Genomic DNA, 57671 nt, shown 5'->3' with positions numbered 1-57671 from the left:
TAACATCGCAAGCGTTTTATTCTCGCGCTGAAAAACTGCCTAAAGGGCTTGAGCTGATCCGAGCTGATATGGATTTATATCAGAGGTTTGATATAGACAATCCAATGCGCTTGACGGTGTTGGTACTCAATGTTGTCGCATTTTTTATATTACTTCTTGCTGCAATTAATATAGGGAATTTACTGTTTGCAAGGGCGATTCAGCGCAGTAAAGAATCAGCTATTCGCACAGCTATCGGAGCCCCTCACTGGCGCCTAGTAGCGCAACTTATGTGGGAAGGTGTATTGATCACGTTAGCAGGTACTACCTTAGCGGTTGTGTTAGTGGCTTGGTTATTAAACTTTATCGATAGTTATTTCCATACACTTATGGGGAACGAATTACCATTTTGGTATCGTTGGGAGTTAGATACCACCGTGTTTATAGCCGCAGTAGTGTTTGCTCTGTTTACCATTTTTGTGGCGAGCTTTTTACCGGCTTATAAAGCTGCAAGGCAAGATTTTAATATGGTGCTCAGGGATGGTACGCGCGGTGCACAGAGTATCAGTATCGGTCGCTTATCTCGCTTTTTGTTGGTTACGCAAATAGCAACCATTACGTTGATCATGGTGCTGGGTACAGTCATTTCCTTCAAAGTGAACAAAGCTACCGATCTAGAGCTCGGTTATGATTACGATAAGTTATATTTCGCAATCGCCGAGTTGCCTTTACACAATTACCCAACTGATGAACAGCGTGCATTGTTTTTTGAGCGTATGCAGCGTCAGCTAAGTGAAGATGCGGCTTTCTCTGATGCGGGAATTCGATTTAGCTTCAAACGTCAACCAGTTGCGCTATCTGGCATTGATTACAAAACGGACGCGGATAAACCTAAAGCCACTGTGTATACCGTGATAGGCAGCACCGAGTTTATGGGCCCTAAGTTGTTAGCAGGTCGTCGTCTTGATACTAGAGATAGAAAAGATGGTGCGAAAACTGCCATGGTCAGCCAGTCGATGGCCAATCGTTTATGGGGAAGTGACTCTCCACTTGGTAAGCAATTACAAGTGACACTTGATGATGAATTCGCCACGGTAACCGTTGTAGGGGTTGTAAGCGATATAACCAACAATCCTCTTGAAAAACCGGCTCTGTACGATGAGTTGTACTTGGCAGGTTACCAATTTCCGAAAGCGCGTGGCACGATATTCTTTAAACGCGCGGTTGATGCAGCTGCTGCAGAAGATCGATTCTTCCGGATTCTCAACAGTAATGATAGTCAGCTAAATATAGTCGCCATTGAGGACTGGGAAATGGAAACATCGGCAACAGCAAAAATGGTTGCTACATTCAGAGACACAGTGATTATGAGTGGCCTATTTGCATTGATGTTGGCAATGACAGGTATCTATGGATTAACAGCATTCTCTGTAGAAAAGCGAGCTCAGGAAGTTGGGGTCAGAAGGGCGCTGGGGGCAACAGATAAAAACATCATCATGTTGTTTGTTAAGCAAAGCAGTAAACTGTTGTTGACGGGGTTGCTCATTGGTGGAGGTCTATCTAGTTTGATGTTAGCCGCGGTATCAAGTGTGTTGGCATTAACGACCTTTGCATATGTTAGTATTTTCGTGATGGTACTACTGAGCTTAGTATTAGTAGTCTTGGTTGCTGTCATTATACCTTCCAGAAAAGCAGTCTTTATGCAGCCGGCAGAAGCACTACGCTGTGAGTAAGCGTGATGGAGGCAAGTTGTGTGATATGCACAACTTGCCTTTTTCAGCTTATAGCGACATTTATAAATGCGTCAACTCCATATTATATTAAGCAGTTTATCGCGATAATGAGCGGGTTCTGAGGGCACAACACTAAAAGTGTGTAATGGTAGGTGCTGGTACTTGAGTTTTAGCACCTTGTATACAACACTTAATCTAGGTGAAGAGGGTGTTGAAGGCAAAAGAGTGGCATTAATGAAGCTAAAAGCGAAGAGGAAACTTTGGTACTCAATCTTAGCCGGGGGGCTCATTTTGGTGGTGCTCAATGCGCTACTACTTCATTTATTACACCTAAAAATACATCAAAGAGCACAAACCGTTGTTGAACGCGTTGCGTTGTTACCAATAGAGTTACAAACGGCCGATAGTATTACTGATATAGCTCATCGTTACGGGCTTGAATATGTACCGAAAGGCAGTCAAGCCCCCCTAGGCGCTAGTGAATTTAGCGCGGGCGGGGTGTCACTCACACTGTTTCATCAACAGCCCTATCAAAAGCATGCGTATATCATTACCTTCTTTAATATTTTATTTATCGGTTTGTTAGTGTTTTTCTATCGCTGGTGGCAGGTATATCAGGTAAGGCCAAAACGCTTTTTAGCAACGAATGATAGCATGGAAATACGAGCAAATAGCGCGTTGTCCGCAGTCGACCCCAGAGTTGCAGATCAGAGTTTATTCAGTGTGTTTCTTCTGATCCGTTGGTCTATCACCCTTGATGAGACACTGGATGTTAAAAACCACTTTTCTGTTGCTATTCATAAAAGGTTACCCAGTTCTTTGAGCTGTTCGGTTAAGTATTTAAATTCGGGCGCATTGGCGGTAACGCTGGACAGAGTCGCTTGGGGGGATGTGATTGAAACAGGTAAAAAGCTACACGAAATTATGTTCCGTGTGTTACGAGCTTTGCGTTCTGATTTATCGCGCAAACAGGTAAAAGTAGGAGGATGTTTCTACCAGCGTGAAGCGGACCAAGCTGATGTTTATCAGTTGGCAAGAGCTGCCCTGGAAATTGCCAATAATAATGTTTGGCAACATGTTCATATGATGCCCTTAGAAGAGAGTCACGCATCTACGCTAGAAAGTAGCGAAGAAGACTTTATTAGCTGTATTTCCAACGGCCAGTTTGTACTTTTCTTTCAACCTCTATTTGGCTTTAAGCAGCAGGATATTATCCAAAATGAGGTGTTACTCAGAGTGCGTCACGCGCAACTTGGTTTAATTGCCGCGAAACAATTCATACCGCAGTTACATGCAAAAGAAAACTTAGAAGCATTGGATAAAGCTATTATTGAACAAACGATCACTTTACTTACTAAGGAAGCCAATAAACCGAATGTAAGTATTAATATTCATATTGCTAATTGGCTTGACGTGGAGTTTATTAATTGGTTGGTCACGAAAATGCGTCAGGCAACGAGACTTAATAAGTTACTACTTGAAATCCCTGCGGATGATTACTACAAGTACAATCAACAAATTAGTGCGCAGCAGTTATTCTTCACAGGGGTAAGTGCTGGGATCATCATCGATCATGTCACAACTCCCCTTATGGTGAATACGATCCGTGAAAATCACTTAATAGAGGCGGTAAAGCTAGGGTTTGAACTTGTTCATCAAGTACAGCAAAACCCTCAGCAGCAAAAAATAATTAAACAAATCATTTATCAAGCAAAAAGGCTAAACATTGCTGTTTATGCGGTAGGTGTAGAGACTCAAGCTGAGCTGGAGTGCTTGAAGTCACTTGGTGTGCATGGTGCACAAGGTTATTACTTTGCAGAGCTGTTACAACAGCTCGAATTAGTCAAATATTAACTGTCTGTAACGTAAACCATCAAGGCCTTGTAGCCCTCCCGTATGGATAGCTGTTACTCGACTTCCTGTAGGGAAAAAATCCTGCTCAATAAGTTGCCATAAAGCAAAAAACAGTTTTCCTGTGTAAATTGGCTCTAAGGGTAACTGATGTGTCTTTTTCATCATTTTGCAAAATTGCCACAGTTCGGGGGAGAATTTTCCGTAGCCTCCGCCGTGGTAGTCGTATAAAAGCTGCCAGTTGTTAGCTTGTTTAGCCTCAGGTACAAGCTCAATGATCTCTTGCTCAAGATACTGCGCTTGCTTTAATACGGCAACGCCTATGACCTTCGTGTATTTATCACATCCAGCTATCAATCCGGCCAAGGTACCGCCGCTACCTGTAGCACACAGTACATAATCGCTTTGCACCAGACTGTGGGCGAGTTCTTGGACGCCCTGTATGGCTGCCAAATTACTACCACCTTCTGGGATAATATGACAGTGAGGAAATTTTTGCTGTAAACCTGCCAAATAATCTGGCTGATTGCGCATTCTATACGTTGTTCTATCTACAGTATGCAGGTGTAGGCCGCACGCGCGAGCCATGCGTATTGTGGGATTGTTTTCATCTAACAGTGGCCCTCTAACTACCGCATGACCTTCAATCTTAAAAAGTTTACAGGCCATGCTAGCCGCGTAAAGGTGATTAGAAAATGGCCCCGAAAATGTTAGAAATGCAGTTTTCTTCTGTTGTTGCATGGCAATTAGGTTGTATTTTAATTTTCGCCATTTATTGCCACAAATGTGTGGATGTAATAAATCATCTCTTTTTACCTGTAATGTTATTTGCTTTTCATCAAATAGCGGGTGATTGATTACCTGTATTGGGGATTCTGGAAAATAAAATGACATACAACTCATACTAATGGATGATTTATCAAAAATATCTTACGGTAATTCTAACAGCTAAGCACGAAAATATGGCCAGATTACTGGCAAGGCTATGGTTAATAGTTGTAAACTCAGATATTAATGGCGCAAAGCTTGTGTTTTGCTTTGTAAGTACATAGCATTAAGAACTAACTATAAAAAACAACAAAGACCAAATAATTGCCGCGTTTTTGGGAATGGAATATATGCGAATAGCTTCTTTATCTTTTTTAGTCTCTGCCACGTTGATGGCTGCTAGTGTGACACACGACGCTTGGGCACAAGACACTGCAACAGTGAATGCCATTGAATCAGAACTTTCGGTGAAACAAGCTGAGTTAGATAACTACACGCAGATATTAGATAAGCACCTCAGCGAAGAAACGCGCTTACAAGCTCAACTAGATATGCTTAGAGCGCGTTCATCCGATTTAGACAAAGAAAAGAATCAAGCCTTAGACGCGATGAATGATTTATATCGCCGTTTAATTGATGACCCTGGTATTGATATTTCGGATGCGCAAACGCGTTATAAAAACTCGGTCATGGAACATAAAAAGAACAAAGACGATATTACGTTGCAGCTAGCGGCCATAGCTTCACATCGTAAAGATATCGAACAGATCCGAGTGACCAAGCACACCCTAGTTAACACGTTAGAGAATTTAAAAGATCAACTCAGCACTGCAAGGGTTGAGCGTCTGAGAAATGAATTTACCCGAGAAGGCACATTAGAAGTTGATCACACCATTAACTGTAAACGCACTGAAACGCTAGCGGCTTGTGAACAACGAGGTCAGCAGATGGCCTTGCAAAAAGCAACCAAACGTTTCGTTGACCAGTTGTTTGCTAATTTAACAGAGCATCGTCTTGTTGAGCCAAAACGTAACTTGGCCGGAGCACAGGTTCAAGTGATTAATAGTCATGTAGTCAGCAGTGCATTCAGTGGTCAGGGCAACTACAGTGTGAACCTCAGTGTAACCATGCGCGGCGATGTTAATAATAGTAGATTGTGTAGCTTGCTGAGCGTAGACAATCGCTTCTGTGCAGAATATGGAACGCCCTTAGCTGGCGCAGTCGGGAGTTATCAGGCAAACTATCCACCTGTATATACTGATAGCCAACTGAATTTTTCAGACCCACAAACTACTTCAAGTAATATTCAAGTATCTCGTTTAAGTACCCAACCGGTGATTGAGGTCACTAGCTCTTCTGATACAACGCAAGCAATACCAAAGCCCAAGAAAGAACTCATGGTTCAGTTAACATTGCGTTCTAATGTGTATGATGATGAAGTTTTTATCAATGGTGTGAGTTATGGCTCGACCAAACTCTCAGTAAAGCTTCCTGCGGGCACGTATGATATCGAGATCCGTAAACTGGGTTACAAGCCATTCAAAAAGAAAGTGACGGTTCGTAAAGCGAGAACGATTAACGCTAAATTGGTAAAAAAGCCTGAGTCGATTGCTGTACCGACACCAGAAAGCGAGCAAGTAAATAGTCAAACACCGCCAAACATGATCTCGCAAACGCCAGTTAATGAAGTTGTAATTGTACCTGCTGGGTCGTTTAAAATGGGTGATCTTGTTGGTAATGGTTTGGCAAATGAACGGCCCGTGATTGAAAAAGTACTCAGTAGTTCTTATGGTATGCAAAGCAAAGAAGTGACTATAGGTGAGTTTCGAGCCTTTGTTGAAAGTACCGGTTACCAGACCGCTGCAGAAAAAAGCCGAGGCTGTGCATACTACAAAGATGGAGAGCCTGTTTGGGAGTTAGACTACAACTGGCAAACTCCAGGCTATCAGCAAGCAGAGAACTTTCCTGTTGTGTGTGTATCGTATGATGATGCAAAAGCCTATGCTAATTGGTTATCAGGTGAGCACGGACAACAATATCGATTGCCTAATGAGGTGGAGTGGGAGTATGCCGCAAGAGCAGGCACAACTTCAGAATACCCATGGGGAAATGAAATTGGAAAAAGTCTAGCAAACTGTGGTTGGTGTGGAAGTGAATGGTCCAATAAAAGTGCCGCGCCTGTAGGTGAATTTTCGCCTAATCATTACGGTTTATATGACACTGTTGGTAACGTCTGGGAGTGGACACAAAAGCGTGCTTCACAAAGTGGTGTGACGGTACGTGGTGGAGCTTGGAATTTTGCACCAAGTCTGGCTCGTGTCTCGACCCGTCTAGAGTTAGCAACAGATTTTAGAGCAAATTACATTGGCTTTCGACTGGTTCGAGAGCGATAAAACAATATAACGATGAGTGGTGCTGAGCACCACTTGATTTAAAGTATTTCTTTAAGGTTACCCAGCCTCATGTTTAAAAAATTACGCGGATTATTTTCGAACGACCTATCGATTGATTTAGGTACAGCTAACACTCTTATTTATGTAAAAGAAGAAGGCATTGTTTTGAATGAGCCTTCGGTAGTCGCTATTAGACAAGAGCGCGCAGGTGGACCAAAAAGCGTGGCTTCTGTGGGGACTGCGGCTAAGCAAATGTTGGGTCGTACACCAGGTAACATCAAAGCAATTCGCCCAATGAAAGATGGTGTTATTGCAGACTTTTACGTTACTGAGAAAATGTTGCAACACTTCATTAAGCAAGTACATAACAACAACTTTATGCGTCCAAGTCCGCGCGTACTAATCTGTGTACCTTGTGGTGCAACACAAGTAGAAAAGCGTGCTATTCGTGAATCTGCAATGGGTGCTGGTGCTCGAGAGGTTTATTTGATTGAAGAGCCGATGGCCGCAGCTATCGGTGCAGGTTTACCTGTATCCGAAGCAACAGGTTCTATGGTGGTCGATATCGGTGGTGGTACGACAGAAGTTGCAATTATCTCCCTAAATGGTGTCGTATATTCATCATCTGTGCGCATCGGTGGCGATAAATTTGATGAAGCAATCATCAACTACGTGCGCCGCAACTTTGGTAGCTTGATAGGTGAAGCGACGGCTGAGCATATCAAACATGAAATTGGTTCTGCGTTTAAGAGTGACGAGCCGGTATCTATTGAAGTGCGTGGCCGTAATCTAGCTGAAGGTGTACCACGTTCATTTACATTGAACTCTCACGAAATCTTAGAAGCATTACAAGAGCCTCTGATGGGCATTGTGAGCGCTGTAATGGTTGCATTAGAGCAGTCTCCACCGGAACTGGCTTCAGATATTTCTGCACACGGAATGGTGTTAACGGGCGGTGGTGCATTGCTTAAAGATTTAGATAGGCTTTTGATGGAAGAAACTGGTATCCCTGTTGTTGTAGCGGATGACCCTTTAACTTGTGTAGCACGTGGCGGCGGCAAGGCATTAGAAATGATAGATATGCATGGCGGCGACGTATTTAGCTACGACTGATGAATCTGTTATTTGGCCGAACAGTATCTTTGCAACTGCGACTGACGGTCGCAGTGATGCTAAGCATTATACTCATTGTTGGTGATCGCTTTACACAAGGCGGAACACTTATTAGGACTAGCCTACATACGTTGGTTAGTCCTTTGTTGTATCTGGCAAGTATGCCCTATGAAGCTTTTAACAGTGGCGCAAAAAGCCTACAAACACGCGAACAGCTAAGTGAAGAAAACAGTGCGCTTAGGCGCAAACAATTGTTGCAAAGTGAAAAGCTTCAACAGTTCGAATTTTTACAGAAGGAAAATCAAAAGCTGCGAGCTTTACTTGGTGCCTCTGCTAGAGAGAAAAACACCCGCCTAGTTGCCCAGATCCTGTCTGTACATTCCAACCCATATAGCCATCAAGTTGTGGTCAATAGAGGTACGATTGATGGTGTTACCGAAAGTCAGCCAGTGATTGATGAAATGGGGTTGGTCGGTCAACTCACGCAAGTGGGTACAACCACATCTCGTGTACTGCTTATGACAGATATCACCCATGCTACACCGGTGCGCATTTTACGCAATGACGTTCGTACTGTGGTTGAAGGCATAGGGAAGATCAATAAACTAAAGCTATCTCATGTCCCTCATAGTTTAGATGTACGTATCGGGGATGTGCTGGTTACATCTGGATTGGGTGGGACTTTTCCCGAAGGCTATCCTGTTGCTGTCGTCACAGAGCTTAACCGTGACGAAGGTTTACCCTTTGCACAAGTATACGCAGAGCCAATCGCTCAGCTTGACCGCATACGCTTATTGTTGATTTTGGGGCGTACGTCACAAGAGAATTTAGATCATGATTAAACGCTACTATTTTCTTATCGCGTTTACCGTATTTCTTGCCTTGGTTATGGCGCTTATGCCATTGCCAATATCAGCAGAACCATTTCGTCCTGATTGGGTGTTGCTGGTGTTAATGTATTGGTCGTTAGCTGTACCCCATCGTGTCAATATTGGCTGGGCATGGGTGGCTGGGCTACTTATGGATTTGGCTATTGGCGCTCCTTTGGGTGTTAATTCGCTAACTTACTCTATATGTATTTACATAACGGTTAGCAACTTCCAGAAAATACGTAACTTTTCTATTTGGCAGCAGGCAATGTTGGTTGGCTTATTCCTAACTTTGTATCACTTACTGCTGTTTTGGTTAAACCACTTTTTACTCGACGTGTATTTCAGTCTCCACTATTTATGGCCAGCCCTAACGGGTATGTTATGTTGGCCGTGGATCTTTTTACTACTTAGAAAATACCGTCGCCAATTTAGGATACGTTAATGGCCCAAAGTTTGTACTTGGCGTCAGCCTCACCAAGACGAAAGCAATTACTCACCCAACTGGGGTATGATTTTATTCAATTTTCGGTTGATGCTGACGAAAGCCAATTAGACAATGAAGCCCCTTTGGCCCATGTGGAACGCTTGGCACGTTTGAAAGCGCAAACTGCGGTCTTAAAGGGTTACACAGACAGACCAGTGTTAGGCAGTGACACGGTTGTTGTTATTGATGATATTGCGCTAGGTAAACCCAAAAACAAGCAAGACTTTATGGCAACAATGGCTCGTTTGTCTGGTCGTACACATCAAGTTTATACGGCCATTGCTCTTGCAGATAGTACTCGTACACTCAGTAAAGTTGTGTGTACGGATGTCACTTTTAAACCGCTAGGTGAACAAGAACTTGAAGCTTACTGGAGCAGTGGTGAGCCTTTGGACAAAGCCGGGGGTTATGGCATTCAAGGGTTAGGTGGTAAATTTGTCACGCGACTGTCGGGTAGCTACTTTGCGGTCATGGGCCTACCGTTATATGAAACTGATGAATTAATTAAAGAATTTACCGAAGGCAGTTATGAGTAGTGAATTACTAATCAATGTTACACCAAGCGAAAGTCGCGTCGCGTTAATTGAAAATGGTGTGCTGCAAGAAGTGCAGGTGGAGCGGATTGGCAACTTAGGTATTGTCGGCAATATCTATCTGGGTAAAGTTAGTCGTGTATTGCCAGGGATGCAGGCTGCATTTGTTGATATTGGACTTGATAAAGCTGCATTTTTACATGCCTCGGATATTGTTAATAGCGCTTCGTTTGAAGAAGGTGTTGACGAACAACCGGTGAAAAAGGTTCAGGATATCCGTGAACTTGTTAAACAGGGTCAGTACATCATGGTTCAAGTGGTTAAAGATCCATTGGGAACCAAAGGCGCTCGCTTGACAACTGATATCACAATTCCTTCTCGATATCTGGTATTTATGCCGGATGCAACCCATGTGGGTGTGAGTCAACGCATTGAGACGGAAGAAGAGCGTACTCGTCTGAAGGAAATTGTCTCCGCCTATAATGATGAGAATGGCGGTTTTATTGTTCGTACTGCCGCAGAAGGTGCTAGTGAAGCTGAGCTAAAGCATGATGCTGAATTTCTAAAAAAGCTATGGCATAAAATTATTAGTCGTCGCAAAAAAACCAGTAAAGCATCAATATTACATGAGGATTTAACCTTAGCGTTTCGTACGCTTAGGGATTACGTTGGTGAGGACATGGAGCGCATTCGTGTGGATTCTAAACTGACGTATCAAGAGCTAAAAACCTTTACGGAAGAGTTTGTCCCGCTGCTTGGCAAGGCGCTTGAATATTACCCAGGAGAGCGTCCAATCTTCGACTTGTTTGACGTCGAGACCGAAATACAAAAGGCCTTGCACCGCAAGGTGGAGTTAAAGTCGGGTGGTTATCTCATCATAGATCAAACAGAAGCGATGACGACTGTGGATGTTAACACGGGAGCATTTGTTGGTCATCGTAACCTTGAGGAAACCATATTTAATACCAATGTAGAAGCAACCTCTGCGATTGCTAGACAGCTAAGATTACGCAATCTTGGCGGTATTATTATTATTGATTTTATTGACATGGTTTCAGATGAACACAAACGTCGCGTGCTACACTCATTAGAGACGGCATTAGCAAAAGATCGTGCTAAGGCCAACATAAATGGGTTATCAGCATTAGGCTTGGTGGAAATGACCCGTAAGCGAACCAGAGAAAGTTTGGAGCACATACTATGTGATGTATGCCCCGCTTGTTCAGGAAGAGGGTCGCTAAAGACAGTAGAAACAGTCTGTTATGAAATATTAAGAGAGATTGTACGTGTTAATCGTGCCTACGATGCTGATAAGTTTATGGTTTATGCCTCACCCGCTGTCAGTGAAGCACTAATCAACGACGAATATCATAATTTGGCTGAATTGGAACTCTTTATCGGAAAACAAGTCAGTATTCAAACAGAGAGCTTATATAGCCAAGAACAGTTTGACGTCGTAATGATGTAAGGTGACGTAACGTCTCATGCAAGTTAAAACCTTTTGTTTTTTTTGTATCCGCAAGATATGGCAGGTGTTTGCTATTACACTTGTTACGCTTGCGGTACTGGTATCGGTTGTAAAGTATAGCTTGCCCTACGCCAATGATTATCGCTCGGATATTGAAAATATAATCTATCAGCAGTTGGATGTGAACATTAGCATAGGTTCTATCAGTGCTAGTTGGGAAAGTGAAGGCCCCGCATTGGTGTTGGAAAATCTAACATTTGTTGACAATCAAAGCGCGCCTATAGCCTTATCAATCGCGAAAACCAGTTTGCAATTGAATGTACTTGAATCACTGAGAAATTTACAAGTTCGTTCAAATTATTTCGTTTTGGAAGGGTTTTCAGCTCAAGTGGATGTTGCCAAGTTGGCTGAAGTCAATGACTCTGGCAGCGCTGATTTTGAGCAACAATCACTGATCGAAAGTCTATTTTTGGGCGAGACAGGGCACTTTTCAATTCAGTCCAGTCAGCTCAACCTACGTATGAAAAGTGGCTTACAACATACACTACTGCTAAACGACTTGATTTGGCAAAATAGTCCAAACAGCCATGAAGGTGAAGGTGAAGTTGCTATTCCAGGTTTGCAACAAGGGCGCTTTGCTGCGCGTCTATCTTTAACAGGTTCAACCTTGAGGGACTTGGCAGGACAAGTGTACTTGCAGGCGCAAAATCTAGATGTAGCGGAATGGCTGACAGAGCAAATCTCAACGCAGAAAAAACACATAGCTACAGAGTTAAATGGTGAGCTTTGGCTAGGGCTTGAGCATGGTAAGGTTCAAGAGGTAACGATTAACACTTTACCAAGCCAAATGCAGTGGCAAGAAGCAGGCGAGCGGCATTCACTGGCCCTTACACGCGGACAGCTGAAACTAATGCCTCAAGCCAAACAATGGCATCTCACTAGCTCCGAGTTAGAGTTTGCTCTGGATGGTGAGCAATTTATACCAGCCAAATTGCAAGGTTTATTCAGCGATAACCAACGACGTATATGGTTTGACGACGTGAGTTTAGAGCTTGTGAAACAGTTTACACTTCTGGCGCAGGCTGATTGGGTCGATAGCGTAACTGGTTTAGATGTTCAGGGGACGCTGCAAGGGCGAATTAGCTGGGATGCAGAGCATCAATTTGATGTGTGGTTGAATGGGAGTCAGTTGAGTTGGTCCAATTACAATGGGATCCCTGGAGTTAATAACTTACGAGCGGAAATGCTGTGGAAAAATAATGCGGCAGTTATCAATTTGTTTAGTGAACAGTCACAGCTTGAAACCGCGGATATGTTTACAAAACCTCTGGCTTATGAGCAGCTTAATGGTGAATTACAGTTATATCAGTTGAACAATCAATGGCACCTTAGTAGTGACTCGCTATGGATTAATAATCAAGATATTACTTTAGCTGCTGAAATGCACTTAACATTGGGTGATGTAGCTAAATTGGATTTGTATGCGGAAATGCTGGGGGGAAATGCTCAAACAGCTGGTGACTACTTCCCGCAGACCGTCATGCAGAGGAGTCTGATTGATTATTTAAATCGTGGCATTTTAGGCGGCCAGCTCCGCACTACTCAGGTGTTGCTGTCGGGTCCATTATCTGCGTTTCCTTTTGAGGATAGGAGCGGGCAGTTTGAGGTTTTATCTCATATCACGCAGGCTGAATTTATGTTCGCACCGGACTGGCCAGCACTTAAAAATGGTGATGTTACTTTACATTTTGCCAACGAGCGGATGGATATTTTTGCCAATGCAGGGGATTTGATCAATCAGCAGTTGAGTGCGCCTGTAGTCGTGACCCTTCCCAATCTCAACCAAGCTGATAACTTATACGTAGATATCGTACACACGACGGATGCACAAACATTGTTGCCTTTCTTTGCAAAAACGCCATTAAGTGAACCTTTGGTGGATATTCTGAGCATTGTACAAGGCAAAGGTGAGATGAGTACCCAGATTAAACTTGATATTGATTTACGCTCACTGGCGGTCAGTGCAATCGGTAGTGTAGATTTAAATGGTGCTGATGTCATGCTAAAGCAACCAGGCATGCAGCTGTCTGGAGTAACGGGTATATTGCATTTTGTGGATGACAAGATTGAATTAACAAAAAGTAATGCAACCTGGTTAGATATGCCTATCTCTATCAATGTTATGGCTGATGGAGATCATAGCAACTATGCCGTTAATGTGAACGCAACTTTACTTGCGCAATCGCAGCGCCTTGTGCCCTTTACGCAAGGGCTATTAGATGGTTTTATAGAAGGTCAAAACGAATTACATACTAATGTGCAGTTAAACTTTTCAGAGCAAGGTTTTAGCTATAATGCTAAATTTAATGCCAACTTAGAGGGGGTAGAAAGTTCTTTTCCTGCACCTTATCAAAAAGACAAAGAAGAAACTTGGTTACTGCAAGGTGAGGTTCAAGGCGATGACATCTCAAACTTGATAACAGTTAATCTTGCAGATAGGTTATTTTTCAACGGTATTTTAGACAATGAATCTGCACAGTTGAGTCAAGCTCAACTTAGCGTTGGAAGAGATAATAAGGGGCTCACAGGAGAAGGCTTTCATGTTGCTATTACACAAGAGCAATTAGAGCTGGACCCATGGATTGAGTTCATTGACCGCATTATTTCATTACCACCAAAGAACCCTGACGAGCGTGGAGTGTTACCCTCTTTAGAGCAACTGACTGTGCAGTCGACATATGCACAGGTTGCCAATATTCCATTTTCTGATTTGGAAGTGCGAATGTTTCCAAGTAATGATGGTATGACGATGCGTATCAATGCTAAAGAAGCACGGATAACAGCAATGTTGCCAGAATCAGGCTCAAGCAGACCTATACGTATAGATAGCGATTACCTAAGAATTAATCTATTAGAGCAAAAAGTAGATTCTAAAGCTACAAACGAGGAACTTGATTGGCTTACCCGAGTACCTGCAATTGAGTTCAATTGTAGTGACTGCAAGTTAGAAACTTATCAATTAGATAAAGTCAGTGCTTCACTATTTGGGGATGGTAAGCAGTTGAGCGTGTCTGAAATTGTGGTGGACAAGCAAGAACATGTGTTAAGAGGCGCAGGACGTTGGATCAATGGCGTAAGTTACTTTGACGGTATTATGAATAGCAAAGATATTGGAGAGCTATTCGATGAATTTGATCTCACTTCGACTATCAAAGATTCTAGAGCGAATCTCAATTATCAGCTTAGCTGGCATGGTGCGCCATATGACTTTGATATCGACAGTCTTGCTGGTGAAATTACATGGGAGCTTGGAGAAGGGCATTTGGCAGAAGTGAGTGATCAGGGCGCACGGGTGTTTTCTTTGCTAAGTTTAGATTCACTGATAAGAAAGTTGAAACTGGACTTTAGAGATGTGTTCTCAAAAGGCTTTTTTTACAATCAAATGAAAGGCAGTGTGCAATTGGACAAAGGAATTGCGTATACCAAAGATACCAAATTAGATGGCGTGCCAGCGGATTTGAGCATACAGGGTTATGCTAACCTCAATACTCAGGAGATCAACTATGATTTGGCTGTTGCCCCTCAGGTGACATCGAGTATTCCTGTTATTGTGGCGTGGATGGTAAACCCTGTATCGGGGTTAGCTGCACTAGCGCTGGATAAAGTCATTCACTCCGCCAGAGTCATATCTGAGATTAAGTTCAAAGTAACGGGCACAATGCAAGAGCCAGTTGTCAAAGAGATTGATCGTAAAAGTAGAGAAGTCGAAATTCCTCAGGCTGCGAGAAACCAACCGCCTGTTAATGATGATAAACCTGCCACAACAGAGCAGCCCAAACCCACAGAACTTCACGATGAGAGCACAGATTTTACACCTGTGGTGGGCTAGATGTTCACGAGCTTTTGGTGAGCGCTGCGTCAACATATATTTTTGGAGTTCGTATTATGCCATTTAATGCGCGTGTTATAGCGATACAAATGTGTTCAGGCATGCAACCAGAGCATAACTTTCAACAGTTAGAACAGTGGTTAGAGCACAGTGATCTCAAAGAGCCGACCTTGGTATGTTTGCCGGAGAGTTGGTTGGCGTTTATGCAAGATGCAAAACAGTCGCTGCAGTTTGCTCAAAACTATCAGTACTGGCTGGATAAGTTAGGCGAACTATGTCGACGTTATAAAATTTGGCTCAACGCAGGAACAATTGCAGTCAAAGGGAGTGAGAAAGGTTACTTCGCGGCGAGCTTTTTACTAAATGACGATGGCGAAGTGGTTGCTCGCTACAATAAAATTCACTTATTTGATGCTGATGTCGCTGATGGTAGTGGAGGCTATCGTGAATCTCGCTTAACAATCGCAGGTACTGAGGTCGTGGTAGTTAACACCCCGTTCGGTAAGATTGGTTTGAGTGTGTGCTATGATGTACGCTTTCCAGGCCTTTACCAAGCAATGCGCAACTTAGGGGCCGAAATATTATTGGTGCCAAGTGCATTTACAACTGTGACGGGAGCTGCACACTGGTTACCTTTACTACAGGCCAGAGCAATAGAAAATCAGTGTTTTGTTATAGCCCCAGCGCAATATGGTACACATGAAAATGGCCGCAAAACATACGGACATAGCCTAATATTATCACCATGGGGTGAGGTTTTGTCAGATGCAAAGCAACAATTAGGGATGATTAGCGCAGAGCTGGACTTAACGCAGCTGCATCGGCTTCGCACAGATATGCCAGTGCAGGTTCACAACAGATTTAAGAGTGAGTTTTATGAATAGTGTCGAACAGCATTTGCTGACTGATAGTCAGTTAGATAGAGCGCAATTAGAGCAAACGTTAAGTTACATACATCAGCATAAAGTAGATTATGCGGACTTATACTTCCAATCTAGTCATCACGAAACGTGGGTGTTAGAAGATGGCTCGGTAAAAGAAGGGAGCTATAACATCGAACGCGGCGTTGGTGTTCGAGCGGTAGCGGGCGATAAGACAGGCTTCTCGTATTCAGATGCAATTAATATTGAAGCGCTTGACAAAGCAGCGATGGCGGCCCGAAGCATCGCGCAAGCAGGAGAAGAAAAAAAGATTCAAGTGTTCAGTGAGCACACTGTTCGCCAGCAGTTTGCACCAGCTCAACCCATAACGAGTATGAGTGATGCAGAAAAAATAAATTTATTGAGAGAAGTCGAAAATGCAATTCGAGAGCTAGCACCTGACGCACAACAAGTGGTTAGTTCTATTTCAGCGGTTTATGAAGAAATACTCATTGCGGCGAGTGATGGCACTTTTGCAACGGATATTCGCCCGTTAATTAGATTAAGCTGCTCTGTATTGTTAGAAAAAAATGGTCGTCGTGAGCGAGGTAGTGCAGGTGGTGGAGCCCGCTTAGACTATGGTTATTTTAAAGAACTAGTAGAAGGAAAGCCTCGTTGGTTGAGCTACGCACAGGAGGCGGTACGCCAAGCTAAAGTTAATTTAGAAGCAATTGATGCACCCGCTGGAGCTATGCCGGTTGTGTTAGGTGCAGGCTGGCCTGGAGTGTTGCTTCACGAAGCCGTTGGACATGGCTTAGAAGGTGACTTTAATCGCAAAGGTGCCTCTGCATTTAGCGGTAAAGTAGGTGAAAAGGTAGCCTCAAATTTATGTACAGTGATTGATGATGGGACTATGGCCAATCGTCGAGGCTCGCTCAATGTTGACGATGAGGGTACGCCAGCAGGCTATAATGTATTGATTGAAAATGGTATTTTGAAAGGGTATATGCAGGATAAGCTAAATGCTCGGCTTATGGGGGTCGCGCCAACAGGCAATGGCCGCCGAGAGTCATATGCACATCTGCCTATGCCACGTATGACAAATACTTACATGCTGCCAGGTGCTGATACAAAAGCAGATATTATCAGCAGTGTTAAAAAAGGTATTTATGCACCTAACTTTGGTGGTGGTCAGGTAGATATCACATCAGGAAAGTTTGTATTCTCTGCCTCTGAAGCATACTTAATTGAGGATGGAAAAATCACCCAGCCCATTAAGGGAGCCACATTGATCGGTAATGGTCCAGATGTTATGAACAAGATCTCAATGGTTGGCAATGACTTGGAATTAGATCGTGGGGTTGGTGTATGTGGAAAAGATGGTCAGAGTGTGCCTGTAGGTGTTGGTCAGCCTAGCTTGAAGATTGATGAAATCACCGTAGGTGGTACAGCTTAGAAGAAGTCCTCTGTTATTAATGTTTACTGATAACAAGCTTTGTGGGGGAAGGTAAAGATTTTACCTTGGATGTTCCTTAAGTAGCTAGAGTGAGGCGCTCTAAAGTGCACAGTAAAAACCAGTGTAATGCTGGTTTTTTAGTTCATGATATAAACTGCAAAAAACATATACACGCAAGTAAAAACAGAAAATAGTGACTCACTGAGCAAGATTACTCGCATTTTTGGGGGCGTAGATTAAAGTTAATTTTGTACTTAACCAAACTAAGAGTAACGGATATGTTTTTAACACGGTTAATCTACGCCAGCACGATTGGCGATAACTTTTCACAGCACTCAATAGAAGGTATTTTAGAAGCGGCTCGATGTAAAAATATGAAACACAACATTACAGGTGTGCTGTGCTTCAACTGTGATTATTTTCTACAATGCTTAGAAGGCCCCAGAGCTGATGTCAATGAGACATATAAACGTATTTTAAATGATGATAGGCATCATAGTGTTGTGATGTTAGATTATCGGGAAATAGACTCACGGGACTTTTCTGATTGGAGCATGGGCTATGTTCCTAGCTCAACTATTTCGGTACCAATTAACTTGAAGTTCTCAGAAGCTGCCGATTTTAACCCTTATCTTATGTCTGGCGCGAGTGCATACATGATGCTAAAAGCGCTAAAGCAGTCTGTACCGACGCTTTAGCTACTTTCGTTCGACATTGAAAAACCAGCTTGAAGCTGGTTTTTTTTGTTTAAGGCATCATTGCATCTTTTAAGTATTGAAAAAGCTCTTTATAACCTTTGGCAGGTTTTTCAGCTTGCATTTCTTTGCTTGCTTGTCTGACGAGTTGACGCATTTTTTGACGTTCTAACTCTGGATATTTATCTAATAGTTCATTGATTTTGCTATCACCTTGGCTGATCAACTCATCTCTTACCAACTCAATCTTGTTAAGCAATACGTCAGCTTGCTTATTTTTATTGAGCATTAGACCAATTGCAGCCTCGATATCTGCTACATTATCTGTCAAACGTAGGGTTTTAGTGATGTAGTTGATGTGGCGTCGATAAGCTTCGCTTTTTTGGCGGATCTTGTCAGCTACAACCATGGCTTCAATGAGATCATCACTGAGCGGGAGTTTATCTCGCTGTTTTTTAGGCATATTGGCGAGATCTTGTGCTAACTGTTGATACTGCTGTGCATCGCGTTTAAGTTCGCTTTTTGATACGTAAATGATTTCTTCTTCAGTGGTTGGTTTGTTTTGCTTCGCCATGATATTTACAGGTTTTCGGATTTGTACTAAGTATACCAATTTTGTGGCATAAATGCTTTTTCTCAATGGGGTGATAGTTTAGATGTGTGTTAGCATTAGATTATAGTGATTATTTTGAAGAGATGATGAGCATGGCACATTCTCAGCAACACCCAATCTATACGCAAATTGATGAAGTAAAACAAGCTGTGTCAGAAGCACTAAGTCACGCAAAAAAGCTTGGTGCAACAGCAGCTGAAGCTTCAATGTCCAGCACCTCCGGTTTATCTGTAAGTACTCGTATGGGCGAAGTAGAAACCATTGAGTTTAACCAAGATGGTGGCTTAGGAGTGTGTGTTTATGTGGGCAATCACAAAGGTAACGCGTCCACCGCAGATTTAAGTCCCAAGGCAATTAGAGCGGTGGTTGAAAAAGCGGTAGATATAGCCAAGTTTACATCGGATGACCCCTGTAATGGTGTTGCTGATAAAGAGTTACTCGAAATGTCACCACCGGATTTGGATCTGTTTCACCCATGGGAGGTGACACCAGAGCAAGGTGTTGAATTGTGCATCGAAGCAGAAAAAGCAGCGCTTAATGCTGATGAGCGTATCGTCAATTCAGATGGCGCAAGTTTTGCCAGTCATCAAGGGTTGCGGGTGTACGGTAACAGCCATGGCTTGTTAGCAGGTTTCCCTCGTACTCGCCATACGCTCAGTACTATGGTGATAGGTAAAGATGGTGGGCAGATGCAACGCGATTCTGCATATACAATTTCTCGTGAACGTCAGGGATTAAAATCAGCGACCGCAATCGGCTTGGAAGCGGCGCAGGCAACATTGTCTAAGTTGAATAGCCAGAAACTAAATACGATGAAAACACCTGTTATTTTTAGGGCTGACATCGCAAATAGCTTATTCGGGCATCTTGTGTCAGCAATCGGTGGTGGCGCGTTGTATCGCAAGTCTAGCTTTTTACTGGACAAATTAGGCCAGCAAATATTTAATCCTTGTGTCAATGTATTGGAGAGACCACATCTACCCAAGGGTTTAGCGTCAAGTCCTTTCGACAGTGAAGGCGTTAAAACACTGGATAGAGAAATAATTCACGGTGGTGAACTGAGAACGTATTTATTATCCAGTTATGCCGCTCGTCGACTAGGCATGACCTCAACAGGTCATGCCGGGGGCATACACAATTGGCTAGTACAACAAACACACGACGACCTAAGTGCGTTATTAAGTACCATGGGGACAGGGTTATTGGTCACAGAACTTATGGGACAAGGAGTGAGTACAGTGACAGGTGACTACTCTAGAGGTGCTTCTGGTTTCTGGGTCGAAAATGGTCAGATCCAATATCCGGTGAGCGAGATCACCATAGCGGGTAATTTGGCTGACATGTTCAAAAATATTCAGGCGATAGGTGGAGATATTGAATATCGAGGCAGTGTGCAAACTGGTTCGATTTTAATAGATTCTATGCAAGTAGCTGGAGCTTAAAGAATAAACAAGGGGCGATATAGCCCCTTTCGTGATTAAACTAAGAACCAAGTCGCTGTACCGAGGAAGGCAAAAATCCCTACAATATCAGTCACAGTAGTCAATACCACACTGCCTGCTAATGCAGGGTCTATCTTCATGCGTTTTAAAATAATGGGAATACTTGCACCGGCTATACCCGCCGCTAGCAAGTTCATAAACATAGCAAAAGCAATCACTGCACCTAGCACAAAATCCCATCGCCATAATGCGACGACCCCAGCAATCAGAATAGACCAGAGCACACCATTGAGTGCACCGATAGCAAGCTCTTTACTGAGGATAAACCGTTGGTTGGTTTGGTTTATGTGACCTAAAGCAATACCACGAATAACCAAAGTTAATGTTTGGCTACCTGCAACGCCTCCCATACTGGGAACAATCCCGTTGAGTACAGCTAAAAATGGTAGAATGTCGAGCGTACTTTCAAAGAAGCTGGCAACAAAGGCTGCTAAAAGCGCCGTGAGCAAGTTGATACCCAACCAAATTGAACGACGCTTAGAGCTTTTGAACACTGGTGCAAAGGTATCTTCCTCATCATCAAGACCAGCCATGCTCATTAAGCTGTGTTCAGCATCTTCACGAATAACATCAACAATATCGTCGATGGTGATACGACCTAACAAATGTGCATTGTCATCAACAACCGCAGCAGAAATCCAATTGTGGCGTTCAAATAGTTGCGCTACTTCTTTTTCTTCCATGGTGATGGGAATCGACTCTTTTTCTGTATCCATCAAATCACGGACTAGCTTTTCGGGCGAATTTGTCAGTAGGCTATTAAGTGATAGAGCCCCTATAAAACAGTTATCTTTATCAACCACGTAAAGATCATCGGTGCCATCTGGAAGCTCGCCTCTGAGCCTTAGGTATCTGAGTACTACATCTAGAGAGACATCTGGGCGAATGGTGACCGTGTCGGTGTTCATCAATGCACCGGCAGATCGCTCCTGATAAGATAAAGCCTGAGTCGCACGCTCTCTGTCTTGAGCATCCATCGCACCGACAACATCTTGATAGACCGTTTCAGGTAAGCTTCTAAGTACTTCACCAAGGTCATCGTCATCCATGTCTTCGGTAGCAGCGGCAATGAGCTCGGGCTCCATCTGGACAATGATACTAAGACGAACATCTTCAGAGAGTTCTTCCAGTACATCCCCCTGAATATCAGGGTCAACAAGTTGCCAAAGTTGGCGACGAACCTTGTGTGGGGAAGACTCAAGTAGTAGTGCGGTGTCACATGGTGCTGTTTCAGCCAAAATACGTCTGACTTGAACAAACTGTCCACTATTTAATGCCTGCGTTACTTGTTGCAGCTGTTGCAGTGTATAGTCTTGTTCAAGGGCTTCAGGCATAGGCTTCCTTCAAATTCTTTGGTTATTATTAACTTGAGTGCCTAAGGAGAAGCTGAAGAGCCAGCTAGGGTATGACAAGGAAAGTCAGGCACAACTCATTGCCTAAGAGTTTAACGTAAATTCTGCCTGCTTACCAAGTATCTAAGAGGATTTTATATATAAGATATATTTGCTAACTTATTCTTGTTCATGAAACTTTTGAGCGATGAGCTCACCAATTGCTTGTAGAGCTCCTTGTGCATCAGGACCATCACAAACGACCTTGACTTCTTTGCCTTGACTACTTTCTAGTAGCAGTAATGCTAATACGCTGTGACCATCGGCAGATTTATCATCCTGATATAAGGTAATTTGTGCATCGAATTTGACCGCTAATTGAGCAAGGACGGAAGCCGCTCTGGCGTGTAATCCACATTTGTTTTGAATTAAGAAAGTATCTTCACAACGCATAAAGTCAGGTATCTTGTTCTCTGTGGCGAATTTTTATGTTTGGATGTGTACGTGCAAAGCTTTCACCAATTGTTTGTGCTAAATAAACAGAGCGGTGTTGCCCGCCAGTACAGCCAATAGCAATGGTTAAATAACTACGATTATTGCGCTCAAGGTGGGGTAACCAAGTTTGCACGAAAGTTTGAATTTGCCACGTAAATTTTTGTACGATGCTGTGACTTGCCAAATAATCTTTAACGGGTTGATCTAAACCAGTCAATGGCTTTAGTTCAGGTTCCCAATGGGGATTGGGCAAAAAACGTGCGTCAAAGACAAAGTCAGCTTCTTTAGGTATACCGTGCTTAAATCCAAATGATTGAAAGGTTACGATAAGCTGTTTGTCTTTCTTACCTAAAATTCGCTCTCGGATGGTTTCTGCCAATTGGTGAACGCTCAAATCGGTGGTGTCTATCAGGACATCTGCACGGGTAGTGAGTACATCTAGTAGCTTTTTTTCAGCTTTTATTGCCAAATCTAAAGGCAGATCATGCATAGATAATGGATGCAGGCGACGAGTTTCTGAAAAACGCCTGATTAGCGTGTTGTCATCACTATCAAGGTAAAACAACATCGGGTTCGCAAAGCCTGGCAAGTACTCTAGGATATCGTTAAAGTCTTGTTGTTCTTTTGGGAGATTGCGCACATCTATACTAACGGCAATTTTATCATAATTGTCGGATACGCTGCGTACTAATGACGGCAGCAGGTTAACTGGAATGTTATCAACGCAGTAATATCCTAAGTCTTCGAGCACACGCAATGCGACTGACTTTCCAGAACCCGAGCGGCCGCTAATGATGATTAATTCCATTATGCTTCCTTTAGTAACCTACTCTGCTGAAGCAATAATGGCATAAAGTTCCTCGTCATTACCAGCATTGCGTAGTTGTTTACAGAATTCTTTATTATTTAGCTTTTCAGCAATAGCAGCTAGAGTTTTCAAATGTTGTTGATTGTCACCCTCTGGGACTATCAACGCGAGAAATATATCAACTGGGCGATTATCGATAGCATCAAAGGGAATACCTTGCTGATTTACTAGTAGCATTGCAGTGACTTCATCGATACCTTCAATGCGGCCATGCGGGATTGCTATGCCTTTACCAATGCCAGTGCTTCCGAGTTTTTCTCTGCTCATCAATGCATTTAAAATATCATGCTGACTTAGCTCAGGGAGCTGTTCATGAGCTAGTTCACTGATGTATTCGAGAACCCGTTTTTTGCTATTAAAAAGGACCGCAGCCTTGCTGCAGTCCTTATTTATAAGTGAGCTTAATTTCATGATTAGTGTCGAGTAAGCTTCTCTTTGTGTTTAATTACTTGGCGATCTAGCTTATCAATAAGCCCATCGATCGCAGCATACATATCTTGATGTTCAGTTGAAGCAAATAACTCTCCACCATTGACGTGTAAGGTGGCTTCGGCCTTTTGGACCAGCTTTTCAACATCTAAGATCACATGCACATTATTAATGTGATCAAAATGCCTTTCCAGCTTCGCAAACTTGTTGGTTACATAGTCTCTTAATGAATCTGTGATTTCTACATGACGACCAGTTAAATTTAGTTGCATAAGCATTTTCCTTCTTTGGTATTACGTCTAAATCAAGCTCTTGCGCTGATTGGACGGTGGAATGGCTAACGACTCCCGATATTTTGCTATGGTGCGTCGGGCCACCTTTATTCCTTGCTCTGCTAGGATGTCTGCTATTTTACTATCGCTTAATGGTTTGGCGGTATTTTCTGCAGCAACTAGCTTTTTGATAAGTGCTCGAATCGCTGTGGATGAACACTCTCCTCCGTTTTCTGTACTCACATGGCTTGAGAAGAAGTATTTCAACTCAAAAATGCCCCTAGGTGTATGCATATATTTTTGAGTGGTAACTCGAGAGATGGTAGATTCGTGCATTTCTACCATTTCAGCCACATCATTTAACACCATAGGTCGCATTGCTTCAGGACCATGTTCAAAGAATGCCTGTTGTTGTTGAACAATGCAATTAGTAACTTTCATTAATGTTTCATTTCTGCTTTCTAAGCTCTTAATGAACCATTTAGCTTCTTGAAGGTGGGAGCGAATAAATTGGCTATCAGTGCTTGATTTTACAGAGCGAGACATGGCTGCGTAGTGATCATTTACTCTGATTTTGGGCATACAATCTGGATTTAGTTCAACCACCCAGCGGCCTTTGATTTTTTTAACTGAAACATCAGGGATCACATATTCTGACTCTTCCCGAATAATACTCGCGGCGGGCTTTGGGTTAAGTGTGTGAATCAGAGTCATAATTTCTTTGAGCTCAGCTTCCTTGAGTTTTGTTTTTTTCATCAAGGTGCGATAATCACGGCTCGCTAGTAGGTCTATGTGCTCATTGAGGATCATTTTGGTTTCTTTGAGCCAAGGTGTGATTGCCGGATCAAATTGGTTTAGCTGAATACACAGGCACTCTTGCAAACTACGTGCGCCAATTCCCACTGGATCGAACAATTGAATACGTTTTAATACCGCCTCAACCTCATCTAATTCGATTTGTTCTTCGGTATTGCCATCATTAAGACTCTCAAGAATATCTTCGGTGCTCAGGGTTAGCGTGCCGTTATCATCAATCGCTTCAACGATAGCGACTGCGATACCATGATCAGTAGGACTAAAAGGCGTGAGTTCGAGTTGCCACATCAAGTATTCATGGAGTGTTTCAGTCGTTTCACCCTGATATACCGTTTCGTCTTCGGGCATCGGACCGCTGCTGGCTGCTGGAGCAGCACTCATGTACTCATCCCAAGTAACATCCATGGCTAGCTCTTCGCTTACGGTGTCTTTGCTTAGTGCCGCATCGGAGTCCATTTCATAGTCGCTTACGGCTTCTACTTCGTATGTGTCTTGCTCTTGGTTTGCATCGTCATGGCTATTATCTTTACCATTTTTTTCCTGGGCGTCATTATCGAGGTCAGAATCGGAATCAGACTCTTCTATTTCAAGCAGCGGATTGCTATCGAGCGCTTCTTGAATTTCTTGTTGTAGATCCAGCGTACTCAATTGCAGCAAACGAATAGCCTGCTGTAACTGTGGTGTCATGGTAAGTTGCTGCCCCATGCGCAGCTGTAACGATTGCCTCATGTACCTTTAACAATCCTTCTCATTCTCTATTTATTATTGTGACCAAGCGTATATTAACTATAGCCTGAATTGTTCACCAAGGTAGACATCTCTTACTGTTTGATCCGCTAAAACATGTTCAGGCGTACCAGATGCGATCAGTTCACCGTGTGATACTATGTAGGCTTTTTCACATACATCAAGGGTTTCTCGAACATTGTGGTCGGTGATCAGTACACCGATCCCTCTATTTTTTAAATGTTCGATTATCTTCTTTATATCTAACACTGAAATGGGATCAACACCAGCAAAAGGCTCATCTAGCAGGATAAATTTTGGATTAGCGGCTAAAGCGCGAGCAATTTCAACACGACGTCGTTCACCACCAGATAAAGCCATACCTAAACTGTCACGGATATGTTGGATATTGAACTCGTCCAATAACTCGTTTAAAACTTGTTCTCTAGCTGTTTTGTTTAATGAATTGCGCGTTTCTAGAATAGCCATCAAGTTCTGATACACTGTTAGCTTTCTGAAGATGGATGATTCTTGTGGTAAATAACCTATACCGAGGCGAGCACGGTTATGCATAGGTAACAGCGTAATATCATGGTCGTTAATACAAACCGTACCATGATCACTTGGAACAAGACCAACAATCATATAAAAGCTAGTTGTTTTACCTGCGCCATTGGGACCGAGTAAGCCCACAATGCTACCAGCTTCAACACTTAGGCTAACATTTTTGACAACTTGTCGGCCCTTGTAGCTCTTGGCCAGAGCCGTTGCGGTTAATACACTCATAATTATTTACCTTGATCTGGATTTTTTGGCTTTTTCTCAGGTACCAGAATGGTATGCACGCGTGCGCTATCTTGCTCACCTCTTTCAGCACTGATAAGCTGTTTTTCCATGTCATAGGTAATTGATTGAGCTTGGATAATTTGTCCAGATTGGTTAATGGTTGCGTTTCCTTTGATAACCAGAGTACGGTTGGCAACATCATAGCGGATCTCTTGAGCGCTGGCGGTAAGCTCGCTGCCATCGGACTGCTTTTCAGAGAAGCGGGCTGGGTTTCCTGTTGCTACAAGTAGTTGTTTATTATCACCTAATTCTTCTCGGCGATGAACCTCTAACCTATCTGCATTGATTTTTCGGTTGCCATGAATGATCTCTACATTTTGCTCAAATATACCAATATTGGTTTTTAGCATAGCTTGCTGTTTACCAGCTTTAATAGAAACCTCACTGGTCACTTTGTTTGGCTGAGCGTTAACGCTTTGGCACATTAGCAACCCAAGTATGGTTACGGTAAATAATAATTTATTGGTCATAATAAATAGTTCGAGTATGGTTTATTAATTCAATTATATCGGTGTTTAAATCGGCATAGAGACCTTTACCGGTAATTTTTAAACTAGGACCTGTGATTTCAACAGGCCTTTCCGACTGCATTAGTCGCTCATTAATTTCAACGCGTATATTGTCCGCTTTTATCAAAGTGATCATCGCACCCGTTGTGAGATTTTGAGCTTCTACATTACCTTCTAACATTAACGTATTATTTTCATACAAAGTGGCTTCTTGGGAAGAGATCAGCCAGCTCTGAGAGCCGTTATACAAATTAAACACCGGTGCGGTAAAATGGCTAAATCCAAGATCTTGATAGAGCTCCATTTTAACGGCCGTAACCGTATAAGTTCTAATTCCAGCCTCATTATATGAAGTTTGTTGTAACTCAGTTGCGATATAATCGGGTTTCGCAATAATGTCGCTCTGTGAAATTGTTTTTGGTGCTTTTTGTGTCAAATATGGATACCACAGCCAGGTCATTGCGATGACAAAAACAATAAATAAAATGACTCGACTACTACTCATTACAAGTTTCCAAAACGTGATCGTAGCGTTACACCAACACTCAAACTATAGTGCGCTTGATGAATGAATAATGAATTGCGCTCAGCTGCTCTAAGCATGTTTAAGTTCATGTTACAGCACTCCTGCTCGTAGCAAGTCTTGCGTATTGAGTGCGCCAATAGGGCGGTTACTTTCATCTATGACAACTAAGCCGTTGATTCGTTTCGTTTCCATTATGTTTAAAGCTTCTGCGGCCAACATATCTGATGTTGCTGTTGTGCAATTAACCGTCATAGCTTTGTGAATAGGTGTGTGGTGTAAATCAACTCTTTGTTCGATAATACGCCGCAGATCACCATCCGTGAATATGCCAATTAACTCATCGCGATCGTTTACAACAGTGGTCATGCCCAGTCCCTTCGCTGACATCTCAAACAGTGCGTCTTTGATAGTACTTGTATGAGAAACGATTGGCACTTGCTCATCTTTGTGCATGATTTCGTTTAATGTGAGCAGTAAACGTTTACCAAGTGAGCCACCGGGGTGTGAAAGGGCAAAATCATCCGCAGTAAACCCCTTCGCTTCGAGAAGAGCAACAGCAAGAGCATCACCCATAACGAGCGTCGCTGTGGTGCTGGCTGTTGGTGCAAGACCTAGAGGGCAAGCTTCTTGTGAAATTGCAATATTCAAGTGGACGTCAGCTAGTTTAGCCATCGATGATTGTGGGTTGCCCGTCATGGCAATTATTTTTGCGCCGATACGTTTTATCACTGGGATGATATTGAGAACTTCACTGGTTTCACCTGAGTTAGAGATCAGCAATACGACGTCTTGCTTTGTGATCATACCCAGGTCGCCATGGCTCGCTTCTCCAGGGTGAACGAAAAATGCAGGCGTACCCGTACTTGCAAACGTTGCAGCAATTTTGTTGCCAATATGCCCTGATTTCCCCATGCCAATGACAATAGTTCGTCCCTGACAATCAAAAATTGCCTGACAAGCGCGTGCAAAATGCGCGTCAATATATTGGCCTATTTCAACGATGGCTTGGCGTTCTATTTCAATAACTCGCTGAGCGGTATCAATAAACTGCTTTGATAACATGAAAGTGGATCCTACATAATGATGAAGTACATATAGCCAATAAACGCAGCGAGTAAAAGACCACCTTCAAAGCGATTAATGCGACGTGTTCCAGTAAAACTAAGACTCATAAACACCAATGCTAAAGTCGCACCAAGCATGATGTAAATATCGCGTCCAGCGATATTGATATCAATATTGGCTGGGTTAATAATGCCAGCGATAGACAGTACGGCTAATATATTGAATATATTAGAGCCAATTATGTTACCAAGTGCAAGGTCATCTTCTTGTTTTAAAACCCCAGCGACACAGGCAGCAAGCTCAGGCAAACTGGTACCTATAGCAATAATGGTTAGACCTATCAGTAGATCACTCATACCAAAATATTTTGCAATATCGACGGCAGCATCAATTAAATACGCAGAACTGACTGGTAGCAATACCATACCGATGATTAGCCAGAACACAGCTTTTCTTGTTGGAACGTTGTCGGGTACTTCATCGCAGGCTTCGTTGATCAGAGGGTCGTCGCTGTTGCCACTTTTTTTGGTGATAACGATCAAAGCCAGTAAAAATGCAATAAATCCTATTAGCAAAGCCCCCCCTTCAACAAAGCTAAAGTGATCATCGCTAACAATAAACCATGCTGCTAGTGATACTAGAACAAGTAAAGGCATCTCACGTTTTAATATGCCTGAGCTAACTGATAAAGGGCGCAGCAAAGCTGTAATACCAAGCACTAATAAAATATTCGCAATATTTGACCCCACCGCATTACCTACAGCGGTGTCTGTTTTATCTGCCAGTGCGGCTTGAGCCGCGACCATCATCTCAGGTGCCGATGAACCCATCGCTACGATGGTAAGGCCAACTATCAGTGTGGGTACACCGAAATTGCGCGCGAGCGCTGCAGCACCAAAAACGAAGCGATCTGCACTCCATACTAATGCTACAAATCCGAGAATCAGAATGACAAAAGATAAAACCATAAAAAGTGAAGCCGATTGATTAAGTTACAATGACGCAAATAGTAACAAATGCCCTCGCAAAAGTATAAGTAAAAGAGGGGATTTGATAGCCTATTTTAGGCGTATTCAGGTTCGGGTCAGACATTTTATATTACAAAAAATTACGAAAACTTTTTTCCTTCGCAGAGCAAAAAATCGTATTATGGCATCATTAGTAAAAGTAGATGTGGAGAGCGGCTTGTCGCAAGCAATTGTAGAAATCAAGGATGTGACTTTCACGCGGGGTGATAGGATCATCTATAAAAACATGAGTTTCTCCGTACCAAAAGGAAAAATAACCGCCATAATGGGTCCAAGTGGTATCGGCAAAACAACAATGTTACGCCTGATTGGTGGCCAATTGAAGCCAGAGCAAGGGGATATTTTATTCGAAGGGCGAAGCATTCCCAGTATGTCACGTAAGGCCTTATACGAAACACGAACTAAAATGAGTATGCTCTTTCAAAGTGGTGCACTTTTTACCGACATGTCCGTGTTTGATAACGTTGCCTTTCCATTGCGAGAGCATACTCAGTTGAGTGAGGACCTCATTCGTCTTGTGGTACTGATGAAGCTACAGGCGGTTGGTTTGCGTGGCGCGAAAGATTTAATGCCTTCAGAATTGTCAGGTGGTATGGCAAGGCGTGCGGCTTTGGCTCGCGCAATCGCACTGGACCCAGAACTAATCATGTATGATGAACCTTTCGCTGGACAAGACCCTATTTCAATGGGCGTGTTAGTCAAACTAATCAAATCACTCAATGAAGTATTGGGGCTTTCATCACTGATCGTAACGCATGATGTTAATGAAGTATTGAGCATTGCCGAGCATGTTGTGATTATTGCAGAGCAAGGGGTGATTGGCAGTGGAACACCTGAGCAAATGAAGGAGCACGAATCCCCATTAGTCCAGCAGTTTTTGCAAGGTCTTTCAGATGGTCCAGTACCATTCCATTATAAGGCGCAAGACTATGAAGAAGAGCTATTAGCGGGGAGTCAGCAGTGATAGATTTTTTTCAAGCGATTGGCCATAAGACTCTCAGTCGATTTGCTTCGATAGGACGAGCAACACAAATGCTGTTCGGCTCTTTAGTCAGAGTGCCAAGCTTACGTAAGGGACCCGCATTACTGGTGCGTCAACTGTATATGGTAGGACACCAGTCGCTGTTGATTATCATGGTTTCTGGTTTGTTTATTGGTATGGTTTTAGCGTTACAGGGCTACACCGTATTGGTCGACTATGGCGCAGAAGATAGTTTAGGGCCTCTAGTAGCACTGAGTTTGTTGCGCGAACTGGGCCCAGTTGTTACTGCATTGTTGTTTGCTGGACGCGCCGGTAGTGCGTTAACCGCTGAAATAGGCTTAATGAAAGCAACAGAGCAGCTTTCCAGTTTAGAAATGATGGCCATCGATCCACTGCGTCGTGTGATCTCTCCTAGATTTTGGGCTGGTTTCATTAGTATGCCTTTACTGGCGCTGATTTTTTCTGCGGTAGCCATCCTTGGCGCACATTTGGTGGGGGTTGATTGGCTGGGGGTTGATTCAGGTAGTTTTTGGTCAATCATGCAGTCTCAAGTTTCGTTCGAAAAAGATATATTAAACGGCATGATCAAAAGCTTTGTTTTTGCACTGATCGTGACATGGATAGCGCTGTATAAAGGCTACGATTGTATCCCCACATCAGAAGGGATAAGTAAGGCTACGACCGAGACTGTGGTCCATTCTTCATTGGCAGTATTAGGGTTTGACTTCTTACTGACTGCTGTGATGTTTACAGGTTAAAAGGTTTTAAAAACAAATGAATACACGGAAAATAGAAATATTAGTTGGCTTGTTTGTCGCATTGGGCGTTGCTGCATTTGCGGTATTGGCACTTAAAGTTGCGAACTCTGGCATTAGCGGCAATGGTGAAACTTATACGTTGAACGCTAAGTTTGAAAATATAGGTTCATTGAAAACCCGAGCACCGATAAAAGTTGGTGGCGTTGTGATAGGTCGCGTGGACGGGATCAGCATTCATCCTCAAGAGTTTGTTCCTGTGGTAGCAATGAGTATAGATGCGAGCTACGAGTGTCAGTTCTCAGATACATCATCAGTGTCTATTCTTACTTCTGGGATTTTAGGTGAGCAGTATCTTGGCATTTCTCCTGTTATCGCTTCAGACTCGGCAAAACAAAAGTGCTTGGGTAATGAAGTAACAGGAAGTAGTGACTCTGAACTTGAGGATCTATTTGGTGTTGAGAGTAGAGCTCTTAAAAATGGTGATTTGATCACTGATACTAAGTCTGCATTAGTATTAGAAGAGTTAATTGGGCAGTTTTTATTTAATCAAGGTAGTGAATAATGGGTGCGATGTTAAGAATCCTTCTCGTTGCTGCATTAATGATTTGCAGCAGTACGACATATGCAAATGATGCGGTGAACTTACAGGATCCGTACGAAATGGTTCAGCAAGTTGCCGATAATACATTTAAGCGCATTACGAAAGACCAAGCAATTATACTGGAAGATAAAGAGCACCTTCGCGTCATAGTCGAACAAGAGTTACTGCCGTACATCGACTATAAGTACGCCGCGTACAGAGTATTGGGTAGCTATATCCAAAAAGTGAGAAATATCGAAGACAAGCAAGAGAAAGCCCAAGCAGTTGAGCACATTAAGCAGTTTATTGAAGTCTTTAAAAACTATCTAGTGGCGACGTATGCGGGGGTATTCACACAGTATACAAATCAACAAGTTGAGTTTGGTAAAGCGAAAGAGTTTGTCGATGAACAGGTTGCGATAGTGAAGACTAAAATTGTTGAAGAAGGTAAGCCTGATATCAAAATCGACTTTAAAGTGCGAAGAAGCTCAAATAATGAGTGGCGTGCCTATGATATGATGGCAGAAGGGATAAGTTTATTGGATGCCAAACAAACAGAATTACATGGTATTTTACGCCAACAAGGCATTGAACATGTAATAGAGCTTCTTGATAAGAAAAGCCGTTTACCTGTCCAGTTTAGGGGGGATGATGGCAGCAAATAAAGTGGAATTTGTGAAGCATGATGATGAACTTGTCCGTATTTGTGGTGAATTAACTAGAAATAGCCTAGTGAATGAACGCCTTCTTAACCAACAGATAGAAAACGTTCAGTCAGTACGCTATTTTGACCTTTCTGAGGTCTCTAGGGTTGACACGGCGGGCTTAGCTTGGTTAATTCACTCCCTAGGTAAATTACAGAGTCAGGGCAAACGCCTTGAGCTTAAAAATGTGCCTGAACAACTCCATAACTTAATGGCGTTGGGGCAGGTATCGAACTTATTTGAGTGAGTCTAATGGAAACAAACCAAGTCGAAACTTTATTAAAAGACGCATTGTCACTGCAAGAAGTGATCGTTAAAGCCAATGGTAATCACTATGAAGTGATAGCAGTTGGAGAGTGTTTTGACGGTTTAAGTCGCGTTAAAAAGCAACAACTAGTATATGGTCCATTGATGGAAACTATCTCTGATGGCACTATTCATGCCGTGAGCATCAAAGCATTTACGCCGACGGAGTGGCAAAGAGAACGCAAATTTATTCTACCGCAATAACGGAGTCACTATGGATCAGTTTGTTATCCAAGGGGGCACCACTTTAGCGGGTGAGGTCACTATATCAGGCGCCAAAAATGCGGCGCTTCCGATTCTGTTCGCAGCATTACTTGCAGACGGTGAAAGCCGTTTTTCAAATGTTCCGCAACTAAGAGATATTGGTACAACAGAAGCACTATTGAAAACCCTCGGAGCAGGGATCAAGTGGCAGGGCGATACTCTACTCGTTGATGGTAGTTCTGTTGATAAAGTACTGGCGCCGTATGAACTGGTAAAGCAAATGCGTGCTTCGGTATTAGCATTAGGGCCTTTGCTTGCTCGTTTTGGAGAAGCACAAGTGTCGTTGCCAGGAGGTTGTGCAATAGGTGCTCGCCCTGTCGATATTCATATCAGAGGCCTCGAGCGCATGGGAGCGCAAATTAGCGTAGACAATGGGTACATTAACGCAAAAGTTGATGGACGCTTGAAGGGCGCTGAGATTTACATGGAGACGGTCAGTGTAGGTGCAACGGAAAACTTGTTAATGGCTGCTACTTTGGCTGATGGCACAACCATCTTGGAAAATGCAGCGCGTGAACCTGAAATCACCAATCTTGCTGATTGCTTGAAGGCGATGGGTGCAAAGATAAGCGGTGCAGGTACTAGCCGTATAGAAATCCAAGGCGTCGATAAACTCAACGGTTGCGAGCATAATATTTTACCGGATCGAATTGAAACCGGGACCTTTTTGGTTGCCGCCGCGATGGCTCAAGGGGAAGTATTGTGTACCAATACCGATCATACCAGTTTGGAGCCTGTATTAGATAAATTGCGAGCAGCCAATGCGCTTGTGGAAGTAACTGATAACAGTATTTATCTGGATATGCGGGGAAGAACCCTCAAAGCGGTGAATATTAAAACGATGCCACACCCTGGTTTTCCAACTGATATGCAGGCTCAGTTCACAGCTTTAAACGTGGTCGCACAGGGCAGCGCAACGATCACTGAAACCATCTTCGAAAATCGTTTCATGCATGTGCCTGAATTGCAGCGTATGGGCGCAAACATTCGTCTTGAAGGTAATACCGCGATATGCGATGAGACAGGTAAACTTAGTGGCGCACAGGTGATGGCAACTGATTTGAGAGCTTCAGCAAGCTTGATCTTAACGGGGATTGTTGCCAGTGGACAGACCGTTGTGGATCGTATCTATCACGTCGATAGAGGGTATCAGCGCATCGAAAATAAGCTCAGTAAACTGGGTGCTAAAATTAAGCGTAGACATAGTTAGCTGTTTACATAATAACTAAGACAAAAAAAAGCGAGTGACGGCACTCGCTTTTTTGTTGATTAAATTAGTGTTTAGTTGGCCCGAGTCTCAAGCTCCGCAACAACGAGGGTGAAGGTGCGTAATTCATCACCGCGATAAACTTGAAATTCAAGACGTGTTCCTGGGCGAGTATTGCCGATAAATTTAAGCGTTTTTTGAGGGTTGGTAACGGGTTCACCTGCAACTTTAACTATAATATCATTCTCTTGCATACCTGCTTGCCATGCAGGACCAAGCGGGTCCAAATCACTCACTCTGAGACCTACAATTCGCGTGTATAGGTCTGTAACTTCTTTACCTGTGCTATCTACAGCTGCGCCTCTAAAACCAAGATACCCTCTTACGACACGCCCATCCTGAATCAGCTTTTGCATCACTTCTTTGGCAAGTTTGTAAGGTACAGCGAACGAGATCCCCTGAATATCGATGTTGTAGCGCGTGCGAAATTGTGCCGAAGTGATCCCAACCAATACACCATTTGAATTAACTAAAGCGCCACCTGAGTTACCTACATTAACGGCTGCATCCATTTGCAATAAATTATTGTATGGACTGTCGGTTAGTGTTTGCTTGCCTGTGGCACTGATCACACCTTGTGTGATGGTTTGCCCAAGGTTGAGTGGATTGCCTATTGCTAGTACTACATCGCCGACACGGGGTGTAAAGTTATTATCAATGGGAATGACCGGAAGGTGTTGCGCATCTATTTTCAGCAATGCTAAATCAGTGATTGTATCAAAACCAATGACCTGTACATCATCGAAGCGGCGTCCATCTGTTAATATCACCATGATTTGATCAGCATCATTAACCACGTGATAGTTGGTCAGTATATAGCCATCATGAGACATTAATACGCCAGAACCAAGCTCTTGAGTTGTGTTGGCTCTCATATAACGAGGTACAGAGGAGATGCTCTCTGAAAATATTGTGACCACAGCAGGAGAGGCTTTTTCTACAGCATCTGCAAAGCTCATGTGGCTGCTGGAGTAGTGACCAGTAACATCTAACTTGGGAAGGAGCGCATTTTTCAGGTTAGGAGAAAACCAAATAATGACCAATGCAATACAAAGTCCTGCCAACATTGGAGGCAGAAAAAAACGGATAAATTTTAACACAAGCGCAGTCTTTATGATTCTTAATCGTTTAATGATGCACAAAGAAAAACACAGCGGCAAGTGCCACTGTGTTTTTCCTGCTATTTATTATTACTGAATGAGTAAGAACACTGAATCTCTGCCGCGCTTAATTCCCAATACGATGTTGCCCTGAATATCTTCGATAAGATTGCTCATATCACGGATACTATCGACGCGTTGACGGTTTACTTGCATGATCACGTCGCCTTCTTCAAGGCCGACTCTGGCAGCAGGAGAGCGCGGTTCTACAGAAGTGACTACAACACCCTTGTTACCATTTCGCTCGCCGCTTTCTAGTACAGCACCACGAAGCATTGGATGAACTCGATCCGCAGGGGCCCGTGCTTCACCTTGACCTTTTAAAGTTACTTCAATGGTCCGTTTTTTACCGTCACGATAGACACCTAGTTCAACTGTGCGGCCTTCGCCTATAGTCGCTATTTTACTGGCCAATTCTGCAAAGCTATTGATACTGTCGCCATTTACACTGATGATGACATCATTTGCTAATATCCCAGCTTCAGCGGCAGCCGAATCTTTGATAACGCGTGCAACATAGGCACCTTGTTTCACGTCAAAACCTTGTGCTTTAGCAATACCAGCATCTAGCGTACGACCTTCAATACCTAATGACCCACGACGAACCTGACCAAACTCAACGATCTGATCAACGAGGTTTTTCATCATGTTAGATGGAATAGCAAAACCGATACCTACATTTCCACCTGATGCACCTAAAATAGCGGTGTTGATACCGATCAATTCACCTCGCAAATTCACCAAAGCACCGCCCGAGTTACCTTGGTTGATAGCCGCGTCTGTTTGAATGAAGTCTTCATAGCCTTCGATATTTAGACCACTACGGCCTAGTGCACTGATGATCCCAGATGTAACTGTGTGACTAAGACCAAAAGGGTTGCCTATCGCAACTGAAAAGTCACCCACGCGAAGTTTGTCTGAATCAGCTAGCTTTATTTCTGTGAGGTTTTCGCCATCAATTTCTAACAATGCAATGTCGGATTCTTTATCCGTACCGACCAGTTTGGCTTCAAACTCGCGACCATCCTCAAGGGTAACTATGATCTTTTCTGCATCGGCGATTACATGGTTATTTGTAACGACATACCCTTCATCGGCATCAATGATCACGCCAGAGCCTAAACCACTGAAAGGCCGCTTTTGACTGCGAGGTTGTGGGTTTCCGAAAAAGTAATCAAATGGGTCAACACGTCGACGCACTTCTTTAGCACCAGAAACCTGAATGCTGACAACTCCAGGGGTAACGCGCTCCAGCATAGGAGCAAGAGTAGGCATGGCTTGTCCCTCAACCGCCATAGGTAATTTGGCTAGTGCAGCATGTGGGCTTAGCAGTAATGAGGTAGATAAAATAGCTGCTGTTAATAACGAGTGTTTCAATTTCATAGTCAGTAAATACTCCGCAAAAAGCGTTAATGCATTGAAAAGGCAAGTGCTTTGAGCCAAGCATCAGTTGCCATTTCGCTATTGTAAAAAACTATATTTACTGACTATGGGGTCAAAAAAAAGTTCATCAAGATACTTTTGATTGCTTAATTTCTGAACGCTCCCCTGAAAACAGACCACTTTCACCATCGACATAGTCAGTTGGCTGAGCTGCGCCTTCATTAATTTTTTCGTTGCGTCGACGCTCGGGCCGGCTTTTTAGTGAGGCATGCAATTGCTCTGTGGTTTCTTTTGAGAAAAAAGGCTCACTTGGGTGTGTTGGCTTTTCAGTCAAGAGCACTTGATTGGTTTCTTCTACATGGTTAAGCAACTGACTATAACTGTCTTGCATTTTAGTCATCAGCTTTTTGGTACTTGCAAGGTGATCGGCAACTTCTTGTCGATATTGCTCTAATTCATGTTTAGCTCGTTGAGCTTGTTGCTCAAGTTCACCATGTTTAAATTGCTTTTTAGTCCACACTGAACCTATAAAGAAGGCGGCGATGGCAACGACTACTATCAGTCCCATCCAAGCAAATGAGGTCATATATCTCTCCTAAAAAAATCGCGAGGCGCGTGAGCTTTGAATAGCAAGGCGAGTTTGCGACTAATGATAAAATCAAATGATAAGCTAAATATACGCCTAGAATCGATGCGTGTTAATATAATACGCAAATAAAAACGCAGAACTATGTAAACAACTATGACACCTTGGGAAAAATATCAGCAAGATTTACAGCGTGACGACTTTCAATATGATAGCGCACAAGAAAATGCGGTTAAGCATTTACAACGTTTGTATGATGACTTCACAGCCGTGCCAGAAAAGCCGACGGGCTTTTTTTCTAAGCTGTTTGCCAAGCCAAAGCAGCACAGTATAAAAGGCCTCTATTTTTGGGGAGGCGTTGGACGCGGAAAAACGTATTTGGTTGATACATTTTACGAGGCACTACCTACTCAACGAAAAATGCGAGTGCACTTTCACCGTTTTATGCACCGTGTACACGATGAGTTGAAATTACTCAAAGATGTCAAAAACCCACTTGAGACAGTCGCAGATAAGTTCAAACAAGAGGCTGACATCATTTGTTTTGATGAGTTTTTCGTGCAAGACATTACCGACGCCATGCTACTAGGTGGTTTAATGGAGGCACTTTTTGCCAGAAATATTGTACTTGTGGCCACATCCAACATCGTGCCAGATGAACTGTATCGAAATGGATTGCAGCGCGCGCGTTTTTTACCTGCGATAGAATTGGTTAAAGCAAACACTGAAGTGGTGAATGTCGACTCCGGGATTGATTATCGCTTGCGTACGCTTGAGCAGGCAGAGATTTACCATAGCCCACTTGACGAACAAGCAGACAAAAATTTGTTTGAATATTTTGACAAATTATCTCCAGAGCCGGGTAAGCTCGATGAAAAAATAGAAATAGAAGGGCGCTTGATTGCAACCCGTAAGGTCTCTGATTGCATTGTTATGTTTGACTTCAGTCAACTATGTGAAACGGCGCGCTCACAGGTAGACTACATGGAGATCAGTCGCTTATACAACACGGTGATCCTGTCAAATGTCAAACAGTTGGGACAACATAATGATGATGCAGCAAGGCGGTTTATAGCTTTAGTTGATGAGTTCTATGAGCGTAATGTGACCCTTATAATTTCCGCCCAAGCCCCTATCACTGAACTATATACACAAGGTAACTTAAATTTTGAGTTTAAGCGGTGTATTAGCCGTTTGCAGGAAATGCAATCACTAGAATACCTAGCTCGTGAACATCTCGCATAAGGTGGTCTTCGCTTATTTGTGAGTCAAATTAATGTGAGAAAGTTTTTTGTAGAAAAAACAATCTCACGCTAGTCAAGTCTTAATAGAGTTGCTATAATCCGCGGCCTGCCACGTTGCGTTCTATTGCCCTCGTCGGCTTAGCCACTGACTTGAGCGGCAAAAAAGTCTTAAACTCGAAGGGGTTAAAGCACTCATATAGTAAGCGGTAATCAAGTTTGATTACCTGTGGTTTTAAATAGAAAAACATTGGATTTTTAAATGAAAACGTTTGTTGCTAAACCAGAAACTGTAAAACGTGACTGGTACGTAGTTGACGCTGAAGGTAAAACTTTAGGTCGCATCGCTACTGAAATCGCTCGTCGCCTTCGCGGTAAGCATAAAGCTGAGTACACTCCTCATGTTGATACTGGTGATTACATCATCGTGATCAACGCTGAAAAAGTTACTGTAACAGGTAACAAAACTCAGGACAAAATGTACTACGCTCACACTGGCTTCCCGGGCGGTCTTAAGTCTGTGAACTTCGAGAAACTTCAAGCTAAAAAGCCTGAAATGATCATCGAAAAAGCGGTTAAAGGCATGTTACCTCGTGGCCCTCTAGGTCGTGAAATGTATCGTAAACTTAAAGTTTACGCAGGTAGCGAGCACAACCACGCGGCACAACAGCCGCAGGTTCTAGACATTTAAGGAGCACACTCATGGCAAATCAATACTACGGTACAGGTCGTCGTAAAAGTTCAAGTGCTCGCGTATTCTTACGCCCAGGCACTGGCAGCATCGTAATTAATCAGCGTTCTATCGAAGAATACTTCGGTCGTGAAACTTCTCGCATGGTTGTTCGTCAGCCTCTAGAGCTAGTTGAAATGACAGAGAAGTTTGACCTTTACATCACTGTTGAAGGTGGTGGTATGACTGGTCAAGCTGGCGCAATCCGCCACGGTATCACGCGTGCACTAATGGAATTCGACGAGTCACTTCGTCCTACTCTTCGTAAAGCTGGCTTTGTAACTCGTGACGCTCGTAAAGTTGAGCGTAAGAAAGTTGGTCTTAAGAAAGCACGTAAGAAGACACAGTTCTCAAAACGTTAATTTTTTACGTTTCAAGAATTCAAAAACCCAGCGTTATGCTGGGTTTTTTGTTTTTACAGAGTTCTTTTTTAAACAAGTGCATTTTAAATCGTATTGCAGCTTCGCATAATTAGGATGATTTGTTTAATTAATCACCTTTTTTACTAGCTTACGGTTTTAAAAATAAAAAAACTGCAATATTTAGAAGAATTAGTAGTAAATCGTCGATAACTCAGCGTATTTTTTTGCTACAATTGCTGTGCAAGCAAAGTGAGCGAGTTTCAACCCCGCATAAAGTGGTTCTCAAGCCTCCAATGAGGTTGATCTTGGTCAGTATATTGTTTTTAGAGTAGCGTTATCATATGCCATCGGCTTCATGCTCGAAGTAACCTCGTTAACACTTGTTCAGGTTTATTGGGGCATGGGACTGTAATAACCTTGTTTTAATCAAGGGATTTATTTATGATCGCTTCTATTTTGTAGTTTCTTAAAATTAACCTGCTGTAACTGATGTTCTCAATATAGCAAGTGTTGAGAATCATAGTGGAGATAAGTGGATGAGCAATGCGCCTGTAGACAATGGCCGACGTCGCTTTTTAACCATAGCTACCTCTGTTGTTGGTGGTGTTGGTGCGGCTGGGGCTGCTGTTCCTTTTATTGCGTCTTGGAATCCAAGTGAGCGAGCTAAATCTGCGGGTGCGCCTGTAGAAGTAGATATCAGCAAGCTTGAGCCTGGACAATTAATTCGTGTTGAGTGGCGAGGCAAACCTGTTTGGGTTATTTCTCGTACACCAAAGATGCTTGAGCAAATGAAAGCTCATGAAGATCAACTTCGTGATCCTGCATCTGAAGAGCCTCAACAGCTGGATTCAGCGAAAAACCCATATCGTTCTAAGCGTCCAGAAATATTCGTGGCGGTTGGTATCTGTACTCACCTTGGCTGTTCACCTAGCTTCTTACAAGGTGGGTTTGGTGAAAAGGTTGAAGGTACGGAAGATGGTTTCTTCTGTCCATGTCATGGTTCTAAGTTTGATATGGCTGGCCGTGTATTTCAATCGGTTCCTGCACCATTAAACCTTGAAGTTCCACCGTATACCTTTATTGATGACACCACTATTATAGTTGGTGAAGAAGAAGGGGTTGCGTAATGTTTGGTAATCTTATCAACTGGATCGATGAACGTATTCCAATGACCCGTGTTTGGAATATGCACATTGCTCAATATCCTGCGCCAAAGAACTTTAACTTTTGGTATCTATTCGGCTCTCTAGCCATTCTGGTTTTAGTAAACCAAATTTTAACTGGTATCTGGCTGACCATGAACTTCGTACCTTCTGCTGAAGGCGCTTTTGCATCAGTAGAATACATCATGCGTGATGTAGAGTATGGTTGGTTACTCCGTTATCTGCACTCTACAGGTGCATCAGCGTTCTTTATCGTTGTGTATCTGCATATGTTCCGCGGCATGATTTATGGCTCTTATCAAAAACCACGTGAATTACTGTGGTTGTTTGGTATGTTCATTTTCTTAGCGCTGATGGCTGAAGCATTCATGGGATACTTACTTCCTTGGGGCCAAATGTCATTCTGGGGTGCACAGGTAATCATCTCGCTATTCGGTGCGATACCAGTGATTGGTGATGACTTGACGCTTTGGATCCGTGGTGACTATGTAATCTCAGGTGCGACGCTTAACCGCTTCTTTGCACTACACGTAATTGCATTACCACTAGTGCTCGTTATTCTTGTATTCCTACACATTGTTGCACTACACGAAGTGGGTTCAAATAACCCAGATGGTGTTGAAATAAAACGCAAAAAAGGCACTGTGGCGGAAGAAGACAAGCCTAAATTCAAGTTCCACGAATACTACACAAGTAAAAAAGACATTGTGGACGCGATTCCATTCCACCCTTATTACACAGTAAAAGATATACTAGGTGTGGCTGGCTTCTTGATTTTATTCTGTTGGGTTGTATTTTTTGCACCAGAAATGGGTGGTTTCTTCCTAGAAGCGCCTAACTTTGAAGCTGCAAACCCACTGAAAACACCTGAGCATATTTTCCCTGTTTGGTATTTCACGCCTTTCTATGCAATCTTGCGTGCTATCCCTAATAAACTGTTAGGCGTTGTAGCAATGGGTGCATCAATTGTGGTACTGGCGCTATTACCTTGGATTGACCGTGGTAAAGTGAAGTCAATTCGCTACCGTTGTGGTTTACACAAGCTAAACATTGCTCAGTTTGTTGTAACGTTCGTGATCTTAGGCTGGATTGGTGCAACGCCTCAAACAGACTTCAAAACGCTGTTATCGCAAATCACCACCGTAACTTATTTTATGTTCTTCGTGTTACTATTCTTCTACTCGAAGAATGAGAAGACTAAACCATTGCCAACGAGGTTGACGAAATGATGAAAAAGCTAGTTATCGGTTTATTCGCATTGCTGCCAACTTTTACAATGGCAGCGGGACCATCAGTTCCTTTGATGGAAGCAGGTCATGATTTAACAGATAAAGCGTCTTTGCAACGTGGTGCTAAGTTGTTCATGAACTACTGTCTTGGTTGTCACCAGATGCAGTATCAACGTTATGAACGTACTTTTAGAGATATTGGTATCCCAACGGAGATCGGCCAAGAGCAGTTGATTTTTGATGGCTCAAAAGTGGGTAGCCACATTTTGAATGCAATTGAAAAAGATGACGCTGCAAAATGGTTTGGTGCTGCGCCACCGGATCTAACGTTAGTTGCTCGTGTACGCGGCGCGGATTGGATCTATACGTACTTGAAGTCTTTCTATAAAGATGATTCTCGTCCGTTTGGTGTAAACAACATCATTTTCCCATCGGTTGGTATGCCACACGTACTACAAGAGTTACAAGGTTTACCTACGCCTATCACCGAAGAGGTGGAAGAGCATGGTCACACTGTAACAAAAGTTGTGGGTGTTCAAACTGATGGCTCTGGTGAGCTAAGTACTGATGAGTATGATCAGGCAGCACGTGATTTGACTAACTTCTTGGCGTATGTAGGTGAACCTTCACGTCTTGAATCAGAATCACTTGGTATAAAGGTGTTAGGATTTTTAGTTATTCTGTTTATCCTTGCATTCTTCCTGAAGAAAGAATACTGGAGAGATGTTCACTAAGTTGAACAAATCTAAGGTAATTTTGTGATAGGGGCTTTAGCCCCTATTGCTGTTTAAAGTGACTTATTACTTTTTGTAATTATTAATGGAGGTAGGCATGGCCGTTGCTGCCAATAAGCGCCCTGTAATGACTCTTTTCTCTGGTGCAAATTGCATGTATAGCCATCAAGTACGCATTGTACTGGCTGAGAAAGGAGTAAGTGTTGATATTCACCTAGCAGAAAAGGATAACCTGCCAGAGGCTCTTCATGAGATTAACCCCTATGGTACGGTGCCAACTTTAATTGACCGTGAATTAGGTTTGTACCAAGCGGATATCATCATGGAGTATCTTGATGAGCGCTTCCCACATCCACCTTTAATGCCTGTCTACCCCGTTATGCGTGGTCGCAGCCGTCTAATGATGCATCGCATTGATACGGACTGGTATAGCCTTGCAGCTAAAATCACGGCCGGTGGAGCTGAAGAAGCACAAGCACGTAAAGAACTAACCGAAGCATTACTAGCGGTAGCGCCTATTTTCAATGAAGCGCCTTACTTCATGAGTGAAGAATTTAGTTTAGTAGACTGTTACTTAGCCCCATTACTATGGCGCTTGCCGCAATTAGGCATTGAGCTCTCTGGTGCTGGAGCAAAAGAGCTTAAGGACTACATGTTACGTTTATTTGAGCGTGATTCATTCCAAGCTTCATTAACTGAAGCGGAACGTGAGATACGAGCATAATGACACCAAATCGCCCATATTTACTGAGAGCCTTTTTTGATTGGATTGTTGACAACGAGTGTACACCTCACTTGGTAGTTAACGCTGAGTATCCAGCTGTTCAAGTGCCTACACAGTTTGTACAAGATGGGCAGATTGTCTTGAATATCAGCCCTACTGCGGTAACGCAGTTTGCTATGGACAACCACCAATTGAGCTTTAATGCGCGGTTTGGGGGCCAACCTATGCAAGTTTATGTTCCAATCGCTGCTGTGTTAGCGATTTACGCACGTGAAAATGGCGAAGGTACGGTGTTTACGCAGGAAGATTTTCCTGAGGAAGAAGTACAGGCACCAGAACCAGTTGAAAGCGAGACTGAGAGTGTTAAAAGTGATACCTCAAAAAAGAAAGGATCGCACTTAAGAGTTATCAAGTAACTTTGAGAACAGTCATAAAAAAGCCTGCGCTAGCGCAGGTTTTTTATTGCACAAATTTGCCCACTATAACTATAAATATTCAAATGCTTTTACAACTCGCGTTACGCCATTAATATTTCGAGCTATTTCTACAGCGCGATCAGCTTCTTCTTGTTTAACTAAGCCCATAAGAAACACCTCGCTATTTTCAGTGACAACTTTGATATTGTTACCACTGACGTCTTCAGCAGCTAATAGTTTAGTTTTTACTTTTGAAGTTAACCAGACATCGTGTGTTTGAGTCGTCACTCCGATATTGCTGCTAATGCGTAGCTGGTTGTGTACCTGACGTATCGCAGGAATATCTTTGAGTGCATTTTGTGCTTGATGCTTCATTTCCGTGTTGGCAACTTGGCCAACCATCAGCACGACGCCATTAACACTAATTAAGCTGATATTAGCGTGTTCTTTTAGGCGCTCAATATTGCGAATGGCTAACATGCCTTTGATTTCGATATTATTGTCATCAATTTGAGAGCCAATTGTACGCCTGTCGTTAGCCGCTGATATTGCTCCAGCAGTCCCTGCCACAACGGCAGCTGCACAACCTTGTAACAATGAAACGACTAACAGTATGGCAATGGGCTTAAACTGCATTATTGCTCTCCTTGAGGAAATAAGGTGTTATCGATTAACTGGCTTAGGCAGTGAGTAATAAATAGGTGAGACTCAACAATGCGACTAGGGCGTTTGCTTGGTACACGGATCTCTACATCACTAGGCCCTAGTAGGCCTGTTAATTCACCGCCATCATCACCAACCAATGCTATGACTTTCATATCCTTTGTTAGTGCAGCTTCGGTAGCACTAACAACGTCTTTTTCGTTGCCGTTAACAGCGATGACAAGTAGCAGGTCACCTTGTTGTGCAAATGCTCTTACTTGACGAGCAAATCGGTCGCTATCTTCTGTATTAGCTGGTGCACCGAGTTGCACACTAGACTGAGTTAAGGCAACAGCTGGTAAGCAAGGGCGCTCAGTTTCGTAAAAATTAACCAGTAAGCCAGCCATATGCTCAGCAAGCATATGGCAACTATCAACGCCACAGCACAGTAACTTATTACCGTTTATTAAGCCTTGTACTATGGTCAGAGCGGCCGACTCGAGTGCGTCGGGTAGCACTTCACCCGCTGCAATTTGTGCTTGAATACTTTCTGTAAAAATACTCTTGATAGATTCTTGCATATTAAAAAACGCTCTTAATCCATTGTATATTAGGAGGATCTTTGCCCTCAATTGCGATAAAGTCTACGCGTAATGGTACATTATGCAACTTTTGTTCGGTTAGATAGTGATAAATACTACGTTTTAATCTTTGCTGTTTGGTATAGCTCAAAGCGGCCAGCGCCCCCCCAAACTGCTTTGATTGCCGATACTTAACTTCGATAAATACCCAGCAATCAGCCTCTTTCATCACCAAGTCTATCTCGCCAAAAGGGCAGTAATAATTGCGAGTAATATAACAAAGCCCCTGTTTCTTCAGAAAACTTTCTGCTAGGAGTTCGTAATGATTGCCTTTGTCTCGCGTGTTTTTGAATAGTCCTTTAAACATGAGGCCTCCGCCTTAGTAGAGAACCAGTTCCTTTGTTGATGACGTTTGTTTCATAAACAATGGAGTTGGTGGTGTTTCATTTAAGTTCACCACTTGGATTTGGTTCTTTTTGTATTGTGCCCAGCGCAACTTTCTGTGTAATGTATTGTCTCTTTTAATGCTGAGTTGCCCAGTTAACCCTTTGAACTCTTTACCTGGAATGCGGGCCAGTTGTTTGATCTCTGGGATCAACCTCAGTGCATCATAGGCCATAGCGAACAGGCGTTGCTCGATGTCTGCTTGTTCCGGCCATAAGGCAATATACTGCTCTCGTAAACTCTTTGGCTGCACAACCTCGGGTAACATCCAAGGCTGCTCGGTAAAGTATAAGCCTTCCAAGTCGCCTTTATCAGTACTGTCGATGCGCCGGCTGTAACTACGAGAAGTTGCGTAAAGTGGGATACGCTGCGCAAAAGTACTGACATTGACATCCAAATAAGGCTTCAACAATCGAGTTTCTATTGCATCGCCAAGAATGTAAACCACATCAATATCACCTCGAGATCGAGTTTCGCTTTCCACATCCTGTTTGAACAGCGATTTAATGGTTTTTATTCTCTGTTTTGATTTATCGACTTCAAGTAAGTCAGCCACAACATTGGCCATATTTTTACTATCTGTGTAAAAGCCAACTTCTGGTTCTGCTTCGCTATATTTTTGCCACTGTTGCTCAAAGTGGCTGATCAATCGGTGACCAGAATTATTGTCAGGAGCCAATAGCATAGGCTTTTGATACTCTTTGGCTAAAAAGTGCACTAACGCTTGTTCCACCTCATGTTCGGGATTTAAAGCAAAGAAGTAGTGCTCTGGGTGCATATTTGGTTGACTAGGCGTGTTGAGAAAAATGGTTGGTAGATTGGCTAATATCGGAGAGCTGGCAAGCCTATCGATGTTATTTTTCAGTAGTGGTCCTATGACGAAATCTGCCTGATTTAACATTAATGTTTGTTCAATTGCTTCATTGCTTTGCATCTCATCAATAAAAAATACTTCTTCCACATCGAAGCTATCAAGTGCAGCTAAAAAGCCATTTTTCAATGCACGACCAAAACGCTCACTGTTACCTGATTGTGGTAACAATATAGCCAATTTTTGTACTCTGTATGGTATCAGACTTACCGAGTTCGCTACTTCTTCTGGTAACAGGTAGCTCGCTGGGTGATTAGTAAACCTGCGTTGCCAGTTGTTGAGCGCTTGGTGCAATTGCACACCTGAACCTAAGTACACTTGTTGGTATTTTGCCAGTTTGACCCAACCTTGCTGCAAAGCAGTACCTGTGTCGATGCGTTCCAACGCGTAAGATGACAGTTGTTGTAATGCCTGCCAAATTGAACTATTTAAGTTAGCGACTTTTAGATCATGTTTAGCTGCAATGTCTGCGGCGCTAAAGAAGTAGTTTAGAGCTTGATTGGGTAACCCTTCAGACGCATAGATATCACCCTTAAGATACTGGTGCCACGCCTGATGCTCGGGTAAACTGAGTTGTTCTTCCAAGGTATTCAAAATTGCTAGAGCAGCACTGGCTAGGCCCCTTTCTTTACGTGCTAGCGCAATATAAAGTTTATTTTGTACGTGATCGACACTGGCTTTACTTTCTAATGCAAAACAAATTTCTTCTAAGACTTGCCAGCTTCTGTGTTCAATGGCGAGATCTCGCGCTAAGTAGAGCAATTGAATTCTGTCAGCACCCTGTTTAGTCATGGCTTTTTGATACAGAACATTCGCATCAGACGTATCTGCAATGACCTCTGTTTGCTGACTTTTTGGCTTAGCGTCTGCTTTCGGTATTTTTTCGGTTGTACTGCAGGCGGATAACCCCGACAATATAGCGATTACAAGACTAATTATTTTCAGTCGCACAACAACGCCCTAATTGATTTATTCTCTGATGGCTATCTTACTGACTGAATCTGGAGAGCTCAATGATTAAAGCACCGAACTCAGATAAAATAGGCACCCTTTACATCGTAGCAACGCCAATAGGCAACCTGGCCGATATTAGCGAACGCGCAATCACCACTTTATCTAGCGTGGACTTAATCGCAGCTGAAGATACTCGACACACGGGAAAATTACTGAGTCATTTTAATATTAAGGCAAAAACCTTTGCCTTGCATGACCATAATGAAAAACAAAAGGCTCAGCAGATTGTTGATTGGCTCAATGAAGGACTCGACATTGCACTGGTGTCTGATGCGGGTACTCCTTTGATCAGTGATCCAGGCTATGCGGTGGTTAACTTGTGTCGTGAGCAAGGCGCACATGTGACACCGGTGCCGGGAGCATGTGCAGCTATTACTGCATTATGTTGTTCGGGTTTACCAACGGATCGTTTTCAATTTATTGGCTTTACCCCAGCAAAAAGTCAGGCGCGTCAGCAGTTTTTTCTAGACGCATATGAAAGTGGTATCACCAGTATTATGTATGAAAGCACACACCGAATCATGGCAAGCCTAGATGATTTGCAAACCGCTTTGGGCGCTGAGCAGCAGGTGGTGTTTGCAAAAGAACTAACCAAAACCTACGAGACTTTTTTCAGTGGTGGTGTTGCTGAGCTCATCTCATTTTTAACTGAAGAACCCGAAAAACAACGCGGTGAGCTTGTACTTATGCTGCCCGGCAAGCCAAAACAACAAGAAGAAATTCCAGCGGATGCTCAGCGTATGTTGGCACTGTTAGAGCCTGAAATGCCCCTAAAGAAAGCCTGTGGTGTGGTAGCCGAGTATTTTGGATTGAAAAAGAACGCTTTGTATAAAGCGTGGATCCAACAGTAAAATTAGTATTTTTCAATGTATTGGCCTTTATAAAAACGGCCAATACATTAATAAACTTTATTCCTTGTCACACATGTGAGGACTCACCAAACACCAGCCATAGGTACTATTATCACCTGCGTACAGCAAAGGAGAAGAGGTAGCTGCAAGCGCAATGATGGTGTAAGCAAATAGTCTGAACAGAGTAGCCTTGATAGTTGTCATTGTAATATCCTTTTTGAACATTGTTTCGCTATCAATACTTAAAGGAGCGCCTCAACAACATAACTCAACACAAATTTTTTCGTAATTTTTATCTGATTTTGCCATTCTTCATGTTGTATTACACTGCCACCTTTCACTATTAAGTTTTTGTTTTTATTGCTTATATAAAATTTGGTTGCGCTTTTATTGTACGGAATAGAAAGTGCTCTATGAAAGGCGTCATTACTTAAATCGAGCTGATGAAAAGTAACGGATGCTAAATCATGTTCTGTCCACAACACTATATTGTCATCAAATGTAATTTGAGAGTTGGCCTCTAATTGTGCTTGTTTATTGAGTGCACGAGGTGCTCCCCCAACTGGTTGTATATATAGCGCGCCATCGTCAGCAACAAGCAGCAACTTACCCTCTGATTCAAAAACATATCTGAATCCATTGAGTCGGTGTTGCACTTTGTTACCGTCCCAGTAGTAAACATGCCAAGAGGAATTAGATCGAGCGGTAAAGTATAAAGACTGACCGTCATCTAGCAAAGAAATGCTCTGTGGTTGAACATTGCCAAGGGGCACAGAAAAAACATCTCCCGAAGCGTAGTTCACAACTTTTACCTTGCCTTGTTCAATGAAAGCCAACGATTGTGCATTGCGAGCATGACTGATGTGTGTAATTGGCTGGGCTGTTTTATAGATAGTACTCGTATCCTTGGGGTGGGCATTGCTAAAGGAGATAATTGCTGAGCTGTCATCACGTTTTGACAGGCCAATATATTTGTTATCGCCAACTTCGCTGATGAGTAAGTTAATATCTTCTGAAAAGTGATAGTAGCTCTTGGTATTTTCGCTATCTAGAGGTAACGGTATTTCGTAAAAGAACGACTCTTTTTGCGCCATTTTTGAGGTGTGGATGCGCTGATTGTGTTTATCAATACTGAGCATATGAACAACTTGCTGCGCTATCATTGAGCTTGAACCATTGGCGATTGAAAAGCTCTGTAACCCTTGCTCACTGGCTAGAATAACCTGCTCATCATCTAACCAGTCTAAATCAAATACGTTGCTTTTGATAAGCTTGTGCGAAACTTTGCCAAGTCCCTTGGTGCTATATACTTCAAGGGCGGTGGTTTTTTGCAACGTGTTGTAGCTAAGTAGTGAAATATACTCGTTATTTGGGGCTATTGAACCTGCAAAAAAGTGAATAAAAGTCTCCAGGTTTTTTATTACTGGTTGGTAAATGTTTGTATTCGCATCGTAATGGTACAAGTTAAATGAATGCGCCTCATCATCACTGGCGATAAAGTAGAGTTGACCATCATCTTCGGGCGTAAATATGTCGGCGATGAAGGTAAACTTATCGACTATGGTGGCTGTCTCGCCTGTACGTGTGTCTATGGCAATTACCTGTGAGTCGCCTTTTTTGACATTGGAAACATACAAAATATCTCCCGAGCCAGAAAATGCCATTGCATCAGGCCAAGTTATATCCTTCAACACAGCTTCGTCTGTGCCTCTATGTTTGTCTCGTAGCATAATGGAGAATGTTGTTTCCCCTGGTAACTTTGTGGCATAGGCGTACTGATTGTCACGGGAATAAGCAAACGCGATATGCTGAGTACCAATTCTGCTGGTGTTTTGTTGTTGCTCAGTGAGGGTCAGTTGGTTGCTGATTGGTATAAAAGCGATGAGTGTCGTAATGAGAGTGAGTATTGCGCAGGCTTGAAGAAGTTTATACCAGTTGTGCCGCGCTTTTGGTTCGCTCCAATGGTGACATTCATTGGGCAGAAGCTCCTTGCTTGGGCACTGTTTTGCTTGGCAAAAATGGACATCACAAATCAGTTTATAGCCTCTTTTTGATATCAGTTGTATATATTTAGGCTGCTTGGGATCATCATCAAATGCGGCTCTGAGTTTACTGATACATCGCCTGACAGCAGCGTCACTGACCATTACTCCATCCCAAACCTGATCGTGCAGCTCATTAATGCCTACAAACCTATCTTTATTCACATATAGGTATTCGAGCACTGCAAAAACCTTGGGCTCAATATCAATGAATCGTCCATCAATACATATTTTATGTTCTTCTCTTAAAACTATTATTTTTTTCATCATTGTTATTCTAGTAAGTGTTTAGAAAATAAAAGCATTTAAATCAAATAAGTACGCTTTAGTTTGAGAAAAATTTGGAAATATTCATTCAGCTTTTGATTCTAAGGGATTTAGATTTCAAAGAGCAACATAAAAAGCACGTAATTTTAACTTTTGTTAAGAGGTGACAATGGAGAAGTTTGCGGCATTAAAGAAAATAGCTTCTTTGCCTATAAAAGCGCAACTGAAGGAGGTTGATGTTTCAGTCAAACTTGTTAGTCATGGATGTGACAATTGCCCTGTTGATAGCTGTTCGACAGCTAAATCTCAACCTACACAGCAGATGAAGTTACCTTAGAAAATAACGCGACGTCTTTTAAATGTTGATGGTGTTTAACCACCCGGCACCAGCGACATAAAAAACATCATGGGTGGATAGTAAAGGAATAAAAGCAATGTCAGTAAATAAACTAAAAGAAATTGCACAAAAGCAAAACCTTAAAGCATCAAACCAAGCTTTAAAAATCATGCGTACAGAAGGTTGTTCAAGCTGTTGTAGCTTTAGCGACGGTGGCAACTCACAGCAAATTAAGTAATAGAGGGAATAAGCAATGAGCACTCAAAAACTGAAAATGTTGTCTCAACTTAAGCAAGTTCGTGTAAGCACTGATGCATTAAGCATCATGCGTACAGAAGGTTGCTCTAGCTGTTGCAGTATGAGCAGCGGTGGCAACTCACAGCAAGTTAAGTAATACCGATTCAGGCAGGAGGCAAATGTCACCTACCTGTATTGTGTATCACTTCTTGGGCTAATTACACTGCGTGTTTGCTGATAATAGCAGCATCACTTTCCAAAGGTGGGAGAGCGCTTAGCCGCACCATCTGAGCCTTAAGCAGCACTGTGGACCTCGAGTGTATCGGTGCTGTTGTCTTACCTTAATACTACTGGGCCGTCACTCAATAGTATTGGATACAAATTTGCGGCGTGTATTACATAACTATAAAAAAGGGGTCTGCAATGGTTCCATTGCTAAAACAGGATATTCAGTTAATTCCAAATCAAGATGAGGGAGTAGTTTCTTTAGCGCGGCAGTTACCTGATGGGTCTAGTGCAACGTTCAGGGTTCATCCAATCCAAGCATTCATTATGGCGTTATTTAACGGCCAGAACGATGAGCACAAAGTGGCCGAGATCCTCTCTGACGTCATGAATATTGAAAAGCTAGCTGCTACGGAAGTAGTCGCCAAGCTACTCAACCGATTTTCCTTATTCTTTACTAAAGTCACACGTTCAGAAACGCCATTGTTAGATATAGAGTTGGAAGCTCTTTTGTTTGAGGGTGATGAATCACTCATTTTGAGTGGTCGTGAAGATGCGCCAAGTGCCATGATATGGGTGGTGACGGAGGATTGTAATCGAAAGTGTAAATATTGCTATAAAGATGCCAAGTATGTCGCTGATGGATATGCAACAGATATTGCATTTCCGTATGAGCGGGTCATTAAAACGATTGATGAAGCTGCTCTGATAGGCGTTAACCGCCTGATCTTCACTGGTGGCGAGCCACTTATGCGTCATGATTTACCGGAGATAATAGGTCACACCATCGAGCAAGACATTGTGCCTATCGTGATCACCAAAATGCGAGTGGAAGGGCAGTTGATGACGCGTTTACTCAAAGCTGGCTTGGAAGAGTTGCACGTTAGTCTTGACTCCATAGACGCCAATGAAGTGCTTGAGTTAGTAGGCGTTGAGGGCGCACTTGAAGATATGTTAGTGACCATTAAAGAATGCTGTGAAAAAGGAATTAAGGTCATACTTCGCCCGGTGATGACTGCTATCAACGTTGATAACCTCGGGGCTCTTATCGAGCATACTTATGCCATGGGTGTGAGGGAGTTTGTGATCGATGTATACGGCAAAACATGTGGCCGACACGAGCCTCGCTTTTTGTTATCAAATGAGCGTGAAGCACAATTAAAAGAGGAAGTCAGAGCGCTTCAAGCCGCTTATCCAAAAGCGCAAATGAGTTTTAACTTTGATATGCGAGATGCCACAGAAGTGAAAGGTTGCATGGAAGGGTTAAAGGGGATTACGGTGCAGCCCAATGGAGTATGCGTCAAGTGTGAACATATTCCCGCCGGTCCGCACAATACTTTTGGTGATCTCAATGAGAGCGGTTTATTAGAGATCTGGATCAGTGAAAAAACCAAAGAAATCGTGGTCCCTAGTCGTAAGTTCTTTAAGGGAACATCATGTTATAAATGTGATTTATTCAGAGATTGTAATTATGTAAGAGGTCGATGCACTATTTCGGCCAAAGGTAAATTTGGCACCATTCATGCGCCTGACGTTTACTGTCCGCTCGGTGAGTTTCACGCGAGCCGTGATATTGATGTCAAGATAGTCACGGCATAGGAGCGGATGATGAAAAGATTTGGCAAACTTGCTCAGTTACGCTCTGAAAATGAGCACTATCTTCTCGACTATTATCCACTAGAAGGACAGTCACAAGCGCCATCAATAATGCTTCACCCATTGGTTGTTTACATCCTCATTAGTTTAGATAAACAACAGCCTTTGGCTGATATCGTTGCTGATATTCAAACCCAGTTTGGGGTTGCTTTTGCGGATGCGCAGGAAATTACTGATGATGTTGATGTAGTGTTTGAATCTCATTTTAGTGATGATTTAACCGCCAAAGGGATTGCAGTAGATATCGCTCAATTACAGAGGCAGTTGTGCACCCTTGCGCGTACTGAAAAAATGACAACGCGCTCCACCGTGTTTAAAGGAAATCGTTCACCTTTCCCATTGTCTTTGCAATGGTTGGTGACGGGTAATTGTAATCGCAAGTGTGTGTATTGTTATCAAGGAGCGCCTTTGAGCAGCAAAACGGAAGATTCAACCGTTGATATTAACGTGTTGAAAAGGTTGATCCGTGAAACGGCTCAGTTGGGCGGTAAAGAAATCATGCTGACAGGCGGAGAACCACTACTTAGAGAGGATATTTATGAGGTAATGATCTATGCGCTTGAACATGGCTTGACACCTGACTTCATCTCTAAGCAATTTGTCAGCGCTGAGAATGCACAAAAATTAGCACAGGCCGGACTAAAAGATGCTTATTTGAGCATAGATAGCTTAGAAAAAGACTCCGCTACTGCATTAACGGGGATTGGTGGCTTCGCCAAGAAAATATCTCAAACAGTGGCACATTTTGTACAGGCAGGTATTCGAGTACATGCCAAATCACTACTGACCTCGCTTAACGCTGATACCTATCGTCAGACGCTGGAACAGCTAGAGCATTTAGGCGCTTATTCGATTGTTATCGATACTTACTCAGACAACTTACAAAGGCATGATGATGCGCTACATGCATCGGATGAGCAGCAGCGCGAGGTCCGCCAAGTGGTCGATGAATTCATCTCAACAAAGCCGCGGTTACAGGTCGTGTTTCGCAATGAGCAAAAAGCGAAAAGTATGGATTACAGTATAGATGGATTTGTCTGTCATAACGGTCGCACACAACTTCTGTTTTACCCAAATGGTGATATTTCACGCTGTGATAAGAAGCTGCCTGGGGGCGACATGATAGTGGGAAGCGTACTCAATCAAAGTGTCTATGAAGCTTGGACCAGCAAAGCACTGCTTGAATCACTGGACCCGCCAAGAGAAAAGTACAAAGGCACGCCTTGTTTTACATGCGATAGCTTTGACACCTGCAATATTCGCGGTCGTTGTTATTACGGTGCCTACATGTCAACTGGCACATTGTATGGTCCTCAGGAAGGGGCGTGTAAGTATATGGTGGGGGTGAAAAGTGTTTGTTAATCAATATATAAGATTGAAAGAAAAGTCACGGTTAGTAAAAGAGTCTAATCGCGTCATTCTATTTATCGTTGTTAGCGGTGAAAAGTACGCTTCTATGTTTCCGGTTCATGGTTTGGTTTTGTCACTGTGCAATGGTCGAAATAGTACGACAGAGATCAGCGAAGCACTCGTTGAAATCTACGAGATGGAATTGCTCAAGGCGCAGCAGTTGATCAGTGAGCTTCTTGTTCAAGTTGCGGATTTTATCGAGTGTCAAAGTGAACCGTTTGCGCATTCAACAGGGCGTTATGATCCAGCTGATTTTATTTATGAGCCTGAAAATAAACCCTGGAATAACAAGTTAGAAGTACCTAACACCGTAGTGTGGATGACCACTAATCGCTGTCCTGCGGATTGTGTTTACTGTGTGATCCCTACTTTAAAAGCAAATGAAATCGCCCCTTATGAACTGAGTACTGAACAGGCGTTTAAGTTTCTAGAGGAATGTGTGTCATTGGGTGTGAAGTACATCAATTTGCACGGTGGTGACCCGTTTTTACGCAAAGACATGATCGATATTATTGAGTACTTACTCAGCAATGATGTTTTTGTCGATGTGTCGACCAAAATGCCTTTGCGTGAGAGTCTGATTGAACGACTTGCCAAAGCTGGACTTGATACGCTGCAAGTCAGTATTGATAGCCATATCCCTCATCTTGCCGACGCGATAGTTAGGGTGAACAACTGGCTACCCAAAATTAATCAAACGATAGAGTTGTGCCAAAAGTACGATTTGAAGGTACGAGCCAATATTGTTGTTACAGCAAAAAATATCGATGGTATAACCAATTTATTACTGCATTTGATTGAAGATAAAGGCATTAAAGATATTGGCATGTCTAGCTATCTGCGTTCAGAGCACAAGCATGATGATAGTTTACTGATCTCGCACGAACAACGAGAGGCTCTAGTAGGTGCCGTCAATGAGATTGCAGCACAATATCCTGATGTCGAAATTGGTAACATCCCTTTGCACAGTGAAAGAGATATATCCTTGTCTATCCCTGGCTTTGGCGCATGTTCAGGAGGAAAGACTGCCTTGGTGATAGGCTCGGATGGCGAATGTGCAACCTGTGATCGCACCATGCCATATGAGCAAGCCAGAATAGGTAACGTGAAAGAATCCACCATCAAAGATATTTGGAATGGAGACGCGCTGACTTACCTCCTCAACCCTCCCCAAGAAGAGTATCAGGGGACGCCTTGTTATGACTGTGGTCACTTTGACGCGTGCAACGTACGTCAGCGTTGCTATTACCGGGCTCAACTCATTAATGGTCGACTGTACGCACCGGATTACTTGTGCGCAAAGTTACCGGAACCACCTATCGAAATGTTTTGAGGTGCCATATGGAAATCTTACAAGCTAACAGTGTTAACAAGGTATTCTTTCGACCCGCATCGTCCGAGGCGCGCACTATTTCGGGCAAAATTAAAGGATGGCTTTCACCTCCCAAGCAGCAATTTAAGGTCATTGACGATGTGAGTTTGTCGGTGGAAAAAGGCGAATTTGTTGGCCTTTTGGGCACCAATGGCTCCGGCAAGACCACACTGTTAAAGTTGCTTACAGGCATACTACAAGCTGATTCGGGACAGTTAAAAGTGTTGGGCCATCACCCTGTAAAAGAGCGCAAAGCGTATACGCAAAAAATCGGGGCCGTGTTTGGGCAAAAGAGTTTGTTGTGGTGGAATGTGGCTATCATTGAGTCTTTTCACTTATATGCCTCTATTTACAAACTAAGCCGCACAGAGGCTAACCAACGCATTGATGAGCTGAGCAGCTTATTGGGCCTTGAATCACTATTAACATCACCACCCAAAAAACTGTCGTTAGGGCAAAGAATGAAAGCGGAAGTGGCAGCGTCTTTGTTGCATCGCCCCGAGCTTATTTTTTTGGATGAACCGACCATTGCGCTGGATCCGGTGTCTCGGCTTAATTTAATGAACTTCCTGTTGCAGTTAAATCGAGAGCATGGCACCACCATTATCATGACCTCTCATAACATGGCGGATGTTCATCATTACTGCCAGCGCAGCGTTATCATGAATGCGGGTCGTGTCATTTATGATGGCAGAACTACTGAATTGTTATCCTACGAACATTTCAAAATTCTAGAGATAAAAACGCTCAGTGCACTTGATGAGCAATTGCTTGCGGGGTTCGAGTATGAACTGGTGGAAGATAATTACTATCGTATAAAAACCTCTAATGAACAGGCTAAGGAAACACTATCGAGATTAGCGTTTCAACCACAAGTTGCGGATGTGAGCATTTCACCGCCCAGCTTGGATCACGCTATTCATCACTTTATGACGTCTGTGAGAGAGTAAGCTATGGATATTAAAGTGTTCTTTAGATATCTACAGATGTCTTTTAAGGATCTGTCGGTGTTTCGTAGCGACTTTGTGATCAGCATATTACATATACTGATCTACCAAGGGATCTTTATTATTTTCTGGGATGCTTTGCTTGGTCAACTTAACACCAACCTGGGAGTTTGGGATAAGGGCAGCCTAGCTTTGCTTATTTTAGTTGGGTTGGTTTTTTCATCGGTCCGTATGTTGTTTTTTGGCTTTACAACTATGAGTGAAAAAGTCATTAACGGTGATTTGGACAAATACTTATGTCGTCCCATTTCACCGCTTATGGCATTACTAGCAGAAGATACCAAAATCTGGGCAGCGGGACATTCATTGCTCACCTGTAGCATTTTGTTTGTGCTACTTAATGAAGTGTATAGCTTTGAATTTGAAGCCAGTAACTTTGTGTTGTTTGTGTTTTCGATTGTTGCTGGTAGTTTGACGCTAGTGCTGATGGAAGGGTGTATTGCGCTCAGTGCATTCTGGTTTGGCAATATAGATAAACTGTTTTATTTGATAAATAGTTTCTCTGACTTTCAGCGCTACCCCATCACTTTATTTCCCAAGCTGTTACAGCATTTCTTGATTTACGTTCTACCCATTGGGTTGGTGTCATCGGTGCCGGTGATGATTTTGATGGGAAGTTATGGCAACAGTGGTGTTTTGCTGTTGGCTCAACTGGGTTTGTTAGGCGGTTGGCTGCTTTTATTTTGCTGGCTATGGCGCTGTGCATTACGTCGATACGATTCGCTGGGAGGATAAAATGAGCATTATTAATCTGATCAGAATAGAGCTTAAAGAAGTCACGCATTTTAGAATGAATTTGTATGCATGGCTGTTATCACACCCTCTGCAATTGTTGATCATCTATTTGCTGTGGCGAGGGATTTTCCAGTTTACAGACGCTGTAGCTGGGCTTGGTTTTCAAGATGTGGTGATGTATTACTTTTTGGTGCACTTTATTAATGCATTTCTCTCAAGTGCTTATTCAGTCAACTATCAGGTATGGAGCGACATCAACGAAGGTGGATTA

The 57671-nt window shown here is 42.9% G+C and carries 60 protein-coding genes (2 of these 60 running past the window's edge); 38 read left to right on the top strand and 22 right to left on the bottom strand.

Annotated features, from left to right (window positions below; all coding sequences use genetic code 11):
- A protein-coding gene (locus BIW53_RS11815; RefSeq protein WP_070992190.1) for an ABC transporter permease crosses the window boundary here: on the top strand, window positions 1-1712 show its 3' portion. 709 nt of this gene lie to the left of the window's left edge; 1712 of the gene's 2421 nt are visible here — the last part of the coding sequence; its start codon lies beyond the left edge, outside the window; the stop codon is at window positions 1710-1712.
- A 162-nt stretch (window positions 1713-1874) separates the two neighbouring features.
- Window positions 1875-3566 carry an EAL domain-containing protein gene (locus BIW53_RS11810; RefSeq protein ID WP_070992188.1) on the top strand — a complete coding sequence of 564 codons (1692 nt, stop codon included), beginning with the start codon at window positions 1875-1877 and terminating at the stop codon, window positions 3564-3566.
- On the opposite strand, the gene BIW53_RS11805 is transcribed toward BIW53_RS11810, so the two are convergent.
- Window positions 3552-4466, bottom strand: coding sequence for a 1-aminocyclopropane-1-carboxylate deaminase/D-cysteine desulfhydrase (locus BIW53_RS11805; protein WP_070992186.1), 915 nt, complete (start codon window positions 4464-4466; stop codon window positions 3552-3554). The two genes, BIW53_RS11810 and BIW53_RS11805, sit on opposite strands and share 15 nt — an antisense overlap.
- A gap of 215 nt (window positions 4467-4681) precedes the next feature.
- Here BIW53_RS11805 and BIW53_RS11800 point away from each other — a divergent pair, with 215 nt between their 5' ends.
- From BIW53_RS11800 to BIW53_RS11755, 10 genes are all read left to right on the top strand, one after another.
- A complete protein-coding gene (locus BIW53_RS11800; RefSeq protein ID WP_070992185.1) occupies window positions 4682-6724 on the top strand; it encodes an SUMF1/EgtB/PvdO family nonheme iron enzyme in 2043 nt (680 codons plus the stop codon).
- 69 nt (window positions 6725-6793) lie between these two features.
- Entirely contained in the window at window positions 6794-7837 is a 1044-nt protein-coding gene (locus tag BIW53_RS11795) for a rod shape-determining protein (protein WP_070983148.1), read from the top strand.
- Complete coding sequence (gene mreC, locus BIW53_RS11790; RefSeq protein WP_070992183.1) at window positions 7837-8679, top strand: rod shape-determining protein MreC; 843 nt, start codon at window positions 7837-7839, stop codon at window positions 8677-8679. Before BIW53_RS11795 ends, mreC begins: the two co-directional genes overlap by 1 nt.
- Window positions 8672-9151 carry a rod shape-determining protein MreD gene (mreD, locus tag BIW53_RS11785; protein WP_070992182.1) on the top strand — a complete coding sequence of 160 codons (480 nt, stop codon included), beginning with the start codon at window positions 8672-8674 and terminating at the stop codon, window positions 9149-9151. The genes mreC and mreD overlap by 8 nt, the downstream gene beginning before the upstream one ends.
- Complete coding sequence (locus BIW53_RS11780) at window positions 9151-9729, top strand: Maf family protein (RefSeq protein WP_070992180.1); 579 nt, start codon at window positions 9151-9153, stop codon at window positions 9727-9729. Before mreD ends, BIW53_RS11780 begins: the two co-directional genes overlap by 1 nt.
- Complete coding sequence (gene rng / locus BIW53_RS11775; RefSeq protein ID WP_070992178.1) at window positions 9722-11194, top strand: ribonuclease G; 1473 nt, start codon at window positions 9722-9724, stop codon at window positions 11192-11194. Before BIW53_RS11780 ends, rng begins: the two co-directional genes overlap by 8 nt.
- 16 nt (window positions 11195-11210) lie before the next feature.
- Entirely contained in the window at window positions 11211-15083 is a 3873-nt protein-coding gene (locus tag BIW53_RS11770; protein ID WP_070992177.1) for a YhdP family protein, read from the top strand.
- A gap of 56 nt (window positions 15084-15139) precedes the next feature.
- Window positions 15140-15967, top strand: a complete 828-nt coding sequence (locus BIW53_RS11765; RefSeq protein ID WP_070992175.1) for a carbon-nitrogen hydrolase family protein — start codon at window positions 15140-15142, stop codon at window positions 15965-15967.
- A complete protein-coding gene (gene tldD, locus BIW53_RS11760; protein WP_070992173.1) occupies window positions 15960-17399 on the top strand; it encodes a metalloprotease TldD in 1440 nt (479 codons plus the stop codon). Before BIW53_RS11765 ends, tldD begins: the two co-directional genes overlap by 8 nt.
- 278 nt (window positions 17400-17677) lie before the next feature.
- On the top strand, window positions 17678-18097 hold the full coding sequence (locus tag BIW53_RS11755) for a BLUF domain-containing protein (protein WP_070992171.1): 420 nt from the start codon (window positions 17678-17680) through the stop codon (window positions 18095-18097).
- Window positions 18098-18146: 49 nt separating this feature from the next.
- Here BIW53_RS11755 and yjgA read toward each other — a convergent pair whose 3' ends face one another.
- The gene (gene yjgA / locus BIW53_RS11750) at window positions 18147-18671 is read right to left on the bottom strand and encodes a ribosome biogenesis factor YjgA (protein WP_175442131.1); all 525 of its coding nucleotides are present in this window, start codon (window positions 18669-18671) and stop codon (window positions 18147-18149) included.
- 128 nt (window positions 18672-18799) lie between these two features.
- On the opposite strand from yjgA, the gene pmbA reads away from it, so the two are divergent.
- A complete protein-coding gene (pmbA, locus tag BIW53_RS11745) occupies window positions 18800-20149 on the top strand; it encodes a metalloprotease PmbA (RefSeq protein ID WP_070992268.1) in 1350 nt (449 codons plus the stop codon).
- A gap of 35 nt (window positions 20150-20184) precedes the next feature.
- On the opposite strand, the gene mgtE is transcribed toward pmbA, so the two are convergent.
- The 11 genes from mgtE to BIW53_RS11690 form a co-directional block, all read right to left on the bottom strand.
- Window positions 20185-21543 (bottom strand): magnesium transporter, encoded by a 1359-nt coding sequence (mgtE, locus tag BIW53_RS11740; RefSeq protein WP_070992167.1) that lies wholly within the window; start codon window positions 21541-21543, stop codon window positions 20185-20187.
- Window positions 21544-21720: 177 nt separating this feature from the next.
- Window positions 21721-21993 carry an HPr family phosphocarrier protein gene (locus BIW53_RS11735; RefSeq protein ID WP_070983158.1) on the bottom strand — a complete coding sequence of 91 codons (273 nt, stop codon included), beginning with the start codon at window positions 21991-21993 and terminating at the stop codon, window positions 21721-21723.
- Between the two features lie 4 nt (window positions 21994-21997).
- Entirely contained in the window at window positions 21998-22843 is an 846-nt protein-coding gene (gene rapZ / locus BIW53_RS11730; protein ID WP_070992166.1) for an RNase adapter RapZ, read from the bottom strand.
- An 18-nt stretch (window positions 22844-22861) separates the two neighbouring features.
- Window positions 22862-23314: a PTS IIA-like nitrogen regulatory protein PtsN gene (gene ptsN, locus BIW53_RS11725; protein WP_070992164.1), complete on the bottom strand. Its 453-nt coding sequence runs from the start codon at window positions 23312-23314 to the stop codon at window positions 22862-22864.
- Window positions 23315-23316: 2 nt separating this feature from the next.
- Complete coding sequence (gene hpf, locus BIW53_RS11720; RefSeq protein ID WP_010376661.1) at window positions 23317-23604, bottom strand: ribosome hibernation promoting factor; 288 nt, start codon at window positions 23602-23604, stop codon at window positions 23317-23319.
- Between the two features lie 27 nt (window positions 23605-23631).
- Entirely contained in the window at window positions 23632-25149 is a 1518-nt protein-coding gene (locus BIW53_RS11715) for an RNA polymerase factor sigma-54 (RefSeq protein ID WP_070992162.1), read from the bottom strand.
- A 57-nt stretch (window positions 25150-25206) separates the two neighbouring features.
- The gene (gene lptB / locus BIW53_RS11710) at window positions 25207-25932 is read right to left on the bottom strand and encodes an LPS export ABC transporter ATP-binding protein (RefSeq protein WP_070992161.1); all 726 of its coding nucleotides are present in this window, start codon (window positions 25930-25932) and stop codon (window positions 25207-25209) included.
- A 2-nt stretch (window positions 25933-25934) separates the two neighbouring features.
- Window positions 25935-26462 carry a lipopolysaccharide transport periplasmic protein LptA gene (gene lptA, locus BIW53_RS11705; RefSeq protein WP_070992160.1) on the bottom strand — a complete coding sequence of 176 codons (528 nt, stop codon included), beginning with the start codon at window positions 26460-26462 and terminating at the stop codon, window positions 25935-25937.
- The gene (gene lptC / locus BIW53_RS11700; RefSeq protein ID WP_070992158.1) at window positions 26452-27006 is read right to left on the bottom strand and encodes an LPS export ABC transporter periplasmic protein LptC; all 555 of its coding nucleotides are present in this window, start codon (window positions 27004-27006) and stop codon (window positions 26452-26454) included. Before lptC ends, lptA begins: the two co-directional genes overlap by 11 nt.
- Before the next feature lie 111 nt (window positions 27007-27117).
- Window positions 27118-28089: a KpsF/GutQ family sugar-phosphate isomerase gene (locus tag BIW53_RS11695; RefSeq protein WP_070992156.1), complete on the bottom strand. Its 972-nt coding sequence runs from the start codon at window positions 28087-28089 to the stop codon at window positions 27118-27120.
- A gap of 11 nt (window positions 28090-28100) precedes the next feature.
- Window positions 28101-29060, bottom strand: coding sequence for a calcium/sodium antiporter (locus tag BIW53_RS11690; RefSeq protein ID WP_070992155.1), 960 nt, complete (start codon window positions 29058-29060; stop codon window positions 28101-28103).
- Window positions 29061-29241: 181 nt separating this feature from the next.
- On the opposite strand from BIW53_RS11690, the gene BIW53_RS11685 reads away from it, so the two are divergent.
- Genes BIW53_RS11685 through murA form a run of 7 tightly spaced genes read left to right on the top strand, consistent with a single transcriptional unit; the run spans window position 29242 to window position 33924 of the window.
- A complete protein-coding gene (locus BIW53_RS11685; protein WP_070992153.1) occupies window positions 29242-30084 on the top strand; it encodes an ATP-binding cassette domain-containing protein in 843 nt (280 codons plus the stop codon).
- Window positions 30084-30860, top strand: a complete 777-nt coding sequence (gene mlaE, locus BIW53_RS11680) for a lipid asymmetry maintenance ABC transporter permease subunit MlaE (protein WP_415839075.1) — start codon at window positions 30084-30086, stop codon at window positions 30858-30860. Before BIW53_RS11685 ends, mlaE begins: the two co-directional genes overlap by 1 nt.
- A gap of 16 nt (window positions 30861-30876) precedes the next feature.
- On the top strand, window positions 30877-31422 hold the full coding sequence (gene mlaD, locus BIW53_RS11675; RefSeq protein ID WP_070992144.1) for an outer membrane lipid asymmetry maintenance protein MlaD: 546 nt from the start codon (window positions 30877-30879) through the stop codon (window positions 31420-31422).
- Between the two features lie 8 nt (window positions 31423-31430).
- Window positions 31431-32105 (top strand): MlaC/ttg2D family ABC transporter substrate-binding protein, encoded by a 675-nt coding sequence (locus BIW53_RS11670; RefSeq protein WP_070992267.1) that lies wholly within the window; start codon window positions 31431-31433, stop codon window positions 32103-32105.
- Complete coding sequence (locus tag BIW53_RS11665) at window positions 32092-32391, top strand: STAS domain-containing protein (RefSeq protein WP_070992143.1); 300 nt, start codon at window positions 32092-32094, stop codon at window positions 32389-32391. The genes BIW53_RS11670 and BIW53_RS11665 overlap by 14 nt, the downstream gene beginning before the upstream one ends.
- 5 nt (window positions 32392-32396) lie before the next feature.
- On the top strand, window positions 32397-32654 hold the full coding sequence (ibaG, locus tag BIW53_RS11660; RefSeq protein ID WP_070992142.1) for a BolA family iron metabolism protein IbaG: 258 nt from the start codon (window positions 32397-32399) through the stop codon (window positions 32652-32654).
- Between the two features lie 10 nt (window positions 32655-32664).
- Complete coding sequence (gene murA / locus BIW53_RS11655) at window positions 32665-33924, top strand: UDP-N-acetylglucosamine 1-carboxyvinyltransferase (RefSeq protein ID WP_070992141.1); 1260 nt, start codon at window positions 32665-32667, stop codon at window positions 33922-33924.
- 71 nt (window positions 33925-33995) lie between these two features.
- Here murA and BIW53_RS11650 read toward each other — a convergent pair whose 3' ends face one another.
- The 3 genes from BIW53_RS11650 to BIW53_RS11640 all read right to left on the bottom strand — a co-directional run bounded on the left by BIW53_RS11650 (window position 33996) and on the right by BIW53_RS11640 (window position 37110).
- Window positions 33996-35081 (bottom strand): trypsin-like peptidase domain-containing protein, encoded by a 1086-nt coding sequence (locus tag BIW53_RS11650; RefSeq protein WP_070992139.1) that lies wholly within the window; start codon window positions 35079-35081, stop codon window positions 33996-33998.
- A gap of 90 nt (window positions 35082-35171) precedes the next feature.
- Window positions 35172-36524 (bottom strand): DegQ family serine endoprotease, encoded by a 1353-nt coding sequence (locus tag BIW53_RS11645; protein ID WP_070992266.1) that lies wholly within the window; start codon window positions 36522-36524, stop codon window positions 35172-35174.
- A 127-nt stretch (window positions 36525-36651) separates the two neighbouring features.
- On the bottom strand, window positions 36652-37110 hold the full coding sequence (locus BIW53_RS11640; RefSeq protein ID WP_070992133.1) for a Z-ring associated ZapG family protein: 459 nt from the start codon (window positions 37108-37110) through the stop codon (window positions 36652-36654).
- A 156-nt stretch (window positions 37111-37266) separates the two neighbouring features.
- On the opposite strand from BIW53_RS11640, the gene zapE reads away from it, so the two are divergent.
- From zapE to BIW53_RS11600, 8 genes are all read left to right on the top strand, one after another.
- Window positions 37267-38355 carry a cell division protein ZapE gene (zapE, locus tag BIW53_RS11635; protein WP_070992131.1) on the top strand — a complete coding sequence of 363 codons (1089 nt, stop codon included), beginning with the start codon at window positions 37267-37269 and terminating at the stop codon, window positions 38353-38355.
- A gap of 258 nt (window positions 38356-38613) precedes the next feature.
- Window positions 38614-39042 carry a 50S ribosomal protein L13 gene (gene rplM / locus BIW53_RS11630; RefSeq protein ID WP_070983177.1) on the top strand — a complete coding sequence of 143 codons (429 nt, stop codon included), beginning with the start codon at window positions 38614-38616 and terminating at the stop codon, window positions 39040-39042.
- An 11-nt stretch (window positions 39043-39053) separates the two neighbouring features.
- Window positions 39054-39443 (top strand): 30S ribosomal protein S9, encoded by a 390-nt coding sequence (gene rpsI, locus BIW53_RS11625; RefSeq protein ID WP_070983178.1) that lies wholly within the window; start codon window positions 39054-39056, stop codon window positions 39441-39443.
- 536 nt (window positions 39444-39979) lie between these two features.
- Entirely contained in the window at window positions 39980-40570 is a 591-nt protein-coding gene (gene petA / locus BIW53_RS11620; RefSeq protein WP_070992130.1) for a ubiquinol-cytochrome c reductase iron-sulfur subunit, read from the top strand.
- Window positions 40570-41835 carry a cytochrome b gene (locus BIW53_RS11615; RefSeq protein ID WP_070992106.1) on the top strand — a complete coding sequence of 422 codons (1266 nt, stop codon included), beginning with the start codon at window positions 40570-40572 and terminating at the stop codon, window positions 41833-41835. Before petA ends, BIW53_RS11615 begins: the two co-directional genes overlap by 1 nt.
- Window positions 41832-42569, top strand: coding sequence for a cytochrome c1 (locus tag BIW53_RS11610; protein WP_070992090.1), 738 nt, complete (start codon window positions 41832-41834; stop codon window positions 42567-42569). Before BIW53_RS11615 ends, BIW53_RS11610 begins: the two co-directional genes overlap by 4 nt.
- 97 nt (window positions 42570-42666) lie before the next feature.
- Window positions 42667-43293: a stringent starvation protein SspA gene (gene sspA / locus BIW53_RS11605; RefSeq protein ID WP_070992089.1), complete on the top strand. Its 627-nt coding sequence runs from the start codon at window positions 42667-42669 to the stop codon at window positions 43291-43293.
- On the top strand, window positions 43293-43709 hold the full coding sequence (locus tag BIW53_RS11600; protein WP_070992088.1) for a ClpXP protease specificity-enhancing factor: 417 nt from the start codon (window positions 43293-43295) through the stop codon (window positions 43707-43709). The genes sspA and BIW53_RS11600 overlap by 1 nt, the downstream gene beginning before the upstream one ends.
- 69 nt (window positions 43710-43778) lie before the next feature.
- Here BIW53_RS11600 and dolP read toward each other — a convergent pair whose 3' ends face one another.
- The 4 genes from dolP to BIW53_RS11580 are packed head-to-tail and all read right to left on the bottom strand — an operon-like array spanning window position 43779 to window position 47198.
- A complete protein-coding gene (gene dolP, locus BIW53_RS11595) occupies window positions 43779-44345 on the bottom strand; it encodes a division/outer membrane stress-associated lipid-binding lipoprotein (RefSeq protein ID WP_070992087.1) in 567 nt (188 codons plus the stop codon).
- Window positions 44345-44932 (bottom strand): SIS domain-containing protein, encoded by a 588-nt coding sequence (locus tag BIW53_RS11590; RefSeq protein WP_070992086.1) that lies wholly within the window; start codon window positions 44930-44932, stop codon window positions 44345-44347. The genes dolP and BIW53_RS11590 overlap by 1 nt, the downstream gene beginning before the upstream one ends.
- Before the next feature lies 1 nt (window position 44933).
- Window positions 44934-45299, bottom strand: coding sequence for a YraN family protein (locus BIW53_RS11585; protein WP_070992085.1), 366 nt, complete (start codon window positions 45297-45299; stop codon window positions 44934-44936).
- 12 nt (window positions 45300-45311) lie between these two features.
- Entirely contained in the window at window positions 45312-47198 is a 1887-nt protein-coding gene (locus tag BIW53_RS11580; protein ID WP_070992084.1) for a penicillin-binding protein activator, read from the bottom strand.
- Window positions 47199-47260: 62 nt separating this feature from the next.
- Here BIW53_RS11580 and rsmI point away from each other — a divergent pair, with 62 nt between their 5' ends.
- Entirely contained in the window at window positions 47261-48112 is an 852-nt protein-coding gene (gene rsmI / locus BIW53_RS11575; protein ID WP_070992083.1) for a 16S rRNA (cytidine(1402)-2'-O)-methyltransferase, read from the top strand.
- Between the two features lie 57 nt (window positions 48113-48169).
- Here the strand turns inward: rsmI and BIW53_RS20920 are convergent, their stop codons facing one another.
- Both BIW53_RS20920 and BIW53_RS11570 read right to left on the bottom strand, forming a co-directional pair.
- The gene (locus tag BIW53_RS20920; RefSeq protein WP_175442129.1) at window positions 48170-48316 is read right to left on the bottom strand and encodes a hypothetical protein; all 147 of its coding nucleotides are present in this window, start codon (window positions 48314-48316) and stop codon (window positions 48170-48172) included.
- A 38-nt stretch (window positions 48317-48354) separates the two neighbouring features.
- Window positions 48355-50424, bottom strand: a complete 2070-nt coding sequence (locus tag BIW53_RS11570) for a winged helix-turn-helix domain-containing protein (protein WP_070992082.1) — start codon at window positions 50422-50424, stop codon at window positions 48355-48357.
- Between the two features lie 166 nt (window positions 50425-50590).
- Between BIW53_RS11570 and BIW53_RS20915 the strand changes: the two genes are divergently transcribed.
- The 9 genes from BIW53_RS20915 to BIW53_RS11540 all read left to right on the top strand — a co-directional run.
- A complete protein-coding gene (locus tag BIW53_RS20915; protein WP_175442128.1) occupies window positions 50591-50758 on the top strand; it encodes a hypothetical protein in 168 nt (55 codons plus the stop codon).
- Between the two features lie 97 nt (window positions 50759-50855).
- On the top strand, window positions 50856-50996 hold the full coding sequence (locus BIW53_RS20910) for a hypothetical protein (protein ID WP_175442127.1): 141 nt from the start codon (window positions 50856-50858) through the stop codon (window positions 50994-50996).
- Window positions 50997-51011: 15 nt separating this feature from the next.
- Entirely contained in the window at window positions 51012-51152 is a 141-nt protein-coding gene (locus BIW53_RS20905; protein ID WP_175442126.1) for a hypothetical protein, read from the top strand.
- Between the two features lie 266 nt (window positions 51153-51418).
- Entirely contained in the window at window positions 51419-52819 is a 1401-nt protein-coding gene (locus BIW53_RS11565) for a radical SAM/SPASM domain-containing protein (protein WP_070992080.1), read from the top strand.
- Between the two features lie 9 nt (window positions 52820-52828).
- Window positions 52829-54238: a radical SAM/SPASM domain-containing protein gene (locus BIW53_RS11560; RefSeq protein WP_070992078.1), complete on the top strand. Its 1410-nt coding sequence runs from the start codon at window positions 52829-52831 to the stop codon at window positions 54236-54238.
- Window positions 54228-55619, top strand: a complete 1392-nt coding sequence (locus BIW53_RS11555) for a radical SAM/SPASM domain-containing protein (RefSeq protein ID WP_070992077.1) — start codon at window positions 54228-54230, stop codon at window positions 55617-55619. Before BIW53_RS11560 ends, BIW53_RS11555 begins: the two co-directional genes overlap by 11 nt.
- Window positions 55620-55627: 8 nt before the next feature.
- On the top strand, window positions 55628-56608 hold the full coding sequence (locus BIW53_RS11550) for an ABC transporter ATP-binding protein (RefSeq protein WP_070992075.1): 981 nt from the start codon (window positions 55628-55630) through the stop codon (window positions 56606-56608).
- A gap of 3 nt (window positions 56609-56611) precedes the next feature.
- Window positions 56612-57400, top strand: a complete 789-nt coding sequence (locus tag BIW53_RS11545; RefSeq protein ID WP_084228140.1) for an ABC-2 family transporter protein — start codon at window positions 56612-56614, stop codon at window positions 57398-57400.
- 1 nt (window position 57401) lies between these two features.
- Window positions 57402-57671: the start of an ABC transporter permease gene (locus BIW53_RS11540; RefSeq protein ID WP_070992071.1), read on the top strand. It continues 513 nt past the right edge of the window; only the first 270 of its 783 coding nucleotides appear in the window; the start codon lies at window positions 57402-57404; its stop codon lies off the right edge, out of view.

The sequence above is a fragment of the Pseudoalteromonas byunsanensis genome (genome assembly GCF_001854475.1).
Taxonomy (GTDB): domain Bacteria; phylum Pseudomonadota; class Gammaproteobacteria; order Enterobacterales; family Alteromonadaceae; genus Pseudoalteromonas; species Pseudoalteromonas byunsanensis.
The sequence above is the reverse complement of the archived record's forward strand: the minus strand, read 5'-3'. Positions and strand labels throughout refer to the sequence as shown.

Bases quoted from the DNA above. Each gene is read 5' to 3' on its own strand.
- BIW53_RS11805 (WP_070992186.1), bottom strand. From the start codon at position 4,466: ATGAGTTGTATGTCATTTTATTTTCCAGAATCCCCAATACAGGTAATC.
- BIW53_RS11685 (WP_070992153.1), top strand. From the start codon at position 29,242: ATGGCATCATTAGTAAAAGTAGATGTGGAGAGCGGCTTGTCGCAAGCA.
- BIW53_RS11780 (WP_070992180.1), top strand. From the start codon at position 9,151: ATGGCCCAAAGTTTGTACTTGGCGTCAGCCTCACCAAGACGAAAGCAA.
- BIW53_RS11665 (WP_070992143.1), top strand. From the start codon at position 32,092: ATGGCAGCAAATAAAGTGGAATTTGTGAAGCATGATGATGAACTTGTC.
- BIW53_RS11565 (WP_070992080.1), top strand. From the start codon at position 51,419: ATGGTTCCATTGCTAAAACAGGATATTCAGTTAATTCCAAATCAAGAT.
- BIW53_RS11640 (WP_070992133.1), bottom strand. From the start codon at position 37,110: ATGACCTCATTTGCTTGGATGGGACTGATAGTAGTCGTTGCCATCGCC.
- dolP (WP_070992087.1), bottom strand. From the start codon at position 44,345: ATGCAGTTTAAGCCCATTGCCATACTGTTAGTCGTTTCATTGTTACAA.
- tldD (WP_070992173.1), top strand. From the start codon at position 15,960: ATGAATAGTGTCGAACAGCATTTGCTGACTGATAGTCAGTTAGATAGA.
- BIW53_RS20920 (WP_175442129.1), bottom strand. From the start codon at position 48,316: ATGACAACTATCAAGGCTACTCTGTTCAGACTATTTGCTTACACCATC.
- petA (WP_070992130.1), top strand. From the start codon at position 39,980: ATGAGCAATGCGCCTGTAGACAATGGCCGACGTCGCTTTTTAACCATA.
- BIW53_RS11695 (WP_070992156.1), bottom strand. From the start codon at position 28,089: ATGTTATCAAAGCAGTTTATTGATACCGCTCAGCGAGTTATTGAAATA.
- BIW53_RS11715 (WP_070992162.1), bottom strand. From the start codon at position 25,149: ATGAGGCAATCGTTACAGCTGCGCATGGGGCAGCAACTTACCATGACA.
- lptB (WP_070992161.1), bottom strand. From the start codon at position 25,932: ATGAGTGTATTAACCGCAACGGCTCTGGCCAAGAGCTACAAGGGCCGA.
- BIW53_RS11560 (WP_070992078.1), top strand. From the start codon at position 52,829: ATGAAAAGATTTGGCAAACTTGCTCAGTTACGCTCTGAAAATGAGCAC.
- rplM (WP_070983177.1), top strand. From the start codon at position 38,614: ATGAAAACGTTTGTTGCTAAACCAGAAACTGTAAAACGTGACTGGTAC.
- mreC (WP_070992183.1), top strand. From the start codon at position 7,837: ATGAATCTGTTATTTGGCCGAACAGTATCTTTGCAACTGCGACTGACG.
- murA (WP_070992141.1), top strand. From the start codon at position 32,665: ATGGATCAGTTTGTTATCCAAGGGGGCACCACTTTAGCGGGTGAGGTC.
- BIW53_RS11800 (WP_070992185.1), top strand. From the start codon at position 4,682: ATGCGAATAGCTTCTTTATCTTTTTTAGTCTCTGCCACGTTGATGGCT.
- hpf (WP_010376661.1), bottom strand. From the start codon at position 23,604: ATGCAACTAAATTTAACTGGTCGTCATGTAGAAATCACAGATTCATTA.
- BIW53_RS11550 (WP_070992075.1), top strand. From the start codon at position 55,628: ATGGAAATCTTACAAGCTAACAGTGTTAACAAGGTATTCTTTCGACCC.
- mgtE (WP_070992167.1), bottom strand. From the start codon at position 21,543: ATGCCTGAAGCCCTTGAACAAGACTATACACTGCAACAGCTGCAACAA.
- rapZ (WP_070992166.1), bottom strand. From the start codon at position 22,843: ATGGAATTAATCATCATTAGCGGCCGCTCGGGTTCTGGAAAGTCAGTC.
- rsmI (WP_070992083.1), top strand. From the start codon at position 47,261: ATGATTAAAGCACCGAACTCAGATAAAATAGGCACCCTTTACATCGTA.
- BIW53_RS11645 (WP_070992266.1), bottom strand. From the start codon at position 36,524: ATGAAATTGAAACACTCGTTATTAACAGCAGCTATTTTATCTACCTCA.
- sspA (WP_070992089.1), top strand. From the start codon at position 42,667: ATGGCCGTTGCTGCCAATAAGCGCCCTGTAATGACTCTTTTCTCTGGT.
- BIW53_RS11615 (WP_070992106.1), top strand. From the start codon at position 40,570: ATGTTTGGTAATCTTATCAACTGGATCGATGAACGTATTCCAATGACC.
- BIW53_RS11610 (WP_070992090.1), top strand. From the start codon at position 41,832: ATGATGAAAAAGCTAGTTATCGGTTTATTCGCATTGCTGCCAACTTTT.
- BIW53_RS11585 (WP_070992085.1), bottom strand. From the start codon at position 45,299: ATGTTTAAAGGACTATTCAAAAACACGCGAGACAAAGGCAATCATTAC.
- BIW53_RS11670 (WP_070992267.1), top strand. From the start codon at position 31,431: ATGTTAAGAATCCTTCTCGTTGCTGCATTAATGATTTGCAGCAGTACG.
- mreD (WP_070992182.1), top strand. From the start codon at position 8,672: ATGATTAAACGCTACTATTTTCTTATCGCGTTTACCGTATTTCTTGCC.
- ptsN (WP_070992164.1), bottom strand. From the start codon at position 23,314: ATGAAATTAAGCTCACTTATAAATAAGGACTGCAGCAAGGCTGCGGTC.
- BIW53_RS20915 (WP_175442128.1), top strand. From the start codon at position 50,591: ATGGAGAAGTTTGCGGCATTAAAGAAAATAGCTTCTTTGCCTATAAAA.
- BIW53_RS11690 (WP_070992155.1), bottom strand. From the start codon at position 29,060: ATGGTTTTATCTTTTGTCATTCTGATTCTCGGATTTGTAGCATTAGTA.
- rng (WP_070992178.1), top strand. From the start codon at position 9,722: ATGAGTAGTGAATTACTAATCAATGTTACACCAAGCGAAAGTCGCGTC.
- BIW53_RS20905 (WP_175442126.1), top strand. From the start codon at position 51,012: ATGAGCACTCAAAAACTGAAAATGTTGTCTCAACTTAAGCAAGTTCGT.
- BIW53_RS11545 (WP_084228140.1), top strand. From the start codon at position 56,612: ATGGATATTAAAGTGTTCTTTAGATATCTACAGATGTCTTTTAAGGAT.
- BIW53_RS11735 (WP_070983158.1), bottom strand. From the start codon at position 21,993: ATGCGTTGTGAAGATACTTTCTTAATTCAAAACAAATGTGGATTACAC.
- BIW53_RS11590 (WP_070992086.1), bottom strand. From the start codon at position 44,932: ATGCAAGAATCTATCAAGAGTATTTTTACAGAAAGTATTCAAGCACAA.
- mlaD (WP_070992144.1), top strand. From the start codon at position 30,877: ATGAATACACGGAAAATAGAAATATTAGTTGGCTTGTTTGTCGCATTG.
- BIW53_RS11770 (WP_070992177.1), top strand. From the start codon at position 11,211: ATGCAAGTTAAAACCTTTTGTTTTTTTTGTATCCGCAAGATATGGCAG.
- lptC (WP_070992158.1), bottom strand. From the start codon at position 27,006: ATGAGTAGTAGTCGAGTCATTTTATTTATTGTTTTTGTCATCGCAATG.
- ibaG (WP_070992142.1), top strand. From the start codon at position 32,397: ATGGAAACAAACCAAGTCGAAACTTTATTAAAAGACGCATTGTCACTG.
- pmbA (WP_070992268.1), top strand. From the start codon at position 18,800: ATGGCACATTCTCAGCAACACCCAATCTATACGCAAATTGATGAAGTA.
- zapE (WP_070992131.1), top strand. From the start codon at position 37,267: ATGACACCTTGGGAAAAATATCAGCAAGATTTACAGCGTGACGACTTT.
- BIW53_RS20910 (WP_175442127.1), top strand. From the start codon at position 50,856: ATGTCAGTAAATAAACTAAAAGAAATTGCACAAAAGCAAAACCTTAAA.
- BIW53_RS11795 (WP_070983148.1), top strand. From the start codon at position 6,794: ATGTTTAAAAAATTACGCGGATTATTTTCGAACGACCTATCGATTGAT.
- BIW53_RS11570 (WP_070992082.1), bottom strand. From the start codon at position 50,424: ATGATGAAAAAAATAATAGTTTTAAGAGAAGAACATAAAATATGTATT.
- rpsI (WP_070983178.1), top strand. From the start codon at position 39,054: ATGGCAAATCAATACTACGGTACAGGTCGTCGTAAAAGTTCAAGTGCT.
- BIW53_RS11755 (WP_070992171.1), top strand. From the start codon at position 17,678: ATGTTTTTAACACGGTTAATCTACGCCAGCACGATTGGCGATAACTTT.
- lptA (WP_070992160.1), bottom strand. From the start codon at position 26,462: ATGACCAATAAATTATTATTTACCGTAACCATACTTGGGTTGCTAATG.
- BIW53_RS11600 (WP_070992088.1), top strand. From the start codon at position 43,293: ATGACACCAAATCGCCCATATTTACTGAGAGCCTTTTTTGATTGGATT.
- BIW53_RS11765 (WP_070992175.1), top strand. From the start codon at position 15,140: ATGCCATTTAATGCGCGTGTTATAGCGATACAAATGTGTTCAGGCATG.